This is a genomic window from Peribacillus sp. 05N428, assembly GCF_056397085.1.
In genome coordinates this window covers 1-57,671 of sequence record NZ_JBFTMS010000015.1, presented here as the reverse complement: position 1 = coordinate 57,671, position 57,671 = coordinate 1, and the positions used below count along the sequence as shown (strand labels likewise).

Below are 57,671 nucleotides of genomic sequence, written 5' to 3'. Positions count from 1 at the left end.
CTCGTATTGTCGGGCATTTTCACTGTCACTTAAACCTTTAGTTGTATGATCGACCACACCGCCGATCCCAAAGAATGTAAGCGCTATGAAGTTAATGATGCCTAAAGCGCCGTTCAATGCATCATCAGTGATGGTAAAGCCTATAGGAGTAATGAAATTGTTTATGAACGCGGCAACCATCTGCGCCAATATTAAAAGCCCAGGAAGGAGTACAGTGAATATAAACGTAGGGTTCTTAAGACGCACTTTCCAGTTGATCATTGCTTTTCCCCCTCTCTATCCTATTAAGTCCGCTTCATTGAAGATTGTCGCGGACCTGCTATATTTTATGCGGCTTGTCCTTTTTACGTTCAAAAATTCCATTATCATCTATCACTCTAGTTTCCCATAAACATAAAAAAGCCCATCAGAGGATGGACCTTCAAAGTAGTTTTTAAAAATACTAGAGAGCGCCTCACTTTAACAAGTAAGTACAGCAATTTGCTCCAGTTTTTTGTAGGGTCAGGACATCATTCCATAAGGGTCAACTTTCTCAAATGCCTTAATGATACTTGTGCATTTCACCTTATATAAAAGCAAGAAAATAAAAAAAGAACGTCCGATCCGTGATCGGGCGTTGTTAAAACCTGAATATATTAAATGCTAGATTTTTCACACTCCATTTTTTCCTGCAAAAACACTCTGATCCGTTCAGCAGCTTCTGTCAATCTCTTGGCCGGCTGGACCAAGGCCATCCGGACATACCCTTCCCCCTGCTTCCCAAAAGCATCGCCTGGAACGACCGTTACCCCTGCTTTTTCAATCAATGCATAGGCAAAATCCCGTGATTTCCAGCCAGCAGGAATTTGGGCCCAAATAAACATCGTAGCTGATGTTTTCGGTACATGCCATCCCCCTTCCGCAAGACCTGAAATCAAGGCATCACGTCGGGACTGGTATTCCTTAACCTGTTCGGATAGCAGCGGAAGATTGGAAGTTAGCGCCATTTCGGCAGCTTTTTGAATAGGATAAAAAACCCCATAATCGATGTGTGATTTCAGCGTTCCCAGGATGTTCAGCGCCTCTTGATTTCCCACTGCATACCCAATGCGGCAGCCGGCCATATTAAAAGTTTTGGAAAGTGAGTTAAATTCAATCCCCACTTCCTTGGCACCAGGAATGGACATAAAACTAATTTGCGGATGATCATCAAAAATCAATTCCGAATAAGCAAAATCGTGAACCACCATTATTTCATTCTTTTTCGCAAACGATATAACATCCGAAAAGAAAGTCTCATCAGCAAGGGCCGTGACAGGATTTCCAGGATAACTGATGATCATCATTTTCGTCTTTTTCAGTATTTCATCCGGAATTTCGTTGAGCTGCGGCAGGAATCCATTTTCGGCAGTAAGCGGCATCGGATGAATGATTCCGCCGGCAAGTTCTACACTCGCTTCATAAATTGGATATCCTGGATCTGGCACCAGCACATAATCTCCAGGGTTTATCATCGCCGTTGCCAAGTGTGCAAGGCCATCCTGTGACCCCATCAGTTGGAGGACTTCCCTTTCTGCATCCAGCTCCACTCCATAACGCATCCGATAAAAATAACGGACTGCCTCATGGAATTCAGGCGTACCTTTTAACGTATACCCGTAGGAATTGCGATCCTGCGCATACTTCACAAGTGTATCCACCACAAAATCAGGCGGCGGTAGATCCGGACTTCCAACACTCAAATCGATAACATCCCGCCCCCGTTTCATTGCATCCTGCTTGCGGGCCGCCAACTCTGAAAATATTCCTGTTGTGAATTTTCCGACTTTTTCAGATGGAGTCATATTCATTCTGCGATTCCCCTCCATTAAATGATTTTCTATCTATCATTATAGCAATTTTTCTCGAGTATTTTAAGAATTCATCAGTATCTGTTCGAGAGCCACATCAAGATGATCGAATTTAAATGCATACCCCGCCTTTTCCAATCTCTCAGGTATGACCCACCGGCTTTTTAATATCAATTCCGTTTCGGTCCCCATAAAGAAGGCCCCCATTTCAAGCATGGGTGTTGGACAGGGAAGTCCCATCCTAATATTCATGAGCTTTTTCAAATGGGCCATCAATTCACGATTTGTAACTGGATGCGGCGATGAACAATTGAACACCCCGCTCAGCTCCTGATTCTTTCTCAGAAAAAGGACAATGTTAAATAAATCTTCTATATGTATCCAACTGAATTTCTGATTTCCTGATCCTTGATGGCCTCCCAATCCGAATTTAACCAAATTCCTATATGGGGCCATCACTCCCCCATCTCCCAATACAATGGCGATCCGTAAAGCGATTTGCCTCGTCTTCGGTAATCGGAAATCGAAAAATGTGCGCTCCCACGCTTTTGCGACATCTACGGAAAAACCTGAACCGATTACACCATCCTCCTCCGTCATTGGTTTATCCTCAGCATGCCTGTATATCGTTGCCGTACTTGAGTTTATCCATAGTGAAGGGGGATTTTCACATTGTTCAATCGCCTTACCTAGCACTTCTGTCGTATCGGTTCGTGAATCCAATATTTCTTTCTTATTCTTGGCATTGTAGCGGCAATTGACCGTTTTTCCTGCTAGGTTGATTAACATATCCGAATTATCGATCATTTCCCTTATTCCTTCTTTATCTTCCCAGCCAATATGCGGGGATTGTCTGGAGATGATCCTTACCTCATACCCTATATTTCTGAAATGCTTTTCAAAGAATTGACCGACAAAACCAGTCCCGCCAGCTAAAACTACTTTCTTCAGCATATAACCAACCCACTTTCGTTTATGAGTTAATAGTATGAATAATAACGAGCGTCTCTTATGTGAAGTAATTCACATAGATTATACCATGTTATTACATTAAATGGTAGCAACACCTGCCGCTGTGCAATAATTGGTGAACTTGTCCAAGCAAAAGGGAAAATTACACATAAATTAGTAATGTGGAAATTTATAAAACAAAGGGGATGATTTCAGTGTCAAACAAAAAGCTAAGAAGAGCTGTTAATTCTGGAACTGGTAATTCCGGAACTGGCAATAGCAGCCTTAGGTCTGCCTTGAGAAGAGTCTTACAAAATTTATTAAACAATAATAGAGGTACTTCAACTAAGGAACCTACTTCCATCAAGAAACCCACTTCTGTCAAAAAATTTGAAAATTAGAAGGTTGCTTTTTTGAGATTAACATGGAATCCCTTTGGACTTATTTAAAGGGATTCCGTGTTATGTATTTACATGTACCAGCTATATATGTCTAGTGAATAACTGTTATATCTAATAGAGATAAAGGAGAAGTTATGATGTATTTTTTTCGAGACTGGAAACCTAAAAAGGATATAAAGAAATTAACGGATATCACCGTAAAAAATTTTCGGGTTTCTTCCGATAAAGTGAATGAAATTCTGCAAAAGTCACACAAGGTACTTGTGATTTGTAATGATAAAGGTAAAGTAGTGGGATTCATTTGTTATAATCTTTATTTATATAAAGTTGCTCATATTAATTATGTAGTCATTGACAAAAAATATAGAGGAAAGGGAATTCTGCAAGCTCTTTTACCTGAATTAGTAGAATATGTGAGAAATAAAGGAATCCTTGTAGTGTCCGGTTTCGTGAACAAAAATAACCATGAAGCATTGAAAAAGTTTAGAGCCCTTGGTTTTAAACCAATTTTTATTTATCATGATGACATTCTAATTCAATCACTGATTTAAGAAGGGTCTCTTGAAGCTTATAGCGTAGATAAGAAGAAAGATCGATCAAATACATTCTGTTTCACCCCTATATTAACTGAAATTTCATTCCTGATACTAATACAAATAAGCGGGAAAAGGATTATAGGGATATATGAATTCTCTGTTCCTCCATGCAATGAACAACTAGGGAAGGAAAGCCTGTAAATTCTACACGGATTCATAGGCATTTTTCCTGTAGTCTCTTCTACCTTTCTTATAATCTTACCCCTCTCTCCGATGCTTCTTTTTCATGCAATATTCCATGTATTCAAGGCACTTCTATTAAAAAAACAGTATGCAACGTATGTCATTCCTTGGCTTGATCGTAGAGTTCCCATTAAAAAGGTCAACCAGTAAACACTAGTGAACCTATCATATGTTTATCTTTTTATAAAACTGGAGCGGTACTATATATATTGGAAGGAATCGCAATGATTTAATACCCCAGACATAATATTTTTCTATATTTTCAAAATAAACCCATTCCTGTATAGTGATTGTATACCTTCTAAAAGGGGAGATATAATGAAATCGATAGAACTAATCATCTTAAATCTGGAAGAGGTTAGAAGAAGAAACATTAAACTATGGACTTCAATACCTAAAGGCACACTCCATTGGAAACCGGACGACAAGGCAATGAGCTGTTTAGAAATGGTTAGACATGTCCTTGATAGTGAGCATTACTATCATTTATCCATTAAAAGTCAAGGCAGCTTACCAGTTTATGAATCACCATATGAAAAACAGCCACTTAGCTCCGTGGAAGCGGAATTAAATTTTGCTGAACCATACAGGCGTGATTTTTTGGAAACAATCATGTCATTCAGCGAAGACGACTTATCCACTATTAAAATTGATCGCTCTGATGTAGGATATATCAGGGATTTAGGAGACATGTTGCTAAGAATCGCTTATCATGAGTCTGTACATACTGGTCAATTATTGGACTATTTAAGAACTGCTGGAGTCCCTAGAATAAGCGTTTGGGATTAATCAAATCATTTTCAATTGTGTTTCATCATGCTGAAGCACCACACTGTAGGCAACTCGATGAAAATCGTGTTTGTCTGCAGTTTTTTTTTGCTTGTACGATTTGGATGTTGATTTCCGCTTCAGGCACTCGCTTTCCGCGGGCGGGCGGTCGCAGGAGTCTCACACCCGCTCCAATTAACTTTGTTTTTAATTCTAGATAGAACCCTTTCGCCAACAGTTATTGTTTTAAATAGAACAATTTAAACTTGTGGTGATGAGGATGCTTGCTAAACATGATTTTAGAGATCAACTTGATATGTTTACTTTAAATCAACTGTTGCCGCAGATGCAGCTTATAAATCCCCTGATGCTCCACCATAATCAAACACTCCAATTATCTTCAAGAAAATGTTTCATGCAAGAAAATTGTGGAAAAGTAATGATATAGGAGGGATAAGAAATGTTATCAAAAAAACCGGCGGCCAGAATGGTCAGCGCCTTTATTCTGACCGGTTCTCTTTTAGGGGCAGGTGCATCGTTTTCAACAGAACCGGTTAAGGCTGCATCCACAATGGATTCCGCTTCTGCCATAGCTAAGGATCACGCTCTTACCACCTTACATGAAATCTACAACAAAGCTTTTTCAGGAGAAATGCCTTATACTGCCATGGGTTTGAAAATTAATGAAAACACCCAAAAAGATGTATATGGGATATTTGGTTCTCCCCCTGAACCAGGTAACACAGATGAAACTTTTGACTATTACCATGCAGAAATGGGGCATCCAGGTTTTGCATTTGCCTATAACGCTGACAAGACCATCTCACAAATCCGATATTTCGGGACAAATGTGGAACGGGACCATAATCTAGGAAGCATCACACCTAAAGTATTAGGAAATCAACTCGGAAGTGCTGACGAAATACGCCATATTTCCAGTACGAATGAAATCAACTACATTTACAAGACAGGGAATTATGAACTGCAATTCATTGTCGGTGAAAATCAAATTGTAGATCATATCAATCTACTCGAAGCCAAATAATATGTACGGTAAAATGGTTGTCGAAGGTTGCAGAGAATGAAATTATCCCTGCACCCTTTTTTTTGTTTCAAGCCCCTCCCCTTCTTTCCCTTTCAACTTCAAAGCCGTGTACTGCCAAAATCAGATAATGGAAGCAAAACGGTCATTTCATTTACATAAACCATACTCACCCCAAACGGATTCTTAATATTTTTACAATAAAATTAGCTTATTCAATATTATTTCAATATATGGAGGGTGTCAGTAAAATGATTAATACGTTCAGGGCTTTCACAGTATCGGTTCTAAGCCTGGCCATCCTTTTTCAGGGTCTTCCGGCCGCGGTTGCAGCAAAAGATGCAGAAGACAATCAGACAAATCCAGGAGGCAGATGGATGAAGGGGGAATATCATGCCCATACCACTCAGTCCGATGATGCCGAGGGATCACAGAGCCTTGAAAGCTTGCTGAATAACGCATTTGATAAGTATGGCATGGATTGGATGGGAATTTCCGATCACTTGAGGATGTCTTCAAGGGATGATGAAGGTAATTTGATTCCAGGAGGGCCGATACCGTTGTCTCAGGGAATCATTCAATATCAAGCCCCAAAAATAAAACAACTGCAAAAAGAGGGCAAATTTAAAAATAAAATCATCTTTTCAGGCTTCGAATGGGACATGCCCACATACGAGCATGTCGGCATAGGCATTTTGGGAGATCAGCCGGGCTCGCCTAAAAGTCTGAAAGCTGCCAATCAGTTCGAATATCTGTTCACCAACCAGGATGAAAAGATGTTTGATCCTAAGGATGTAGCCATTTGGAAGTCACAGGATCAAAGAGCCAATAAAACATCCGAGGATGCCCGAACGGCATTGGCCTGGCTCGAAAAAAATTATAAGAATACAAGTTATGCCATATTGAACCATCCATCAAGAAAGAGGGTGTACAGCATATCTGATTTTCGCGATTTCAACAATATCGCCCCGGATGTCATGTTCGGATTTGAAGGTATGCCAGGTAACCAGTTGGAGCCGGATAGAGGCGGTTTAAATCTGACAACACCGGAAAACCGGACCTATGGCGGTTCCGATTACATGCTTGCTAAGGTAGGAGGTACATGGGATGCGCTACTTGGGGAAGGTCGTAAGTTCTGGAATTTTTCCAATTCGGACTCCCATTTTGAAATCAGTGAAAACCGCCTATACTCAAGCGGTTACTGGCCAGGAGAATATTCCAAGAATTATACATGGGTAAATGGCTCATCAATAAAATCTGTCCTTGATGGCATGCGATCCGGAAAATCCTTCTCCGTTTTTGGTGATTTGATCGATGCCCTTGAATTCCAAGCTAAAAACGGAAACAATACGGTGGATATGGGCGGGGACCTTAAAGTGAAGGAAGGACAGATGGTCAAGATCACCGTCCGATTTAAGAGCCCCCAAAAGAACAATAACGGGGACCCCGTCAAGGTAGATCACGTGGATTTAATTTCCGGTGAAGTAACCGGGAAAGCAGAGCCTGGAACACCTGCTTATAATAAAGCCACCAATGATACGACAAAAGTGGTTAAACGCTTTACAAGTAAAGACTGGAAAACCGATCGCGATGGTTTTCATGCCATCACTTACAAAGTCAAAGCAAATAAGGATCAATATTTCCGTTTACGCGGCACGAATCTAGGGGAAAATGTCTCTGGAGAAACGATGGACGGTGAACCGCTGATTGATAAAAAGACTGAAATCGAGGATAACGAAACGCGTTTTTCAGAAATAAACAAACGTAACTATAAAGACCTTTGGTTCTATTCAAACCCTATATTCGTCAGCGTAGAGGATAAATAATCATGGTAAACACTAAGTTAAAAAGAATACAGCAATATTCTGGACGGCCTCAAAGAGCCCCTCTCCCACTTAGCGGAAGAGGGCTTTTTGACCCCTTAGAATCTTAATGTACACTTCCCTTCCCTTTCGTTTTATTTCACTTCCAAGCATGAAAAACCGTATAATTCACCAAGTTTCATTAACAATAATGATATAAGTTATTTTCATTGACTTTTTTCCTTTTCTTGTATAGTATCACAGAGTATCAATCCCTATCAGATTACTAGGAGGTTTACCCAAATGAAAAAAATGGTTGCACTTTTATCGCTATTGTTAGCTTTCACGGTTGTACTTACCGCTTGTGGTACCGATACTAAAAATGAGGCAAACGATACCGGCAATAAATCTTCTTCACAAGAAAGTCTATATGATAAAGTCAAAAAAGATGGCGTATTAACTGTTGGAACAGAAGGTACATACCCTCCTTTCACATTCCACGATGATTCAGATAAACTTACGGGGTTTGATGTTGAAATTGCTAAAGAAGTGGCAAAACGCCTTGGAGTGAAAGCTGAATTCAAGGAAACACAATGGGACGGCATGTTTGCAGGCTTGGATGCAAAACGATTTGATATGATCGCAAACCAAGTGGGCATCGATGAAGACCGTCAAAAGAAATATGATTTCTCTGACCCATATATTCAATCAGGAGCCGTATTGCTTGTACACAAAGATAATTCGGATATTAAATCCTTCGATGATTTGAAAGGCAAGACCTCTGCACAATCTTTAACGAGTAACTACAATGATCTAGCCAAATCACATGGTGCTGAAGTTACAGGTATTGAAGGATTTTCACAATCCGTACAGCTTATTGGTTCTAAACGTGTAGACGCGACGATCAATGACAAATTATCTTACCTTGATTATAAAAAGCAACATCCGGATGCACCTATCAAAGTGGCTGATGAGGAAGAAACCGGAGTCGCAAGTGGTTTAATGTTCAGAAAAGACAGCGGCAAATTAGTGGAAGAAGTAAACAAAGCACTTAAAGCAATGAAAGACGACGGCACGTACGCGAAGATCTCGGATAAATGGTTTGGTGAAGATGTTTCTCCTAAGTAATATTTTCACTGATCCCGAGCGTATGAACCAGCTTGTTTCCATCGCTCAAACCTCCCTCTATCCGATGATAGAGGGAGCTATTCAATATACGATTCCACTAACATTGATCACATTCGTTCTCGGCCTTATTCTTGCTGTACTCACAGCATTGGCTAGATTATCTTCCATTAGAATTCTTCAAATAATTGCGCGTGTATATGTGTCAATCATCCGCGGGACACCTTTACTTGTGCAATTATTTATCATTTTCTATGGACTTCCAAATTTAGGTGTCACCATCAATCCTTTCATATCGGCTATTATAGGATTCTCTTTAAATGTAGGAGCATACGCTTCGGAAATTATAAGGGCAGCCATTTTATCGATACCAAAAGGGCAATGGGAAGCAGGCTATTCAATCGGGATGACATATACCCAAGCGTTAAAGCGCATCATTTTACCGCAAGCAGCGCGGGTATCCATTCCCCCATTATCCAATACGTTCATTAGCCTTTTAAAAGATACATCGCTTGCATCACTCATTCTTGTAACGGAATTATTTCGTAAAGCTCAAGAAATCGCTGCAAAAAACTATGAATTTTTACTGCTTTACATGGAAGCAGCTGCTTTATATTGGATTTTGTGTACGATTCTATCTTTCATTCAAGGAAGTTTAGAGGAGAGACTTAATCGTTATGTAGCAAAATAAGAACCGCAGTAGTTAAAGGAGATTTTAAAATGATCAACATTAAGAATCTTCATAAATCGTTTGGTGACCTTGAAGTATTAAAGGGCATCGATTTGGAAGTGGAGCAAGGCAAAGTCATTGTATTGATCGGTCCTTCCGGTTCAGGTAAAACAACCTTTCTTCGGTGTTTGAATCTCCTTGAGGTGCCCACGGACGGGACGATTGAAATCGATGAAACGGTAATGGACTTCAAAAAACCCGTTAGAAAAAATTCGATTACATCTTTTCGCAGTTTGACAGGGATGGTTTTCCAAAGCTATAACCTCTTCCCCCACAAAACAGCATTGGAAAATGTAATGGAAGGCCCCATCATTGTAAAAAACATAGCCAAACAACAAGCGAAAGAAACGGCTGCTGCCCTGCTTACAAAGGTGGGCTTAGGTGAAAAAATCGATTTTTATCCGTTTCAATTGTCCGGCGGTCAGCAGCAACGGGTCGGAATTGCAAGGGCCCTGGCCATGGAGCCTAAGGTGATGCTATTCGATGAACCCACTTCCGCTTTGGATCCCGAACTAGTGGGAGACGTCCTGCAGGTCATGAAAGACCTGGCGAAAGATGAAGGCATGACAATGATCGTGGTAACCCATGAAATGCGTTTCGCCCGCGAAGTCGCCGATGAAGTCATTTTCATGGATGAAGGAAAAATAATGGAGCGGGGAACACCCGAGCAGATTTTCACAAACCCTAAAGAAGCGCGCACACGAAAATTCCTCAATATGATTCAATAAAAAAACAGTGCTATTTTAGCACCGCTCGCAACTACCCCCCATTTTTAGAAATGGGGGGTTTTGCCCATCATTATATCAATGAGATGCTTGGACCTGTTTAGTCTGTGTCCGTGCATGGTATAACTGAAAAAGAATCAAAGCAAAAACGGAAAGGATGGCACCCGATATAAATGGTAAATCAATCGAAATCGAAAATAACCAACCGCCAATCGGAGGACCGGCAATCCTGCCGAACGAGTCGAAGGAAGATAGCAATCCCGTGACACTGCCATGGCCCGACATGGAACTTTTGGTAAGCAGTGCCGAAATTGCAGGCCGGATGAACCCATTACCCACTCCGAAAATCGTCAGGAAGACCGCCGATGTCCAGAACCCGGTAGAAAACAGGATGAGAATGAAACCAACTGCCGAGACGATGATTCCCATTCGAATGACCGCGCCTTCCCCATATTTCTTTGTCATCCTGCCCACTAATCCACCTTGAACGATCGCACTCCCAAACCCCATGATCATAAAGATATAGCCTAATTGCACAAGACTTATATCAGCCTTTTTGGCTGCAAAATAGGCGAAAGTCGTTTCTAGTCCTGCCATTGAAAGGGTGACGATCATTTGCAGAAAGAACATGGTTTTAAGAGGCCCTCTAAAGGCTTTCCACATGGACTCTTTATTTTTTGACTGTTGGGCCCTCTTCTCTACTGTATGTGATTCCTTCAGTACCGCAATCACTAAGAATAAAGTAATCAAAGAGGATATTCCAGCAATGTAAAACGGCAAGTTCAAACTTGATTTGGAGAATACCCCGCCAATCGCCGGTCCAAAGATGAATCCAAGCCCTGTGGCGGCCCCGATGATTCCCATCCCTTTTCCCCGATCTTCCGGCGTCGTGATGTCAGCCACATACGCCATTGCGGTTGGCATGTTTGCCGATGATAAAATCCCGCCAATGATTCTGGCTGCAAATAATACCCATAGGGAATCTGCCGAAGCCTGGATGAAAAACGAAAGGGCCAGTCCAGCAATCCCGATAATCATGACAGGCTTACGCCCTATCCGGTCTGATATACGTCCCCATATCAGGGCAAAAAATAATTGCATCAGTGAATAAACAGCCATTAAAAGGCCAAGCTCTGTAGGACTGCCACCAACCTTTTCAGCAAGGAATGGAATGACGGGAATGATGATCCCAAATCCGACCATGACTAAAAACATCACTAAAAAAAGTACGGGTAACACCTTTTTTGTTTCCATTATATTTTTCTCCTTTTATTCTTCCACATTCGCTACGTACTTTGGATCGAGTTCCTAAAATCCCATTACTTAGCATAATCTACCTGGCAATTCTTTAAACAGTTTATCATACAACCTTTACCAAATCAGTATGAAGCACGATCTTCTTTCGGAAACTCCCTTAAATAAATAAGTACCAGGCACAATATCATCATGGCATTTCATTATTTTCACTGTGTTTCGTGAAATCAATGGCATGAGTTCGTTAAAAACCTTTTCCTCCCCTTATTTTTTCTTAAGGGGTACTCTATACTGTAGGGTATGATTGATGTTTAGGAGGTAGAAGAATGTCTAATGATCAGTGGATTTTAATTATTGACGATGAAGAAGATTTGGCACGTCTCATGGAGACAGTTTTACATAAAGAAGGTATCCCCAATATTATTACGGCGGGGACAATTGCGGATGGGTGGGCAAAGTTTCAAAAGTTCGATCCATCACTAGTCTTGCTGGATATCATGCTGCCAGATGGTGAAGGCTATGATTTATGCAAGCAAATTCGTGAAGTGTCGAATGTGCCCATTTTATTTTTGTCGGCAAAGGATGAGGAAATTGATAAGCTTTTAGGGTTGGCGATTGGCGGGGATGATTATATTACCAAACCATTCAGTCCGAAAGAAGTTGCCTATCGAGTAAAGGCGCAGCTTAGGCGGGCGGGCTATACAGAGGAAAAAACTTCACCTAAAAAATTGCAAATTGGTCCATTTGAGCTTAGTTCAAATGAAAATGAAGTGAAAAAGGATGGCGAAACCCTTGAGCTCACAGCTAAAGAAATCGGTCTGATGAGCTGTTTTATGCATCATCCGAATCAGATCTTGAGCAAGGAAACTTTGTTTGAACATGTGTGGGGCGATGATTTCTTTGGCTCTGATAATACAGTGATGGTCCATATTCGCCGTTTACGCGAAAAAATCGAAGCAGATCCTTCAAAGCCATCTTTTCTAATAACCGTTAAAGGGCTTGGTTATAAATTACAGACCAAGGGTGAAACAAGATGAAGTGGAAATTGACACGGCGCTTTTTAGGATCCGTTGTGACAATTGTTGTAATCGTAGGAATCGTAAATACCATTTTACTTTTATGCTTACTCTTTGTTCATTTCGACACGGAAGAGGAATCTGCGGAGAACTTTAGCCGATCTTTTTCACAATATGTTGAACTAATAGATGACAAACCAAAGGTAAATGAAGAAGGACTGGAAAAACTGCGGAACACGAATGCCTGGATACAATTTTTGAATGATAAGGGTGAACAAGTAGCAGCCTATTACACACCTCAAAAATTGCAAACCGTATATTCTCCTGTTGAAATCGTCCAAATGTATAAGTATAAAGAAATTGATGCAGAGACGACTGTTTTTGCCGGCGAAGCTGATGATTTCAGCTATTTTGTAGGGGTTAAAGATCGAGGAGTAGGCCGATATGTACTGTCCTATAATTATGTTCACATTTTAAAGTACTTCAACATCATACTTTTACTGTTTTTAACGGTGGATATTATTATTGCCCTAGTCATTGGACTATTATTTGGTAAAAGATTAACGACACCACTTAACACTTTAATAGAAGGGATTCAGCAGCTTCGTGAAAGACGTTTTAAAAAGATGAGTATACCAAAAGGCGTCTATGAAGATGTATTTCACAATATGAATGAACTATCGGTAAAGTTAGATCAGTATGAAAAAGAACGTGATCAACTCGACCAAATGCGTGAGGAATGGATTAGCAATGTTTCTCATGACATGAAGACACCACTTGCATCCATCCATGGTTATACAGAATTGATGAAAGACAATGCCACTGAATTAACACCACAAGAATTGTATGAGTTTACATCCATTATTAATAGACAGTCCGTATATATGAAAAATCTGTTGGATGATCTCAATTTAACGATGCGTTTACGCAACCAACGACTTCCTTTGCAATTTGAAGATGTTGATATCGTTGGGTTTATAAGAGAAATGACGATAGAGCTCTTAAATGATTCACAATTTGGTGATCGACAGGTCGAATTTGAGGCAAATGTGGATAAAGCAATATATAAAGTTGATAAAAATTTACTGAAACGGGCAATTTTTAACTTTATCTACAATGCGCTTGTACATAATGATGAAAATGTCGTCGTGAAAATACAAATTGATGATATTCATCTACAATCAGAACATCATACCCAAATTACCATTGCCGATAATGGCCGCGGTATTCCCTCCAAAGATTTGGATCAGGTTTTTGAACGCTACTATCGAGGTACGAATACTGCCAGTACACATGGGACCGGTTTAGGAATGGCCATTGCAAGGGACATCATTCTGGCTCATAAAGGCAAACTGGATTTGACTAGCATTGAAAATAAGGGAACAACCATCACGATACTTATATAATTTATTTTTTCTACAGAGAAAGGGCTGTCCATAACTTACAGACAGCCCTTCTTTCCTATTTATTTTGGTTGTGCCTTTTTTGGAATATCCTCAAATTTCACTTCATCATATGACGAAACTTCATCACCATTTTTCACGTACATCTTTAAGTAGGCATCTTTTCGAAGATTTTTTTGTGCCGTGAATTCAAGCGGTATCGTTTCACCATCTGCATTTTTGGCGTCAAGTTTATAAGAATAGGAAGTCATCACTGTACCATCATCCAGTTTGGTTTCATGCTGCACCCCATCCTCTGTAATTTGCAAATAATAATTATCGGCATTCATGCGGTTAAAGTCCATTTTAGTAAGCGCGAATACTCCTGCCGCTCCAAGTATGAATAATATGCCAACTGCCATAAAAAATTTCTTCATTTCGATCATCCTTCTGTTTTATTATTTTGTGTGATAATACGATTATAAGAAGCTACCGTTAAGATATAATACAGACCGTAAATAACCGTATAAGCGATCATCCAGATCAACACAGGTTTTGCCAGATTCATCATCAATAAGCCCGAGAAGGCTTTTAAAGCGACCGCACTGTGCAATAGCCCGACTGCCAGCGGAACGAAAAAGATTACAAACACTTGGGATGCAATGGATTTCCGCATTTCTTTTGCGTTAACGCCCATTTTATGAAGCATATTGTATTGTGATTTATCTTCCTCTGCCTCCGTTAGAACTTTAAAGTAAATGATACTCCCTGTTGCCGCTAAAAAAACCAGACCAAGAAAACTGCCGATAAAGAGCAATGATCCCACACTTTCAATGCTTGCTTGAAAATCTTGAGGCGCACTGGAAAATAGTGCTTCTTCAGGTATTTGTTTTGATATTTTTTCAGATAAATCCACGGAGGCTTGATCAACACCGACAGCACGATAGTTCAGGGCTTCCCCTTCTTTTTGCAATGATTTAAATTGATCATTCGATACAACCACTGCAATGCCTGCTGTTTTAGCATTTAAAACCGTTTGTGTTTTAAAGCTTTGAAATGTTATCGCCGTGTTGTTTTCTGTCCTTATCGTCTTGTCCTTGTATTCAGGTGAGAATCTTTTGTCATATCCAATATCTAAAATGACTGCTTTGCCATGATTCACATGCAATGCTTCCTTACCTTGTACATCTGCCAATTTGTTATATGTTCTTTCATCGATTACCGTGTAAATCCTTTTATCCGAGTTATCGAATGCTGATTCCTCGCTAAGTTCTTTCGTATTAAATGTAATGGATAGCGCTTCAACATTTTCATCATACTTTGTATCTGGCAAAACGGCGGTGACTTGATGATCGCTTTTAGCATCCGTTTGCTGATACATGAAGGTATTCGGATCAACGGTCATAACTTGGTCATTCGCGTTATAATAAAGACCATAAACCGCACCGCCAGCCGTTACCGTTGTAGCACTTAACACCGCAATTACGGTCAATGTCCTTGCATTCCCCCGAATGCGATAAAGCAATTGCGAGACCGTCATCAGATGCAGGCCTTTCCATAGCCATTTTTCATTTTTCTTGATTACGGCTAACACAAAGCCTGTCACGCTATGAAACAATAAAAATGTACCGGCAATAACAGTCGTCAAAATAATGAGTGCCGTCATCAAAAAGCCAATCTTTTCCCACACTTTAGAAGTAAAAAGATCTTGCATCGCCAACCAATATCCGATGACAATCAGGAAAATTCCCAGAAAGGCTACAATCATGGATGGCTTCGGAGCCGCTTCCCCCTTTTTCGATGCATGGAAAAGATCAATTAGTTTAAATTGGTAAATTAAACGATAGCCCTGGAATGATGTCACCAAGAAAATAATAAGAAATACGATAGAGGTGTTCAAAGCTGCATATCCCGAAAATGTAAAAGGTGCGATGACATCATAGCCCATTAAATAGATCAAGACCGTCATGAACCCTTTTGAACAAAGAAATCCAAGTAAAATCCCCACAACTAATGAAACCAAGCCTAGCAATAGATTTTCAAAGAAGAGCATAAAGCCAATCTGGCGATTACGTACGCCAAGCAATGCATATAATGCCACTTCTTTTTTACGTTTTTTCATGAAAAATGAATTGGAGTAGGCAATAAAAATGGCCACGAAAAAAATCAGGATGACGGCCGCACCACTCATTAATGAACCTAATTTCTGTGATGAAGCCGTTTGTTCTGCAACTGCATCACTATATTTCAATGTTACAAATGTGAAGTAGATGATAATGCTAAATACCATGGATGCGATATATAAAAAATATTGCGAGAGGTTCCGGGCAATATTTTTTCTCGCCAGACTAAATAACGTCATCTACCTCACCTCCAATTGTTGCAAGGACATCCATGATTTCTTGGAAGAAAGCTTTACGTGATTGGCCACGACGATAAATTTCTGTTGAAAGCGTACCATCCTTGATGAAAATGATCCGCCGGCAGAAGCTTGCGGCATATGCATCATGTGTCACCAACATGATGGTGGAATTATTTTTTTCATTTAGTTCACTTAAGCTTTCCAGCAGACCTGTTGCCGATTTTGAATCAAGTGCACCTGTTGGCTCATCTGCCAGGATCAATGCAGGCTCTGTCACAAGCGCTCTGGCTGCAGCTGTTCTTTGCTTTTGCCCACCCGAGATTTGGTATGGATATTTAGCTAATAAATCTTCAATCCCAAATACTTTAGCAATACGGTTCACCAATGCAGTAATTTCTTTCTCTGGAATTTTCGCAATCGCAAGTGGCAATAATATATTTTCCTTCACAGTCAATGAGTCTAGCAAATTGTAGTCCTGGAAGATGAAACCAAGATTTTCACGTCTGAAATCCGTTAAGTCCGACCCTTTCATATCGTGAATGCTCGTATCATTCATATAAATTTTCCCTTCAGTCGGCGAGTCGATAGTTGCCAACATATTGAGCAATGTCGATTTCCCCGCTCCAGAAGGTCCCATGATTCCTACAAACTCCCCTTCATGAATATCAAAAGATATATTTTCCAGCGCTGTATAGGCAGCGTTTGATTTACCATATGTTTTTTTTATCTTTTCCACTTTTAATAATGGTTCCATTTGTTTCACCTCTTCAGTATTGTTGATACATTTACTTTACATGCTCATTCTTACAGCATCTTTGTGCCAACCTTACAGCAAGCTTAAATCCATAAAAAAAACGCCTTCCAATTAAATGGAAAGGCGTTTTTTTGATTTTTTAAAAGTAAAAGTATTTAACTTTGCTTCAAAAGCCTGCGGTCGATTACAAAATTACCAAATGGAATGAATGAAACGATGAAAATCATCGCCATTTTTAAAAAGGACCATTTTGATATGATGCTCACATAAAGTAATAAAAGCCCAAACACGACAAACAAGAAACCATGGATGCTGCCTAAAATGAGTGTTGCTTCCCCAATATCCAATATGTACTTAATGGGCATACCTATGGCAAGCAATAAAACATATGAGATTCCCTCAATTATTGTAATAAACCGAAACCATCCAATAGCTGTCGAAAACATTCGCTCATCCCCTTATTCATTGTACAAGTACGGCACACAAATCCAGCTTCTTGTCCCAATCCAAAATCCGTTACTCTATCATATTATATTACGGTGACACCCACTAATAAATAGTACCAGGTTTTCCTAAAAATAGAACAATAAAAAAAGCCCAATCAAAGGATTGGGCCCTTAACAAAGTATGGTTGAAATTCACTTAAAAACGCTCAATTCCGAAACCAATTCGCTCCCTCATCCATGTGCACGAAGGGAATATCCGTATCGATTACACCTTTGATTTGTCTTAAATCAACATCTTCCCCTTCGAGCCATTTCGCAAAATCTATGGAAGTCGGCTCCTGGTTCCCTCCCAAGGCAATCCAAGCTTTCATCTCTTTAGGTAAATAAGCGGATGTATGAATCGTTCCCGCCCAGCTGCTATATAAATCCGAAAAGACTCCTTGGTTTGTATCATTAAACAACCGATAAGCATCGTAGGCTGAAGAAAGTTTCCCTTCATGATCTTGAATGATCTCCAATCGGCGTTTCGAATCGATAAGATGGTTACGGTTTTCATTTTTCATGATTTCAAAATGATTGGTACAGGCATTTGACGTGCGCACCGCTACATTTCTCGGAGAGGTTTCCACAATATAGGTACTTCCGCTTTTATCATAGACGACGTAAGTGAAAGAATGACGATGCGGGATTTCCTTCAACATCGCCACCGCTTCCTGAACGTCCGCACATGATTCAACGATCAGTCTGCCAATCATGCAACAAATGAAACCATCACCAGGATTCTTGCGATTCATGAAGTTATAGCCTATCACCAACCCTTTTTCGTTCATTCCATCCATCCGGCCAGTCCCTCGCTGACTAGGGCCGATGCTTGAATACCCTTGATCGGTTGGCTGGAATAAGACATAGCGTCCTTCATAAGTCTTTGGGTGGTAATCATAATTACGAATGAGATAATCATTGCCTGTCATGATAGAACAGCCCGACCGGACATAATCCAATCGGTATCCACCGAACTCTTGCAGCACGCGGTCCATTGGCCATTTCAACGCTTCTTGCAATCCCAGTAATTCTTCCCAAACCCCAGGGGCGAATCGTGTAATGGCTCTCTTGACCTCTTCTTCTTCAACCGTAAACCGCGGCTGCCTGATCTTCCACTGATCTTCACGGTTTTTTACCGTTAGTGAATCTTTTAATTCCTCCCCTTGCATGTATCCAAACTCATAATGTGTACCCCGAAATTGTATGACATCACTATATATTTGCTTCACGGCTTATCCCTCATTTACAGTAGTTGCTATTCAAATTAAGGATACTTGAAGTATTGTTGAAAATAAAGAAGATAAGCCTTTAAAATTTATGAAACAACTCACCACCCCGTACCTCCTTCATAATCTGTAACTAGGCACATTTATGAGGGGGACGGATCATGGAGATGGAATTAACGCCACTCCATTGCAAGGCGTGGCGATGGCGATGAACCTTTTTGGTCACGGAATAGCATTATCAGGGTAAACAAGAAATAGAGATAGTTGACGAAGAATTCACTTTAATAAGAAGGACTTATACTGTATTTGAGGAGTCCTGCTTATGGAAAACTTATTCGAAAATAGAAAAGACCTGCTTCATGTTGTAAGGGTATATGAATTCTCCTTTTTATTTTTGACTCGTCTTACAATGCTGTATAAGTAAGGAACAAAAAAAGGCCTGGTAATCCAGACCTCTTATCGGGGAAAGTGATTCCACTAATAAAACCAACTACCTTTTAGATTTATCTTTTATAGTTTTTGCTATTGCTAAAAAACTATAAATCCGATAATACCCACGAAACCTAATATATTAATTATAGTAGACAATCCGATTCTTCCTTTCCGTATAAATCTTATTCTTTATTTTGAATAACAACTCTAAAGGAACCAAAAGTTTGTTGACTCTCATAATTATCAGGACTTATTTCAAAAGGAAAGGGAAAGGCGATGAGTTGGAAATTATTTTCTCTTTCAACGTCGGGTAGATTAAAATCAAAAAGATGTCTAGTTTCTGGTGGAACAGTGGTATATAAGACGTCTGTGTTATCTCTAACTGCAACTTGTTCCCAATCTTTTAAAGCTATGATTGCATATCTGATCTCAGCATTTGTCTAATTTCCGGCAGAGAACTTAAGTTCCTTGCCTTCTTTTTCAGTCATAATTGATTGCAACTTTTCCTGACTATTTGTGATAGATATATTTTCATTGAATCCATCCTTTACAATAGCATCAGGTTTTACTTGCTTTACTTTTTTTGCATCTTTCCCGCTGTCAGCTTTGTTGATGGAATACCGCATACTTAAAACTTGTCCCTAAAATCCCTGCCCTATTTAGATCGAGCTCCTTCAATTTATACTCTGGCTTTTGAACGATTAAAAAAGTCAATTCACTGGAATCGGAACGAATGGGAACAGAAACATTGAAGTTTATGGAGGTGTTAGGTTTCGCATCAAAGAAAAATTTATTTACTTCCTGCTCCTTATTTTCAGCTTTGAAATTTACTTGTTTATAATCTTCAAAAATAAGTAAAGCATACTTTCTGTCCTCATCAATGTCATTGTCTACTGAGGCAACAACTGTCACTTCATTGTTTTTACTATTAAGTGCCGCTTTCTTTTTCAATATCATCATTATTAGACGTGCTTAATTCTTTAGGTGGAGATGAAGCATAAAACCAGTAAATAACCCCAAGCAATATCAAAACAGATAACGCAGCTATGTAGTATTTTTTCATAAACCAAGCTTCTCCTAATTAAAAGAGATATGCAATGAGCATATCTCTTCATTATTTTTCTACTACCAATTACCAATAGGCCTTTGTTTGACCATTAACAGTTTTATACCCTTTAAGTTTAAAAGTATGAGTCCCAATAGCAAAATCATTCCTGAAGTATATTGAATCGTTCAATGTTTTAACTCCAATATAGTCCGTCTTTGTAGAACTTGCTGATTTAGTTTTTATTAAAAAAAGCCTTCTCGATTGAGAAGGGTTTATCTGAATAAGTGAAGGGTAACACATTATTTGATTTTATTCATTTAATTACTTAATATTCCTGTAAATTAAAAAATCCCTCTCATTAGAGAAGGATTTTTTTGTCTGAAGGAGTGTTGGAAACAACAATAATATTTTTTCCAATCAATTATCTAATATACATTTTAAACCATTTAATTATTCTCAGTCTAACTTCCTGATTACTGTAGTCGATTTTGTTGTCCCATTTGACCATATTGTTGTTGCCCTTGTTGGTTCCCCATTTGTTGGCCAGATTGTTGCTGTTGCCCACCTGTCATTTGTTGTAATTGCTGTTGTGCTTGACTTACAGCTTGATTCATTTGAGTTAATGCTCGATTACTTTGAATGTATTGAGAAGCTTGATTTAAAGTTTGAATTGCTTGTTGGATAGATTGTTGAAGTTGTTGATCTGTTTGTTGTAATTGATGTTGAGTTTGACCACTTAATTGTTGAATTTGTTGCGATAATTGGTTTTGCCCTTGTGGTTGTTGCTGATTTTGTTGTCCCGTTTGTTGGCCGGACTGTTGTATCCACAATAATCCCTCCATATTGAAATTAACCCTTTGAAAAAGGCCATTTATTAACCTGTTCAATATTCGCGGTAAATATCCATAAAAACACCAATAAAAAAACCTTCTCGATTAAGAGAAGGGCTTTTTTGTCTGAAGGAGTGTTGTTGGAAACACAATAATATTTTATCCAATTAATGATAATAGAAAAGCCCTCTCATTAGAGAAGGGCTTTTGGAAAAGGAGTGTCTATAGGAAGTATTAACACATTTCATACTTTATCCATTCGATTACCTTTTATTCATCCTACAAAAGATAAAACCCTCTCCATTAGAGAAGGTTTTACAACTGACGAGACTTGTGAGGGCTTCTCACATTAGTATTTTAACCGTGTAAAATCCTTTTATTCCTCGCTTTATATTATGCAGCAAACAATTCCGTGATGGTAGCTTTGCCCGCCTTCTTATCTGCAGTCATCTTTTTATCTTTCTGGAATTTATATAAAGCCGACTCTGTACCTTTTCCAAATATAGAATCAAGTGATCCAGGATTATGCCCTGCCAAATAAAGTGCAGCCTGTAGAATCCATGTGAGATTGCCTTTTGCACCTTTTTCGACCGTAACGATGGCGTCCTTAGTTTTTACTCCCCATTTACCATCCACAACAAGCTTTTTATTAAACTGCTTTATTAAGTTCGGTTTGCAAAACTTTAATAAGTTCGATTGATTTTAGGTCCATTAAATCCATCCGTAACAAGACCCGCTTTATAACGGCTATTTAAGGTTTTTTGAATGGACCTAACTACTTCATCTCCACTGTTTGAAGTTTCGGTTTCTTTCTTATTATCATCAGGTTGGACAATAATGCCTTTAGCATTTTCAAAATTGATTTTCTGACCAATTTTTAGTTTAGTTGGATCGATACCAGGATTCGCTTTAATTAAATCTTCAACTTGAACGCCACCAGTACCGTCCTTATGTGCAATGCTCCATAAAGTATCACCTTCTTGGATTGTATAAACCTCAGGAGCCGGATGTGGTTTGACTGGAGCCTTTGAACCTTTCCAATAAAATGCATTTCTGTAGTTATCTGACAACAAACTTTTTTCAAGCCATAACCTGGCATTTCGTTATGAGCTTTATCTAACTGTCCAATTCCATCTTTAACAAGAGCAGCTTGAAGCTCTGCGATACTTGCAAGGGTAGCATCATCCATAGTGTCATATCGATAATCACCATCAACACAGATTCCAAGCGAGAACTGATTGCTATTCCCTACATGATAGGTCCTTCGGATATCATTTGCATATACAATCCTAGCCCTTTTACCATTTGGGGTATTAATTAGATTCTTAGGCTCGATAATAAATGTATATCCACCTCCAGGCCACCCCAGCGTGTTTACATGGTGATCCGCGAAGCTTTCAGCATCAGATTCAACCAAACTCTTTTTTGTTAATGAATGATGCCATACACGGTGAGTAATTGTTTTCGTGCGCATTGAATATATGCCTTTTGACTTTAATTTGCCAATTCTACCGTCTAATTGTGGAAGATTTGTAAAGTTCATTTACTTACTTTGTACGGATGATAGCTGATTCAGTAGCATTATCTTATACAACATTCCCCTATTTCAACTAAGTCTTAAGCAAAAGAAAAAATACACCATGTAATCTCCTCTTAAACTCGTTATTTACAACATAAGTTGTAAATAAGATAAGCCTTTAAAATTTATGAAACAACTCACCACACCGTACCTCCTTCATAATCTGTAACTAGGCACATTTATGAGGGGGACGGATCATGGAGATGGAATTAACAGCACTCCATTGGATTTATGTTGTATTTATTGCATTGATAATCGGGTTTATGGTAAAACGTCGTGATACTACCCTCATCTGCATAATTGGCATTTTCCTTTTGGCTTTAGTGGCTACAGGCAGTTTAGCCTCTTCCATAAGCGGGATATTCAACAGCTTCATTTTCGCAATCACGGAATTAATGTCCACGATATTAATCATTTCCATCATCGTTGCCATGAGTATGGTTTTGACGAAGTCGGGCATTAATGATGTCATGATTGCACCATTTGCGAAATTCATTAAGAATCCTACACTCGCCTTTTGGGTAATCGGCATCGTCATGATGGTGATATCCTGGTTTTTCTGGCCATCACCTGCCGTTGCCTTACTTGGGGCAGTCCTGCTCCCCGTAGCCTTACGGGCTGGTTTACCTGCCCTTGGGGTGGCAATGGCGATGAACCTTTTTGGTCATGGAATCGCATTATCAGGGGATTTCATCATTCAGGCTGCGCCTAAACTTACGGGCGATGCGGCTTCGATACCTGTCGGTGATGTCATTGCTGCGAGCATCCCCCTTGTCATTACGATGGGGGTCGTCACCACCCTCTCCGCCTTTATCCTTTTAAAGCGGGATATGAAGCTTGGAAGAATCAAGGCGGATAATGAGGGATTTGTCCAAGATCAAACAATGAGTGAAAATCTGCTTACACTGGGACAAAAGAAGTTTTTTGCCGTCTTCATTCCAATCGCCTTTCTGTTGGATGTTGTGGCATTGTCGATTTTGAAGTTGCAAGGCGGAGATGCCACGGCGTTGGTTGGCGGTACAGCGGTTTTCATTTTGCTGGTTTTATCCCTTGTCGCACATAAGCAGCAAGGGCTTGAAAAATCAACGGCCTATTTGATCCAGGGTTTTCAATTTGCCTTCAAAGTATTCGGACCGGTCATTCCGATCGCCGCATTCTTCTATTTAGGTGATTCTGGATTCAATCAGATCATCGGTGACTACTTACCGAAAACATCCCTCGGCATCGTCAATGACCTCGGTGCCGCATTGGCGGCCTCCGTTCCTTTAACGAAAGAAATAGCCGCCGTCACATTAACCGGCATCGGTGCCATCACCGGCTTGGATGGATCGGGCTTCTCAGGCATTTCTTTAGCGGGATCTGTCGCTAAACTCTTTGGCACGGCAATCGGAGGCGGAACCGCCACCTTGACTGCACTCGGGCAAATAACCGCGATTTGGGTTGGCGGAGGTACACCTACGTCGACTAAAAACATTTCTTGCGTCTACCGGCAAACACAAAAAAGCACAGCGCGTATAAATAGTGTTGGACCACTAATTATACCGTCCGCCTACTCACGATAGGCAAACACTTGCTGTACCCTTATCCACATTTTACAATATGTGCTGGGTTGGAGCAACGTTTGTCATGATCAATTATGGTGAACGTTGCTTTTTTGTTTCCAAAAAGGAGACAGCATTTAGTATGAAAAAACGTATAGACGTAATAGCCAATGAAGAATCATATAACAACCTTTCCACTTTCACAGATATTGAAGAATTAAATAAAACGGTACGAGTATATAGAGACACTATTCGTATGTCTATTAAGCGTACAGATGTACAAGCCAGACTAATCGCATTACTAGAAGTTCTAAAACGCCACAGCTGCAAGCAAATCGGTGTCAGCTATATGTGTAAGAATACAATTGCAAATAAGCTTGAAGTCTCTTATAAAACTGTTCAACGTTTAATGAAAAAACTTGAAGACCTTGGCATGATCCGTCAAATACCTATGAAGAGAAAAAAGGATATGATGCAAACAGCAAATGCCATCATTATTCAACCTGTAAAAGAAGTAATGTCCGGCAAGGCCCCTGTGAAAAAGTCCAAGAAGTGTCCGGCCATTAAAACAACTACTGTTTTCTTAAAACAAAATTATAAAAACAATAAACGTAAAGCCGTTGCTCAATACTCTCATGTGGATAATTCTCTAGAAAACTCTTTAAAACAAGCAAATTTTGTTGCTCATTGGGTTCCAGTTGTATTTTGTAATCTAGTAGGTTCATTCTACGAAAAATCTGAAACTATACAGGAATTCTGGAAGGTCATTAAGCAGTGTAATAGAGTTGTTGATTATTCTACTAACAAAAGAGCATTCACAGGTAAACAAGAATTAGAAATAGGCACCAAAGCATTCAAGGAATTTGCTATGAAGGCTAAGAATGGAGTTAAGATGCATAAAGGGCAATTTGCTTACTTCAACGGAATTGTAAACAAGCTTATGAATCATCTTTACTTTGATACTGAATTTATGGATTGATTATCTAACTACTCTCTTTAATCCTTCTTAATTTACATTTGTGATTAACTGGATAAACTAGGAAATTTATCATACAATTAACAAGTGATTTTAAATTAGCTAAATTATTAGGCGTGAAGGTCGATGCTTTATATGAGGAGGATGAAGAATGAAAAAGAAATTTGTTGTATTATTTGTTATGATTTTGCTTACAGCTTGTGGGAAGGACTTGGATACTCAAGATAAAAGCAGTAGTAACGAAACAACAACAGCTGTAACTGCAACTGAGGAAACCACTAAACCAACTATATCGTTTGAGAACGGATCCGTTGAAACTGAAGATTTTAGTTTAGCAATATCTGAAACTAAAGTTATCCAAAGTCCACTGGAAGCTAATCCAGGGTTATTTGTCACTTTTACACTTACAAATAAAACGAAAGATAAAGATATTGTTCCAGATGATACTCTCATGAGTTTACTGGCTCAGCAAGAGAATGGAACATCAAGAATTGATTTAAGTGAAAATTATCATTTTCTTGATGCTTTCGGAAGTGAAGATGATATTGAGACATACAACAAAATGGTTGATTTAGATAATGCCGGTTCAAACGCTTTACTACCTGGCAAAAGTGTTGAATATGTGGCAGCATATGAATTAGACAATGATACTCATGATGTTACTTTTACAGCGATAGATCAAAATACTTTTGAACAAGTCGGAAAGTATATTGTAAAATTGAAATAATATATATTGCCCCTTACTTTATGAGAGGGACTTTCGTTATTTAAAAATTTCCTAATTACAAAAATATTGAGGGAAAAACTATGAATATTAATATCAAAGTTTACTTACATTCAAAAGGAAATAAATTTTTACAGAGTGGAAGCTTTCCTGTGTTAAGTTCTGACTTTAAAAAAGAACCCGATTGGACAGCAGCAATTGCGGCAAACGAGTGGATTCTGCAGATTAAAAACAACTATGCAGCTAGTGAGGATTTTCGAATAGATCAAGTGATTTATAACGAGGATAATGATATTACGGAGTTAGTTGAGAAAGTTAGAACTTTAAGCTGATTTGCCTTTTTTCAACATAATAAATATCCAAATTGCTCTAAGGAGAATATATGAATCTTATTAAAAAGATACCTAAAGGTCTATTCAATATATTAAAATCGTACTTAATTCTATTTATTTTTACTTGTGTATTATATTTAAGAAAGGTATTTAGGCTAATTAAAAGATTCATAAAAAGAATAAAGGAAACGTGGTATATAGGGGCTGTATTACTAATACTAATAACTTTATTGAATTATACAGGGGAATCTTTCAACATAGCTGAATATACAGCAAAATATATTCCAGGGCTAGTAAATACTATTTTGGCTATTTATTTAATAGATTTCTTAAGGATTGAATATGAAAGGAGAAGAGATGTCAACAGGCATTATCTTTTCAATCTTGAACTGAATCGGTTGTCACAAGAAATTAAATTTGCTCTCAGTATTTTTTTTGAAACTACGAACTATAAAGTAGATGAAGAAGAACTTTTAGATATAGTAAACAGGAAAGGTTTTTGGGAAGAAGAGCTTTATAAATTTGGGCATTTCTCATTGGTTGAAAAAGATAAACCAATTAATAGAAATGATTTTTTATATAAAATCTTAAAAATAATAGCAATTAAAAATAAACATTTCATTTCAAGTTATACATCATTTTGTTCTTATAAAGAGTACAAATTAATTCATAACCTATTTAGCATTACAGAGGAGTATTTATATATAGATTATTATGATTTTTCAAGTGAATCTGATCATAATTTATTTTATCTTTTCAATAATTTATTTGAGTATGAAGAAACTGCTGAATCTATATATGATAATAATTGGTTTAGAGATTCAGATATCGAAAATACGTTAAATAGGCAACACAACATAAGAAAAGCGACCATTAAACAGGGATTAAAGTTATTGAAAAAGCAGAATGTCTCATCTCTATAAAGCATTCATAGGTAAGCCCTCTCGTTTGAGAAAGGGCTTTTTTATTTTAATCCTCTACGACCACATCAATAATTTCATCAAACTGGATTTTCTCAAAGGAGCTATCTTTCTTCTGGATTCGTAATTCTTTCGTGACAGGATGAATGTACACACAATAACCATACAATTCTTGTGGATTCCCCTCGTTATGTAATCTAAATCTTATCTGTAAATGATATTCCATTGCATAATGAATGTTGTTTTCAAACTCTTCAACCTGGTATTCATCAAGGACAGGTTTTTTATTTAAAAAATAATCAACCTCACCTTTTTTTTTATTTAAAGCTTTATGTTCTGGCATAATTAATGCTGCCTGCCATTTAACGAGCCCTCTATCACGAATTGTACTCATCAGAAAAATCCCTCCTTTACATTCATTATATACGAACAAACGTTCTCGTAAAAGGCAGAAAAAAATTCCTTCCCTAAATAAGTTCAGGATAGAGAAATGTTGATTTTTTGGACAAATAAAAGAGACCACATATTGTGGTCTTCCTTTATGCCCTATGGAGCTAACGCACTAGTTTTCTAAATAACGATATAAAGTAGATTTACTGATACCTGTTTCATTCTTAATTTCACTTAACGTATATTTTTTACTTTGGTACATATCAATTGCTCTTTGCACATTTTCATCAGGTTTTCGTGGACGACCTGCAATATTCCCTTTTTGTTTCGCTTCATTTAGTCCCTTTTTTGTTTTTTCACTTATTACATTGCTTTGAAATGCAACTAAATGTTGGGCAATCGTAAGAAAGGAATAGCTATTTTTCTTCCTAGTATCAATCTGTTCCGTAAGCGAATGAAGATAGGAACCTTTTGACTCTATTTCCTCCAGTAGCTCCACTAAATGTCGTGTAGAATCAGCAAGTGTAAAGAGATTAGCCACAATAATGACATCACCTGTTTGTAAATTCTTTATCATATTTTTTAATTGGATTCTTTTTTTAGGTGAAGAGTGTTCCTCATTTATAATAATTTCACACTTCGAGTTTTTTAACAGATCCAATTGGTTTTCACAGTTTAAATCCTCGTAATATGGTCTTGTATACCCTATTAACATTATATTTTCTCCTAATTGAATATTAATGATCTTTCCATTACATCATACCATTAATTAGTTCTCTCCAAAAAATAAAAATTAAATTAAAAGTATTAAAAAGGTTCCATTTTGGGACGATTGGTGCTACACTCTTTTTATTGAATTTCTACTTGTGGTTATATTCATAAATAAATATATAGGGTGTGAGAAAAATTGATTGAAAAAATGAGAAAAGAATGGTTTTCAAATGTTAAGAGCGATATACTGGCAGGAATTGTTGTCGCATTAGCCTTAATTCCAGAAGCAATTGCTTTTTCAATTATAGCTGGTGTAGATCCAATGGTCGGGTTATATGCTTCCTTTTGTATAGCCGTAATTATCGCTTTTGTTGGCGGACGACCTGGAATGATTTCTGCTGCAACCGGAGCGATGGCGTTGCTTATGGTTCCTTTAGTAAAAGAACACGGGTTGAACTACTTACTCGCAGCTACTATTTTAACAGGGGTTATCCAAGTTATTTTTGGTGTTTTTAAAGTAGCGAAATTAATGAAGTTCATTCCAAGGGCTGTTATGATTGGCTTTGTAAATGCATTAGCCATCTTAATCTTTATGGCTCAAGTACCTCATTTTTTAGGTATTTCCAATATGACGTACGTTTTTGTGGCTATAACTTTAGTCATTGTTTATGTATTGCCGCGATTTATTAAATCCATCCCAGCCCCATTAATTGCCATCATCGCTTTAACAGTTGTTGCAATTTATGGAAACTTGGACTTACGGACAGTTGGTGATTTAGGTGCTATTACAAGGTCATTACCTGATTTCTTTATTCCAAATGTACCTATTTCATTTGAAACAGTAGCGATCGTTTTCCCTTATTCATTAGCTTTAGCTATCGTAGGTTTATTAGAAACACTCCTCACATCATCAATTGTTGATGATATGACGAATACAGATAGTAATAAAAACAGAGAGGCTAGAGGACAAGGAATCGCTAATATCATTACGGGTTTCTTTGGTGGAATGGCTGGATGTGCGATGATTGGCCAATCCGTTATTAACGTAAAATCAGGTGGACGTGGAAGGCTTTCTACCCTTATTGCTGGTTTGTTCTTAATGTTTTTAATTATTGTATTAGGCGATTTAGTTGTACAAATTCCAATGCCTGTTTTAGTAGGTATTATGATTATGGTATCCATTGGCACATTTGATTGGTCTTCGTTTTCATATTTACGAAAAGCACCAAAAAGTGATGCTACTGTAATGCTTGTAACTGTAATTATTGTTGTATCAACCCACGATTTATCAAAAGGTGTCATTGCTGGGGTTATCCTAAGTGCTATTTTCTTTGTTGCTAAAATATCACGAATAAAAGTGGCTAAAGAAGAACACAAAAATGGATTATTATTTAATGTAGAAGGTCAATTATTTTTTGCTTCTGTTGAAGGGTTTGTCAATTCGTTTGATTTTACTGTCGAAAACCGTAGCGTAGTAATAGATTTTTCAAATTCTCACATTTGGGATGATTCAGCAGTTGGTGCAATCGATAAAGTCGTCATTAAATATCGTGAACAAAATAACAGCGTTACAATTAAAGGTCTAGATTCTGCTAGTAAAAAGATTGTAGATAAACTAGCTATATATAATGATTCCAATAAAAAAATGCCAGCACACTAATTTATTTTCAGAGGTGAAATAATGTATAAGAAAATATTATTAGCATTAGATGGTTCAGAAAATTCAATGCGAGCAACAAAAGAGGCTATAAAAATTGCTTCATTGTCCAGTGAATGCCAGATAGAAGCTGTTTTTGTGGTAGATATCTCAAAGTCCAAAAAAGACATCCTTCATTCTTCTGGGAAAGAAGAATTAGAACTTTCTCGAAGAATGAAACTCCTGCCTGCTGAAGAGCAATTAAAGTTAAATAATATGTCCTATGTAATAAAAATGTTGTACGGTGAACCAGGTCCTTCCATCGTGGATTATGCAAATAAAGAACAATTTGATTTAGTTATAATAGGTAGCAGAGGATTAAATTCACTTCAAGAAATGGTATTAGGTAGTGTGAGCCATAAGGTGGTTAAACGAGTTAAATGTCCTGTCCTTGTAGTGAAATAATTTCTAAGAGCCATAGTAATAAACACAGTTCGATCAAATAGGTCGGACTGTGTCTATTATTATAGAGCTAACCTGCCCCTTTAGTTCATTAAGAAAAACAACAACACCTTTAACAGTGCTTCAAAAAATCCAAGCCCCTACTCAAAGCGAGTAAGGGCTTTTCAATGTATCGCATACCCTATCTATATTCTTTTGCTCTTTTTCTTCATTTCACTTGCTGAAGTATTTTGGATCCTATTGCCATAACCGTTGCCCTTCTTCCGCAGCCAATGCATCTGCTTTGGTAATATGAACAGTACTAAATGGATGGTTAGGAGGAGAATATATCGAGTAAAGTTTTAGCGGAGTATTACCAGTATTGGTTAAATTATGCCATGTGCCAGCAGGTATCATTATTGCATAATCATCATAGACGTTTCTTACAAAGTTTAAATTATCCTGTCTATTACCCATTTGAACAACCCCTTGACCTTGTTCAATACGTAAAAATTGGTCAACGTAAGGGTGCATTTCTAAACCAATATCTTCACCAACTTTAAGACTCATCAATGTAACTTGCAAATGTTTTCCTGTCCATAATGCGGTGCGGTAGGTAGTATTTTGTTTCGTAGCTTCATTGATATTTACTACAAATGGTTTTGTTCCATAATCTTTAACCTCAATATTATTTCTTCCGTTTGATGATTGTAAAAAACCCAAGTGGTTAGCATTATTAACACATCCATAATCAGGACTTCTTATATAGTTACACATTGGCACATTAACATTATAAGGATTTTGATATTGATGGGGGTGGATATAAGGAACATAGTACATTTTTCTCAACCCTTCACAGTTTATAAAATAATTATATGCACTAGTTAAGTGAATGTACTTGAAACACAGCTATAAAAAAAGCCCCTACTCAAAAGGTGAGTAAGGGCTTTCTGATGTATCACAGTTAAAAATAAAGTGTAAACTTAAGGTATACAATTAGAACCAAGACTGTTGAACCTGTTGAAGTTGCTGTTGAGCTTGTTCAAGCTGTTGCTGTGCCTGTTGGAATTCTTGTGGATTTGCATTATCTTGAGCTGATTGAACAGCCTGTCGGGCTTGTTGAGCCGCATTGATAGCTTGCTGATATTGTCGTTTCTGTGTCATTTTACTTGCCTCCTTCACCATTTTTGCTAAAGGCTAAACATCTAGTAATAATTGTGGACAAAAAATTTGAGATTATTCATTGGATTCCCCCTTGAAACATAATAAATAGCCCTACTCAATACGAATAAGGGCTTATTATTATGAAGCAAACAATTTAGTGAAAGTGGCTTTTCCAGCCTTCCTATCCGCAGTTATCTTTTTATCCTTCTGGAACTTTGATAATGCCGTTTCAGTACCTTTTCCGAAGATAGAATCAAGTGATCCAGGGTTATATCCTTCCATATATAGTGCAGCTTGTAGGACCCATGTAAGATTGCCTTTTGCACCTTTTTCAACAGTAACGATGGCTGCCTTAGTTTTCACTCCCCATTTACCATCCACAACAAGCTTTTTATTGAATTGTTTATTGAGTTCCGTTTGTAACGCTTTGATTACTGCAGCTTGAGTTTTAGGGCCATTAAATCCATCCACATTAAGACCAGCTTTATAACGGCTATTTAAGGTTTTTTGAATGGACCTGACAGTCTCATCTCCACTGTTCGAAGGTTTGGTATCCTCTTTATTATCAGGTTGTTCAATAATAACTTTAGCATTTCCGAAATTAATCTTCTGACCGATTTTTAATTTAGTTGGATCGATACCAGGATTCGCTTTTATTAAATCTTCAACTTGTACTCCACCCGTTCCATCCTTATGTGCAATGCTCCATAAAGTATCACCTTCTTGGATGGTATAAACATCGGGAGCCGGTTGTGGTTTGACTGGATTCTTTGAGCCTTTCCAATCAAAAGCATCTCTGTAATTATACTGACAACAAGCTTTCCAACTATAACCTGGCATTTCATTATGGGCTTTATCATACTTACCAATACCATCTTTAACAAGTGCATCGTGTAGCTCTGAAATACTTGCAAGGGTAGCTTCGTCCATAGTGTCATATCGATAATCACCAGCAACACAGATTCCAAGCGAGAACTGATTGCTATTCCCCACATGGTAGGTCCGGCGGTTAATGTCATTTGCATATACAATCCTGGCCCTCTTACCATTCGGTGTATTAATTAGATTCTTAGGCTCTATTACAAACGCATAGCCACATCCAGGCCAACCGAGTGTATTTACATGGTAAGCTGCAAAGCTTGCAGCATCAGACCCACCCAAATTCTTTTTTGTTAATGAATGATGCCATACACGGTGAGTAATTGATTTTGTTCGCTTTGAATAAGTACCATTTGATACTAATTTACCTCTCATATCAACTAATTGAGGAAGGTTATTAAAGTTCATTTCTCTCGTCTCCTTTTGATTTAAACTAATTCGAAGCATAAAAAAAACGCCCCTATAAGGCGTTTTGTGTTTCCTTTTTCATTAATTAATCCTTTTGTTGAATGAAGTATAATTTATAACTAATTTGTAATACCCAAAGACGATTAAATATGCTAAAAAGTAGCTAACTGCAGACTAATAAATATTCCATCCATTTCTGTATTCTAATTTACTAAGTAATACTATTAAAAGTTCCAAAAAATTTGTACCTAATGTAAAGATTAAAAATGTATTTAAAGTAGACATTTTTTTTAAATGAATACTGTAAATAAATAAACAACACGCTATAGGATAAAGACCTAGATCATACGAAATGGAATAAAGGTCATTATCCATTTTCCAAAAGTAAGAAAACCCAATTTTATTAATTAAAAAACTAGTAGCTGTACCAATTGGATAAAAAATAATGAAAAGCCTTCTATGTTTGTTAAACAAATAAATCCCCAAAATCCAAGGCAGGATAAAACCAATAATTATATGAAAAAACATATAACACTCCTTACACCATTTAAAATCCTATACAATAATCTTGCCCAATTAATTACCATAAACATACGTTCAAAGTAACTAACATCTGATGGACAACTTATTTTGAAGTTCCATCTCTATTGGCTACTAACTCATAAAGGCCAGTCCCACCTAGACCAGCGAATGCCCCGGCCCAAAACCTTAATACAATATCCATATCTGTGAATGGGAAGGCAACTGAACCTACTCCCAGCCCGATTACCAAGCTTAAGATTGGCAGTATGTTGTTCGGCAAAGTAACCGTCTGTTTAACCACCTGAACCATTGCTGCTACGATTGGTGCCAATATAGTTGTAAAAATTAATACTTGTTGCATGACTTCGTTTTCCATATGATCAACCTCCGAATGTTTTTGTTATTTCTCCCCAAAATGCAATTATGGCAGTGAGGATACCAACAAATCCCCCACCACCAAGTAACCCTAAAACGATTTCCTTACGTGAACTAATCTTTAATTTAGAAACTTCTCCTTTAGTCTCTTCCTGCTTAACAGTAATCCCAAGGCTGTGCTCAATTAATTTATTTAGCAAGTCTTTCTGATCACCAGAAGATTTAAGAACCACGTTTTGAATTTCCAATTGACCCTTTTCCATGCTATTAATCTTATCGATAACCTCACCATAATTGGTTTCCAACTTCGATATTCGTTGCTCATGGTTATCTAAACGTTGTGGCATGTCCATCTCCTCCAATGTCCATAACCCCCTTTAACATAAAATTCTCTCTCTGTCTGTATGTCCAGGATGCTTTGTGTATATTAAAAGCTGCCCACAATTTGTGAACGACTGTCATTTATGGCAATAAAAAAAGCCTATGCGGCTTGTGGTTCCAATCGTTCGATTAACTTTGTCCTCACGACTTCCGTTAATGATGAAAGAGCTTCGTTCCCTAGATACTCTTCAGGGGTAAGGGGAATGTAACCACTTAGATTGATGGTCCCCTCAGAATCCTTACTCTGAAACTGCACATTTACGGCAGATACTCCGCTTTCGGCATAACGGATATTAGTTGCTGTGATTTGAAGTTCTAACATTATTCTTCCTCTCCTTTTTCATTAGAGTTTTCAAAAGCTGTAAATAAATGCTCGAATACTTCAGCATCTTTCCCTGATACTTCCTGATTGTAATTACCAATTATTTCCTTCATTGTTTTTAACATACCATGGGCATCGCCTCCTTCAATGACATAGTATTCCTGGAAGTATTCCTTTTGTTGTTTTAAAAATTCGTTGGCATTTTCAATGGCAAAATGACCTTCATTGTTTTTCTTTGGATTGCCCTCATCATCTACACCTGCAAACTCTTTTACCAGTTCCAATTCTTCTTCAGATATTTGTTTAAGTTTCTCACTTAATAATTTAATAAAACGAGTGCGATGTATAGATTGTTTCCCATTTAAACTAATATCTGATAAGAAGTTAATTACTTCAATTACATATTTATATTGGATTTTGACTTGCATACTATTTGTCCCCCTAAGCCGCCCCCAGGCGGTCTTCTAATTGTTGTACTTTCTGTTTCAAGTACTGATTTTCTATCTTGAGCCAATTGATATCATCACTATGTTTATCTGTTATGGTAATAATATCTTTAATGCCTTTACCCATGTATGCAGTCAAGGCGTATAGATCAAAACTGTCTCCTGCGTCACCATGTAAGATTCTAGGTGTTTCGTCAATCATCATACCTAATTGTTTAAAAGCAAATGGGTCATCATTTAACCTTCGATACGTATATATTTGTGCATTACGGAAAATATCTAAAGAATCTTCACTGAACACTTCAATGTCCTTCTTGTTTTCCCTCATTGATGTATCAGTAGTAAATGTTCTTGCACGGATCGGTCTAAAATCGCCTGTTGTTCCTGTGGATGTTACCTTTGCTTCTCCTCCAGAAGTTGGTCTTATATAAACATGGGTTCCGTTATTTATATCAATGGCATTTGCGTAAAGTAAGTTGGATCGTAAATTCCTCCAAGTAATATTACCGCCGTTATAGCCACCCCTTGAAACGATTCGGACTTCATCGTCTGACCCTACATACATATTTCCACTATCAGACGCTATATGTCCTGCTGTTATATCCCCACATCTTAAAGGTCTATAAGTTGGAGTGCTCACATCCCCGTCAATAAATCCTTTGTTTACAAACCTTACTTCATTATCTGCTCCAATGTATGCGTTTGTTGTAGAGGAGATAAAAGATGTTCCATAGATGTTACCTGCTCGTAAAGGTCGATATACGTAAGATCCATCAGGTTGTTGAAATCCACTGGATGTGATTCGTATTTCCCCTTCTGTACCAAGGTATCCATTCCCATTTGGTGCAAACCTTACACCTTGAACTCTGATTGGTCTATAAGAATAGTTTTCTGCTATCCCATCAGAAGGAATACTAGAAAGGTCAACGACCCTAACTTCATTAGCTGAATCTGGTGCTAGGTAAACATTTGAATTACTTGTTCCTAGGGCCGCACTTGTTATCAAACCTTTATCCATTCTAAATCTTTCTGACCCACTAGAATTGTAACCATATACGCCATCAGGATTCATATTTACATAAGATCCACCAGATTGTGTTAAACGCACATTACCGCCTACAATTTCAAGATTGGTTAATCCATCAGACGATCGGAACTTTGCGCCATAAACATCAATACCGTTTATATAACCTGCATTTATTTTATTAGCTGATATTCCAGAAATCTTTGCATTATCAACTGCCAGGTTCCCAATCTTTGCATTTGTGATCGTACCATCTTCTATTTGTGCAGTACCAATAATGGCATTCTGTAATTTGGCTCTGGTTATGGACGCATTGGCTAGAGCACCATTAGCCGCCGTAATACTATTAGCTGCTAAGTGATTGGCTGTGATGGCCCCTTCTACAATTAAATCGGCATTGTTCTTTCGCCGTACTATTAGATTATCAACATAAAGTTTATTTGTTGTTTCTCCATTGTTAGAAAACGTCACTCTTATTTGGACATACCTTACATTTGCTGGAATAGTATAAGTCCCAGACTGCTTTTTAAAACTAGTGGTTTTTGTTGTTATCGCTGTAACTGCTCCCCATCCTATATGCTGTTTCTTTGCATCATAGTTTTTGGTTCCAATATACATTCCACCGGATCCAAGTAAATTTAAATTCCTATAATCCATTTCTAAATACAACTGATCTCCTGCGGCAACTTCAATAAACTTTTCTTGGACTATATCGGTATTACGTGTATTACTTGCATCAATTTGCATTGCATTATCGGAACCAGTATTAGACCCCCATGTAGCTTGACTTACTGTTAGTCCGCCATCCCATCCTTTTGGCTTAGACCCTACTACATCATCTTCAAATGTTGAGTTATCTACTAGGTTCGTAGTATCAGCAATATTCACTAATCTTGCATCAATCGTAACTGTGCCGGGTTGTAGATTAATGGCCGCAATGACTCCATCTCTGTCCACCTTTAAATCGATTTGCCCAGCTTGCGTTGTTATCTTTCCTTCTGCTGTGGTCATTCTATTAGTTAATAGGTTTACAGAAGTTTGTGTCGCCTTTTGAGATATTACCCCGTCCTGGTCTGTAATCCTGGTATTGATTTGGCTAATTTGGGTGGATGTTGCGGCGTTAATAACTTTTGAAACATCAATCCCGGAAGATGATATATGATTAGTCGTTATGGTACCTGCTTTAATATGTTCAGCTAGGACAGCGTTTGCGGCTATTGCATCGGCCCCAATGGCATCTGCCGCGATTACCCGAGCCGTAACACTATTGACAGCTAAGTGTTCAGCTATAATTTGATTTGCCTGTATATGCTCAGATAATATTGCATCCGCCGCAATCGCCGTTGCTCCAATGGCATCTGCTGCGATTGTATTTGCTGTTACTGCGCCTGCCGATAATTTATTAGTTGTGACCGCACCTGCCATTAAATGTTCAGTGGTGATGATATTTGCAGCTAGTGCATCAGCATAAATTGATTCTGGGACTATTAAGGAACCATCCAAAACAGACGTATTGGGAACTTTCAAATGAATTCCATTCTTATTTAAGAATACGAGTAAATCATCTGCAGTTAATGTAGGATAAGCATTTGATCCATAAAATCCATCCGGATCGGAGAACTTCCAATACACGTATGTCAAGTTAGTGTTCCCGTCCGGTATGGGATAAACTGTTCCTTTATAACTTATATTGCAGTCTTTCCAAGCGATGTATCCTGCGGACGGGGAATTATTTGTAACTTGTACCACAAGAACATCCCCTTTCTCTATATAGGATTAAAATAAGAAGTGTGTCGCCATATTTAATTTGTCCTCTGCTACTGCTCCGGCCCCGATTTTCCCAGTAGTTACGGCTCCATCTCCAATGGCAGTACCATTTACCACTCCACTACTAAATATATTGGAGTTATTTACTGCACCGGATGCGATTTTTCCTGCTGTGACTGCGCCTGTTCCAAGTGCTGTAGACCCTACCACTCCTGATGTAAATAAGTTAGCATTATTGACCGCACCTGCACCAATCTTACCGGCTGTTACTGCACCGGTACCTAACTTATCTGCCACTACTGCACCATTCAAAATCTTGGCTCCTGTTACTGCATTGGACCCAATCTTGGTTTCTGTAATTGCACCATCATCAATTTTACCTGCTGTAATGGCCAGATTCGCGATCTTAGCTTCCGTTACTGCTCCCGCACCTAATTCACCTGACCCGACGGAACCGTCCATTAACGCCCCTCCAGGGGTCATTTTACCCGGTGCCATTGTTAATGTAAAAGTACCACCTTCATTAAGACCTATTAATATATCATCTTGGGTTAAAACAGGCTTGGTATTTGAGAATTGCAGTTTAGTTTTATCGGTTGCCGAAAACTGCCACCAAACATATTTCATGGCTGTACTGCCATTTGTAATGGTATAAGTAGTACCTTTGTAAACGATATTTAAATCCAACCATTCAACAGACCCTGCTGTCGGCTTGTTATTATTAATTACATAACCATCAAGCATATGGGTAGCAATGTTCAAATCGGATGTATGAACTCTATCCACTGCACCCGAACCGGCTTCTTTTAAAACATTCAGACGGTAGGTAATATCATGCAGTATCGTGGCAAATTCACGATTTAACTTTTCTTTCTCTTTGTTGATATCTTCAGCCATCACATTTTTTACTATTCCTTTTAAAAACCTTTTAAACATTTCCATTCCCCCTAAAATAATAAGTGATGAGACCACTTCATTTTCTCTTCCGTTATGGCTCCTATTTCAAGTTTTGCATTGCCAATGGAATTGTTTTGGATATGCTCTCCTTTTACAGCTTCCAAGGCAATCTTTGCATCGGTAATGGCTTTATCGGTTATCTGGTTTGTTTCAACTTTTCCTGTAAGATCAGAAAAATCGTTTCTAGTTAGCTTTTCCCAATCCACCCCTGTCCACTTTCTCCAAACTGAAGGAGTGGATCTTTCGTCTAACCATAGTTGTCCAACCACTGGATCAACTGGTATGGTTTTACCTCTTACGATTTTGTCCTCTTTCGTACTTACGGCTGTATTCATATCACCCAATATTTTTTGCTTGGCAGCTTCCACTTCTGCATCTGTATAAGTTGTAGCATCTTGATTTATAGAATCTAGAGCATCCTGTCTTATCTTTTCGATAGTTAAAGTGCCATCTGCAAGGAGATCGGCTGTCTTCGATAATTCCCTAAGCTCTGCGGCTAACTCTGGTCCAAATAAAATATCATCTGAAATGACTCTTGCAGTCTGGGCCATTGCTTCGTCCGAAAACGGTCCTGCCATACCATGAGTATTAAGTGCCCTTACCCGGAAATACCACTGCTGATTGCTCTCAGCTTGGTAAGTAAGGATGCTTGTTTTCCCTTGGAAAACAAGATTGGATGCATCAGGTGTGAATCCTTGCACCTGGGAGGCATAGACCTCATAGTTGGCAATGTAAAGGGCGTTCACAAATTCCCACTCAACCAGGATTGTCTTGAAAGCCCCACTGGCTATGACATTCAATGGTTTTTCAGGTGTAATGTTTTCTATACGATCATCGGTGATAGGACCAGCGTTATTTTGCGCCTCTTCAAGCGCAGCCTCAGCCGTTTCTTTGGCAGTGTTAGCAGTTTCCTGTGCACCATTTCCAAGCTGCGTAAAATTCGTGAATTGAATATCCACACTGCCCATAATTGTCATTATGGTTCACCTCTCGTATGCTCATTAATGCGAAATAGCTGATTTGTTCGTTGACTTTCCTCAATATCTTCATTTCCGAAAGCAAATCCCTGAACAAGCCACTTTTTCCCGTTTGAATCATAGTAATAGCTGATGGTTTCCGGTTCGTTATGATTATTAATCTCCTCGATGGTCCCTTTATCCAGCGTGTATACGATTCGATAAACAAGCGATTTAGAGCGAATGTCAAAGCAATATAAACAACGTTGGTCAGCGCCTGTTGAACTTCCACTTGTAAGGTATACATAAGGATAATCTAAACAAGATGATTGGTAGGTTTGTTCCGTTCCAAAATAGTTAATGTCGCTTCCTTTAGCTGTATAAATAGGTTTGTACTGGTGATTCAGGACATCGCTTTTTTTACAGACGTAAAATGCAGGATCTGTTTTTCCTGCGACAAAAAGAACGTACCCATTGCGTACGTCCAAGTTTGTTCTTAATTCTGCATTCACGCTCAATAGATCGACAATGCTACTGTCTCCCCATTTCAACACTTTGTTAGCCTGGTATTTAAATTTAACAATATGCCATTTATTATTGTTGTCTCGATAATAAGACCAAATCCACATCTGTCCATTGATATATTCAATCCCAAAGTGAGAGCCATGACCGCCATTGATTGCCCACATTCGGTCTTTGATTGCACCTGTTAAATCGGTACGGGTAATGACATAACTTGAAATAGCTGTACCATTTTTTGAGCCTGTGTATGTCTGGGACCAATAGATATTTCCTCGATCATTATCAACCTGTGCATACTGTGCAACGGATTTGGTGAAATCATCCCATCCAGAAGGAGCAGCCATTTGCAATGTACAGAAATAGGCTGCATCTTCTTCTGTAGCAAAAAGGATTGGATCAGTTAATCCATTATATACCTGACAACGGAGAGTGCTGCCCACTACCTCAGCCCCAACAGTAAGAACATTTCCTATTGCTTTATGTGCATTTTCCCAAACCGTGTCGTGACTTCCATCGGCATTAATTTTTATCCATATAAATTTTTCTTTGGCAATTTTTGATGTGATATCCTCAGTTCCATAATAAACACGGATAATGATTCGTTTTTCACTATCATCTGCAAAGTCCGTTCCATCTGGGGTAAAATATTCTATCTTATAAGCTTTAGCCTGTTCTGCAGCTTGTGCCGCCTGGGATGCTTTTGCTCTTAATTCCCATATATCCTGTGGTGTGACCGCCTGGATTTCAATGTATTCCCCCAAGATGACTTTATTGTTTGTCGGATTAGCCTCAGATTCATCTAATTGAATGGTCCTGGCTGAAATCGTCAGTTCAGGTTGCATAGTAAAGTCAACCACGCCAATATGATCCCCTAGATTAGGCTGATATCCAAGGTGTGCAACATCCACTTCATAGGTGTATTTGGGGTGATTGTACTTATCCATCTGCTTTTTACCCCAATCGAGGAGGCCACTTGGATTAAGGATACTATCATTCACTATATATCCTTCTAAAAATTCATTCCCGTTATTGTAAAGATCATTAGCATCCTCATCAACAATGTACTCACGGCCATTATTGACTCTTGCAATCGTAACAATTTCATTCTTGCTATTAGTACCGCCGTATACAAATAATTTAGTATACATTTCATTGTCACTACCTGTGCGTTTTAACCCTAGTAGGTCATGACTGTATTCCAGGCGATATCCCGGAGATTCGCCTAACTCCTCCACAATGTCCATTAATATCCGGACAATTTTGCCGTTATAGACTTGGACATAACCACGAATTTCAACACTGAACTGTCTTGTGAGCTGATCCAGCCAATATTGGGCATTATTCCCCGCAGAGAATTCAAGGGATTTCGTTCCACCAAAAAAGTCCATATTTCCAATTTCTACTCCACTACCTTGCGAAATATATTCAAATGCAGTTTGGCTGCTTGCAGCATTGAATGTCTTTGCCGGGACTATCTTATGCAATAGTTTCCAGGTCACCAGGTTAATGGCTTGTACATTCTTTACGTGAGTTAGGCCGATTACATCATCTTCCCAGTCAATAATTCGATAGCAATAAAAAAAGCCATCATTAGCCTGTTTTAGAAGGTGATAGCCTTGTGCCATGAATTCCGTTTCCCTATATCCGTATGGGACACTGATTTGCAGGGTATCCAACCATATCTTCCCTTGGTCATCAGCGATTTTCACGGATCGTAAATCATTATAAAACTTGCAGCCTTTCCCATTTAAATCTAAAACTCCACACACATTTAAATCAGGATCCAAAATCGTATACAAGTTATCACCTCCTAATTATTGGTTGGCCTATATTCAGAGTACCAATCTGCTTCCCCAAGGTCTGGTTCAAAAGCGAATGTTTTTTGAATGCTCCCTTGCAAAGTTGGGAAATTTGAACCGATATAAAAATTCTCCATAAAGGGGGCACCATTTTTGTAAACGGTACGATCTTCTGCATTAATCTTGATTTCATCCCCTTTATGGGCAATGACGGTCGGTGCTTTTGTAGAATTATTACCGCCATCAATGATATTCCAAACTTTTACATCAGTTAGAGCGATGTTGTTATGTTTATAGGCTTTTTGGGGATTTGCTACATCCTCTGGAATATCCATTTTTGCCGTATAGAAAGCAATACCTGCTAGTTTCTTATTTGAAAATTGATTTTTTGTATCCGTCCAATTTACAATGATGGGCTTATCCCATAGAGGATTTGAGTTGGAATCAAGCTTTAGAATATAAACTTGATATTTGTTCCCAATTTTCTGTAGCCTTAAATATCCATAGAAATCGGTAAATGTGCTTGTTGATGCATCTTCGTCCAGCTTCACGCTTTTCCATTGCTGAACTGTTTTTGTTTTCCCTTTTGATGTTACTTTTTTTGTTCCTGCGCCCAATTTTATCGTTTTGGTACTTTTCTTTCTTTTGTACACTTTCCCTTTACCTGCATAAATTTCTTTGAAATTACTTGATGTTCCTATTTGGAATTGGACAGCTACCTCTTCACTGTTGCCGACATCTTTCAGCATAATCTTTCCGAATCTGGCCCCATCTTCATCCAATAAATAGACCTCGCATTTTCCACGTGCACGAGGGTAATATTGATAATTGTACATCCTAACCAGTAACCTAAAATCTCCGTACGCATTTGGCAGCCATTGCTGTCTAACGGGTCCATGCCATTTACTATTGTTCGTGGCTGGTCCGAAGTTGGAAACTCCATTAGAGTCAAGGGCAACCTTGATGGCATTCGCTGTGCTTCTCATTTGACCACTCGGGATGCCATTTTCAATTGTAAAGGTTAAGTTGCTATTCGTTATTTCAGTCCAGGTTGCCAAAGTATTACAAGGGTCATGAAGCACAAGTGGTTCCTTGTTTATTGGTGAATCTCCTGTGTCCGGGTCCACGTCGGCCCCTAAGTACACATAATTCCCATCCTCATCAGTAATGGCTATTTTAGTAACGTCCATTTTAGGCAAGCAAGTAAAAATGGGATAGCACTCGGCCGTCCCATTTGGAGAAATTGTTGTTGGATTTGAGGTCATATCAGTCGTTTCGTATTCCCCATACCCTTTAGGGTCTGAACAAGAAAAAGTAAGGGTGAACCTAGCCCAATGAGAAGTTTCGCTGATTCTTTCTGGTTTGGAAATACCACTAAAATGGCCGTAATAGGTGTAATCGGATTCATCGCTAAAAACCATAGGATATTCATCATCCCCTGTTTGCATGATTAACGTAGACAGAGCATGTAATTTTTGTACCCGATCACTTTCAGAATCAGCTTGAATTGTTACCTCCAGATCAACTATTTTTTGACCATAACTATTGCCTTGAAACAGTTGTCCAACCATACCTGGTATCACTTGAACGTTTTCACTAATTTCAGCTGTAACATTCCGATTTATCTCATTTGTAATTAAAAATAAGTCATCCCTAGAATTAAAGCCACAATAGTTAAACGTTATTTCCTCACTCATATGCTAGTCACCCCCTTAGCGATGTTCCTGATTTTCATCTCAGATTGGCTATATTTTTTGTTATTGTTATAAAGTGCTTTTCCATCAAGATAAGTATTCGTGTCCTTCAATAGGATTTTAGATAAAAGGCCAAGTTGTTGCTGTAATAATTCAATTTGAGTATCCTGTTTTTTCAACAAAGAAAAAATAAGACTATTATCGTTGCTACCAGACGGATCACCAAATATTTTACTAGAAACAGCAGCTAGTAAATCTAGCGCTCTACTACGTTTGTCTGGACTTAGTGGGATAATGGCTTCTGGTTTATTCCCTTCACCTACCATCGCCAAATGTTCCTTGGTGATGATACCGCCATTTTCATAACCATGACCATGTCCAATGTATTTAAGCATATTGGATCCATAACGTGATTTAGCATAGTTCATGCCAGCTAATAAGCTGTCTAAGCCATTCATCTGATTTGTATGTCCAGGGAATGCAAAACTGCGAAAAGTTGGCGGGATTACCTGGACGAGGCCGCGGGCTAAATTTCCTGTGTAATAATTAATATCTTTCACAGCTGTTGATTGAATAGCCTTTTCATTCCCGCCTGATTCTGACTTGATTTGCCTTAACCAAGCGTTCACGTAATTAGCACTAGTAGGGAGGCCATTCATGCTTAATGCTTTCATGACCGTGCTCCGCCATCTTTCAACTCCACTTCCCACAGGAGCCGCACTGCTTCCACCGCCGAAACCATCGAACAATGAACCGAAATAATCCACTGCTTTATTTTTCGCCCATGACACAACACCCTTCCCGCCAGCCCATTGGTTCGCGAATGTAGGGAATGTATCTTTAAAATTCAGTGACTTTTTAAGCTGGTTCCATAACTTAGAAGGGCCTTTTGTGATGATATCGAATGCATCTACAGCTTTCCCACCCAATGTTCCTATACCGTCTAAAACTTTGTTAGATCCGTTAATGATGTAATCCATAAATGAATCATCATCGCCTGTACCTTTTGCAAAGCCAGGAATCGAATTTGTAGGGAAATTATAGCTGCTTAATACTGCTTTTGTTTTGTTATGAGGAAGAATAGCTGAACCTCTTGGCAAATTCATAAGTTCAGTGCCTGTTGTACCAACCAATCCAAGACCTTTACCCGGTAAGTATCCAAGCTCTGGGCCTTCTTCGCCAACAAAAGATAGGCCGCCTTTAAAGGGACCTTGAAACGTGCCTTTAGCATTTTGGGCTATACCTCCAGGATAACTTGCAATGAATTTTGGAGGGGACGAGGTCTTTTCTTTATTACCAAATAAACCTTTAACCCAACTAATCGCGCCTTTTAAGTAACCTGTTAAGCTTTGCCAGGATTTTCCTATTCCGCTTGTTTCTTTTTGGGCATTTTCAATATTAAGTTCCTTTTGTTTTTTGGAAGCTTTTACGGACTCGCTTTTTTGTAGCGATGCATTTTTAATAACACCGTCTTTTTTCTTTTTAGCATGAGCGACGGTCTTGTCTTTTTCATTTTGAGCATCTTTAACAATCTTGTTATACTCATCTTTAGAAATGACGCCTAATTTCTTGTATTGCACTTCAGCATTATGAACTTTATTTAAGCGTTTTTTTTCTGCATTTTTTATCGTTTCTTTATATTCTTTTTCTGCCGCTTTAATGGTCTGATTCATTTCTTTGGTCGTAATATCATATCGTTGCTTACTTCGTCTCTTGTTTATGGCGGTTATTTCATCTTCACTTTTGGCCGTCTTGTTAATTTTTGTATTATACATCTGGTCATTGATTTGGTTAATTTCAAGCTTTTCACTTCGAGTAAGGGCTCTTTTTTGTTTAGAGGCACTACTCATAATCTGTTTAATACGCTCATTGCCACCATTGACTTTAGCAATTTCTGCCTTATGCTTTTCATCTAATTTTTTTAGCGCATCATCTTTATCTTTTTGGGATAATTCCTTATTAGAATTCAAAGCCTTTACAGCTTCGACACGTTCTTTCTGGTGCTGATCTTTTAAGGATGAAAGAACACTATTGGTCATGGAATTATATTGTTTGGTGGTGTCATCTTTAATCTTTTTATTTATCACAGTATTGGATAGCATGATTTGATTAAGCTTGGTTTTTGCCCCGGTATATAGTTTGTCATACTCACTTAGTGCCTTTTGGGTCGAATCTGAAACTCCCTTGATTTTCAGGTTAAGTGAAGCGCCGTTTTCTGCTGTTTTCGTCGCTTTTTTACGGGCAGCTTCCTTCTTATCCTGTTTATCAAAACTCTTCCCAATAGCCGCACCAACTTTGTCCCCGGCAATCCCACCGATAATGCCTCCTGCTATCCCGCCAATCGCTGTACCGAAAACAGGGATGACAGATCCTAAAGCCGCGCCTGCTAAAGCACCAGCACCCATTCCCCCTAATGCTCCGCCAATTGATTCTTTTGTTCCTGAACCGGTGGCCAACTCATACCCTAATGCGCCGACGCCAACAACCGTCCCGATTGCGCCAGCCCCTTTTACAAATTGCAAGGCCTTGGCACCTTTACCAACCTTTCCTGCATTTTGAGCCACTCTACTTCCACTAGAAACAGTGGGAGTAATGGTAGTTCCTGCAGGTGCCTTTTTGCCGCCTGTTATCCCGCCGCCACGAATGCTATTGTTGCGTTGTAAGGCTCTGGTATTGGTATTAAGGGCAACTGTCTCAGCGTTTAAAGATTGTGCGCTGCCTTTGGTCATGGACGTAAAGCTACCTAAATTAATGACACCATTTGATAAAAACTTAAGTAGGCCAGCCCCGCCAAGCGTAATCTTTCCAACTCCAGCAACTAAACCGCCAATCCCAATCGTTAAAAATCCAAGTGCCGCACCTACACCTGCAGCCCCCACGCCGATTGCAGTCCATTTTGCGATGGTATGCTGCGTTCCTTGGTCTAGTTTATTGAACCATCCAACTACATCCTCGATGCCACCAGCTACCGTTTTTATGGTCGGGATCAATGCAGTTCCGAAACTCGTGGCAGCACTCTCAGCTTCACCTTTCATTTTTTCAATAGAGCCCTTTAATGTGTCCATTTTGGTGGCAGCTACATCATCGGCACTAATTTTATTAATGGCTACGCCCATTTCGTCAAATGCTTCAGCACCTGATTTACTGGCAATCATGGCCCCACGAATGGCATCCGAACCAAAAATGGTATTAAAGGCATTGATTTTTTGTTCTTTTGATAGATTCTTTGTGGATTCTTGAAGAATATTGAAAACTTCAGACATGGATTTAACATTACCTTGCTCATCAAAGAATGATGATGAAAGATACCCACTCGTTTTTTGAAGTCGATCGTATTCTTTTCGTAATTTTGCCTTAGATGCCCCAGAACCAAGTTCTTGTTTGGCTAATTCTTTGAATGCCTTATCCAAATCCGGAATCGTTCTTGAAGCTGGCTGAATGCCCTTTTCCACTAAGTATTTATAACCGGCTGTTGTATTGGTTGTGGCAATTCCTAATTCATCCATCGCGGTTGCAGCTGCGTCAGTCTGCGGAGATAATCGCATTATCATGGTTTTTAAGGATGTACCCGCATCCGATCCTTTAAGTCCAGCTTGAGCGAAAACTGCTAATGCTGTATTTGTATCCGCAAAGCTAAAACCAACTGGTCCTGCCACACTTGAAACTTGGGATAATGAATAGTTCATTTCTTCCACGGATGTGGCGGAAGCATTAGCAGAACCGGCTAATAAATCGGCCGCCTTTGCCATATTAATATTGTCATCTCTAAATGAATTCAACACGGTGGAGGCTATTTCAGCTGCTTGACCTAATTCCAATTCACCGGCTGTGGCTAGTGAAAGGGATGCTTTTAATCCGCCGCTCATAATGGATTCTAGATCAACACCTGCTTTAATCAACTCTTGCAAGCCTATGGCCACTTCTTTATTGCTATACTTTGTTTCCATTCCAAGTTCATTTACAAGGCTATTCATCTGTTTTCCATATTGTTTCCACTCTTGCGGACTCATGAGTGCCTTAATGTTGGCCATCGCTTGTTCAAAATCAGCTGCTTGTTTGATGGTATAGCCTAAACCTATACCGCCAGCTAAAGTAATGCCGCTAAAGCTAGATGAAATCGAATGCCCTGTTTCATTTAATGTAGAACTCGTGGTCATTGCGCGATTAGATAAACCTCGAAGCTTCAATTCAGCTTTTCCGATGTCATCCGCTAACTTACCAAAAGAAGGATGGACAGTGGAGATTTTTCGATTCAGAGTATTGAACGATGAATTCAATTTTTGTTGTTCATCCACGAGGGACTTGTATTTATTTTTGGCCTCAACGACTCTGCGATCATGTTCTCCAAATTCCCTTGTCAAATCCGCTACTTTTCGCTGTTGAGTATCAACAATCTGTTGATGGATATTAGCCTGGTCACTTAATCCTTTAAGCTTATCTTTTTGAGCAGAAAAGGCTAACCCGCTTTTTTTCTGGCTCTCAACATGGTCGTCCGTCTTCTTTTTAAGTTTGGCCAATTCGGATTCTAAATCTTTCGTGGACGATGTAAAGTCAACCATTTTGCTGGTAGCATCTTTGACTTGCTTTTGCCAGGCACTTTGTCGCTGTACGGCTGTATTAATTTCTTTATTTAAATCTTGTATAACCTTTGAACTTTCTGCGTTTGTCTTGAGCTCATTTTTACGTTTTTCATTCAATTGCTGAATGCGTTTTTCGTTCAAAGACATGATTTTATTCAAGCCGGCAACCTGCTTACCTAATGCACCATATTTATCATCTGCATTATTCAACACGGCCATATTGGCTTTCATTTCCCGTTCTGCGCTTTTAATCGTTCGGTTTACAGCCGTTAAAGATTTGGTGAAATTGGTGGACGATAAATCCATTTCGATAATCATTTTTCCAAGGGGTTGATTTCCTATCAATTAATTTCCTCCTTTCCTACGATAATGTTTTTACAAAATCCGCTAAATCCATGGCTTTTTCTTTTTTCGGTTTTTCATCATTATTTAATATTTCCATCAAATGATAGTAATCGGCATTCACAACATCTTGGTAACTCATGCCCTGCTGCATTAAATTAAGAAAAAGAGCATTTAGATTATCAATGGCTTCTTGTGGGGTTAATCCAGTTCCGCTTCTACTTCCCCGTCCTTCATGAACTGGATCAACTTCTGACTCTTTTTTTCACTGTAACCAAGAACCTTGTAATATACTTCATACAACTTCTGCATCAATTCATGTGCCTGGATACCATCTAGAATGTCATTGGCTTTAAGTCCAAATAAATCAGCAACAAAATTGACAAGAGCCATGGTAGATTCTTCATCATTCTCATATATGGCATTATTCAGCTTTAACGCTGTAATTAATTGCTTGCCGCTTACCCATGGTTGTGTATGGGTAGTGACTTCTTTTGTTTTGGAATTGGTTAATTCTAATGTGTACATGTTTCATCCTCCAATTTTCATAAAAAATAAAATGAAAAAGCCCTCCATAAGGAAGGCTTTCTATTTATCCAGCTGGTGGTGCTATAGGGGGAAATGCATATGCTTTTAACTTTGTAGCAATTTCCGAACCGATTCCATAAGCAATGGTTTCACCATCGTTATTTGCAATACATTCCATGGTCAGCTTTTCATCATCTGGTTCTGCTGGTTTATCTTCACTTGTTTTAAGCGATACGTCCCCGGCAGACATTTTACCTTTTAATAAAGCAAATAAAACGGGCTGGCCTGTTGCATCCTCTGATTCAAGTAATGCTGCCACATACGGCGCCTCTGTACGTTCACCAATCAATGTAAAGCCATCTGTGTGTTTCTTACGACCAAGAACCGCTTCTGTCATTTCTTCTGGTACGTCTAGAATACTAATTTCCGCTTTAACATCACCCGTACCTTTTGCAGATACATAATACGCCACATTTGAAGCGTAAACCTTCACAGATTCAGGGGAGATACCTGAAATGGTTGCTTCCTTGGTACCACCCTTATTGGCCTTACCTTCTACAACAAAAACAGATGATGTGGCTTTTCCATCTTTATCTAAAACGACAAATGTCGCTCGCTTGAATCCTACTCTAATACCCAATTTACAACACCTCTTCTTTTATTAGTCCTCGATAACGCCTGGCATCCACAAAGCGCTTTGTTTCGTTGAAGTATTCATCTAAACCATCTTTTAACTGTCCGAAACCAAGCTTTTTTAATTCCTTTTTTATCTCAGCCTGAATCTCTTTAACTTGCAAACGGTTCGTTGATTCCACATCAATTTGATACAAATATTCATTCGCATGATTTTCATTACTGGCATAGACAGTTGGAACAGGAACATCTAATGGATCAATCACAATAAAAGGTTTACTGGTATCTCCTGTTTCGGGATATTCATAAAATTTTATCCGGTCTTCACAAAGGGAAACAATCACTTCATTTGAAATTAGCTGGTTATAGATCACCATTAATCCGTCAGTCATAATTGTTTTTTCAGCTCCTTCGTGACCGTATGCAAAAAGGCTCCTTCACTATTCGAAACTGCTCGTTGAATAGATCCGTAGCCTTTAGGTTTTATTTTTTCCCCATTTCGGTTATAGCCAAATTCATTTAGATGGACTAATCGATAACGCTCTTTGGGCCCATTCCAACCCACTAATACCGATTTAAAACCATTTTGGTTTGTTACCTTACCTACGATAATTTCTTCCTCGGAGGCCCCGGTATCTTTAAACTTTTCGAATTCTTGGGAAATGGTTGCTGCAACCACATGGGCTCCTGCAGTTAAAGCTTTGCTGGACACTCTGCCTAAAGCCTGTTCTGACAATTGTTTTTGCAGATTTTTATAAACTTCCTCGAACCCCTTAAATTCAACACTCATGTGATCACCCCCAACAAGATGGTAATAAAATCGTTTTTTGTTAGGTTGGGTCGAACGTCAATCACATTAAAGCGAATATATTTACGTTCGCCATCTATCATTTTTGAATAGCGATCATCCTGCAACTCTGCGTAGTGTTCAGTGTCGGGGAAAAACTCACCGAATGAATCGCGTATATTAATCGTCACGGCATTTTTCGTATTCATAAATTTTAGCTGTTTTTGTTCCTTACCGGAATTGAGAATCTCGATATCTTTCATACTCGCACTATACACTTCCGCAAAACACTCATATATCTGGATCAATTCTCTTTCACCTGGCTCAGGGCTAGTATTCGGAGCATATTGGTAAAAACAAACGGGTGTCCTTAACTCACCGCTACCAATTTTATTTGGATTAAACTTAGGTTTCATCAGTAATCTCCACAGAAGGTATATAAAGCTCCAAAGCTAAAGATGTCATTTGCGAAGCGAAATTATCGTTAAAAAACTCTAGGGCATCATTATAAACATAGCGTGAACGCTCGAAAACCAGCTCCCTAGCCCTTCCATTCGTTTCAATAGTAAAGGGTCCACAATGCGCTTTTATATCCTCAGCAGAGGAAGATAGGATATCTTTTAATGTATCATTCTCGATACTATGAGAAATTTTCATGCGTTTTTTAAATTTAGTTAAGATTTCGTCCGTGATTTCCAATTAAATCACCTACTTTTCATCTTCATTTTCTTCTACCCTACTTAAAAAAGAGCCATCGAGATTTTGTTCAACCTCTTTAGCCCTTGTTACTTTCATTTCAATTTCTTGATTAGGTACATAAACCTCATTTGTATGGATATCCTTGAATGTTTTTAACACTTTATATTTAGCCATTATGATCACCCTTCCGGAGTAGTACTAATAGATAAGGTATAAATTGCTGTTGCTTTATTATCATCTGCTTTACCAAAAGCGAATTGTTTGGCTGTGTAAAGATAGCAATCTTCCAAAGCAAGTGTTTGATCAAATTTGTTAATTTGTACGCCGCCAGCTGTATAAGCATCATAACGATTGTTTACAAAGGCAATAACTTCCCCAGCTGTAGCAAATTCAGATTCTACAATGCGTAAGTTAAAGGGTAGAGCTGTAACATACGTTCCGTTTGCATTTAAGAACGTGTATTGCGCTTTTACTTCCCAGGAATCTATAGGGTTAACAACTAAAACAACTTTTCCTCCAATTTTGACAGACTTACCGTTTGATTTAGTGGAAAGGTAACTCATGACTTGCGCTAGTTCTTTTACTGTTGTTTTGGAATCAGCGAATGTAAGAGTACCAGCAATGGCCTTTTTAGCGTGCCCTGTTGCTGGGCCTACCGCTGCGTCTAAATCACGAATTAAGCCAATTGGTTGGTCTTTAACAGGACCCACACCATTGATAAATCCATTTTCTAAGGCCACTGCAAATGTTTCAGCAATTTGTGTACGAACATATGACTCAATCCAGGCAGGCCCAAATGTATCTAAATCTTTGGGAAGCACAACAAATGCAGTCAATTTAGATTGTGTGACTTTTTCTTCGCTAAAAGCAGCTTCAAGTTGTCCCTTGATTTCACCAAATACTTTCCCCCATACTGCAGCACCAGAAGGATCAGACTTGATAATGCGTGTAACAAGACCCTTTTTTTGCAAATTGATTTCGGATAAAAATGGATGATCCGTTGTTAAGTCGTCAAAAATACGGTCAACAGTCGTTTCTGGCAGAATAATATCATCTGTAAACCCGTCAGATTGCACGACAGCATTGAAAAATTTTGTTTCTTCGGAAGTTAGAACATTTACACCACGAGCCGCTAAAATCGTTTGATCCGCATTTTGGGTTTGTACAGCCTCAGTGATTTGAGTCCGTAAAGAATTTACGAGCTCATCTTGCATGGTGTTCCAAGCTGATTCGATTTGCTCGGGAGTTGATCCTTCATTTTTCACCACTTTTGCATATGCTTTTTTAGCATCGTTATATGCTGCTGTATGATTAGTTAATTTAATGGTCATTATTTTTCCTCCAATTAAAAAATGAACCCTCGTTTTTTCGCCACAGGCTTAGGTTCATTTGTTTGTTTAATATTCTTCTGTAGATTAGTTGTTACTTTAGCAACGATGCTATTCATTTGTTCGTTGGTAAAATTGATAAAATCATCTTTCTCTGGTTCATCCGGATCCTCAGCAGTTTCAATCGAATCGACAAACCCTTTTTCCAGTGCCTCTTCTGCCGTTAACCATGTTTCAGCTTCAATCATATTCCTGATTTCCTCAGAGCTTAACCCTGTGCGCTGTTTATAGATGGAAACAATTGATTCATCAATCGTTTCTAAAGCATTCATGGTTTTTTGAATATCACTTTTTGTACCATAAGCAAATGTTGCTGCTTCATGAATCATTAGATTTGAACCGGTACGCATGATAATTTCATCTGCACCCATTGCGATAATGGAAGCCGCTGAAGCTGCCAGGGCTGTAACCTCTACAATGACATGTGCACTATGATCTTTTAAGTAGTTGTAAATTTCAATGCCGTCAAAAGCATCGCCTCCACCGCTATTTAACTTAATGCGAATGGTAGATGCCGTAACACCATCTAAAGCCCTGCGTACATCATTTGCTGACGTGGCATCATAAAACCATCCACCCTGACCAATTGCCCCGCTTATTGTCATGGCATGTTCATCGCCATCAAGACTGTTTGTAAATTTATGCGCTACTTGTTGGATTTTTTTCTTCATTCATTTTCACCTCCCTTCGGTTCATCGATGCTTTCATAGTTTTTAGTTAATATAAATTCATCAAGTTTCGGATTGTCTGAACGATTAAATCCAGCTTCCTCACGCAATTCATTTCGTGTAAATGTACCTGACGCTATTAACTTATCAAACGCTGCAGCAAGTTCAAATATATCTTTCACTTTTACGCCAATTGCCTTAATGTGTTCCCCATCTTGATATTCCTGTCGCGTGATTGTTTTTGCGTTTAATTCATCTGTTATTTTCTTAACCAGTGGATTGATACATAGCTTAATATAAGCTTTTAAGCCGCTATCAAGATCTGCAACATCCCCGTGCAATAAATTGATAGGGATACCCAATATGTTCGCTACATCGTCTATCAAGGCTCGTTTTACCTTGTTAATATCCTCGTGGCTTGGACCCTTTACACTTCCGTTTGAAAATTCTTCGTAACTGATGCCTTTAAACAAAGGGAAGATGGCTGTTACTTTATCCCTGACGGCCCCTGTGATTTTATCGATGAGAGACTGTGTTTTTTCCGTGTCGTTCAAATCATGGGATGTATCGAACTTGATAGCCCCACGAATTTGAAAGCTTCGTTTAGATGATTCGATTAATGACCCGAATAGCTCGGCATAATCATTAATTAATCCATCCATAAAAGATGTTAAACGCTTGTTATTGTAAGTAAGATAAATCACTTCATCCATATTCCACACTTTTCTGTTGAACATGAAGTTTTTCACCGTAACGCTTTGGAATGTGTCTGGGAAAAGTGCGTATTCATTCCGAATGAAAGAGTCTGCAATTAGCAATTGATCCTGGTAAGGAATAATGAGCACTTCATTATCACCGATTAAATTAGCGATAACAGTTTGCCAAAAGTCCGATGCCGTCATATCGGTGTTAGGACGAACATTAAAAGCATAATCTAACTCATTGCGGATCCTTTCATGTTCACGCATATAACGAAATTCGGTTTGAGAAATAGTTCGAGCAATAAAATTGATGCATGTTTCTAATGCAATTTCTTTTAAATACACTTTTTTTGTTGCTTCAATAGCAAACTCATAATCATAAGACGATGCCAGTGCTTTGTTTTTAGAAAAGATACTGTCAAATAACCCGATTGTTTTCACCCCCTTTTTAGAAAACTAAACTGTCCATTAAATCCAATGAGCTGCTTATGTCCATTTCAACGATTTCATCAGCTCTATACATGGCATGGATAAACGCCTGGAAACCATCCGTTTTACGCCTGTGTTCATCCTTTTTGATATATTCTTTATTTCCATCATTTTTGATTTTCACGGCTGTATTGCCTACATACCAATTCATTAACGGATTTTTGCCCCATATAATTTTTTTATTGGCAAATGCGTCCTCGATTCTAGGAGCTAGCAAGGAATGGATGGCTCTCGGATTCCGGACAATTTCATAGTCCAAACCATTTGCCTCAAATAACGGGCGGAGTAAATCCATTCTGAAATTATCGGAGACAACTTTAGTTAAACCGTACTTTTTCTTTTGCTCTAAGAACCAATTGACAATGTGTTGTGGGTCAATGGAAGGCTCATCCACGATGGTGAGTAACCCTTGTTTTTCCCATTCGTAAATAGGCGGTTTTAACTTGGCCACTTCTAAATATTGTTTTCTAGCAAAACTATGTGTTACCCAAATGTACTTACCTTCAACTCTAAAAAGAAGGCCAACAGCTGCAAAATCTCGGATGGATGCATAATCTAAGCCACCTATGCATGTTCGATTTTTCAATTCCGGCAATGTTATGTTAGTCGCTAAAACTTCATCCCACGGTGCAACGACCTTTTCTAAGTTGATTTCTGGTAGATTCATTCTCTTTGTCATGAATTCTTCACGATTCGAGGGATTACTCGCTAGCTGCTTAAATTGAGTTAGGACCTTTTTAAATAACCTCTTTGCATAAACGCTCCTGGGCTCACTAAACATTGGATTTGCCTTTTCCCACATATCGGGATCATCCACTTCTTTGTTTTCATCAATTTTACAAATGAACGGGAAAAGTGGGTCGTCTAATTCTTTCCCTTCCAGGATGTTCATGGCACGTTCCTTCATTTTATCCAGGAAGCCCTCGCGAACATATCCATCAGTCCCAATAAAAAATTCCCTACCGTTTGGTACTTTACCAAGTCCGCTAGAGAATACATTTACAACATCAAAATTTTCATATTGATGAATTTCATCATAGATAACTGCTCCATCACGGAGACCATCCTTTGTCCCGGCATTGGAAGTATGGTATTGAAGGACGCTTTTTGTATCATTACCGGTGATTTCAACCTTCGTACAATAAAACATATCTTCAAGAACTTTGTTTACCTCAATCGCTTCATAGATTTCTTTAAATGAAATCTTAGACTGCTTTTCGTTATTAGCGACAATGGAAATATTATATCGAGGTATTCCATGTAAAGGACTGAGAAAAAAATGACTGAGTGCAGATACAAACCCATTTTTACCGCCGCCCCTTGCCATGAAGATTAGAAATTGTTCGTAAAAAATGGAATCATCTTCTTTATAAAAAAGAAAAACAAAGGCAGCTATGAACTTTTGAAAAGGCTGCAATGGAAAATACCATTTCTCTGCAAATTTGATGAAATTCTCTATAAGAGTTTCATCAAAATATAAATCATCCCTGGTCAAGACTCTTTCTTGTAAATGGTCGAGTAACATAATGCGCTCTTTATTGAGTTGGATCTTTCCGTTTTCGTAAAGGTCTATATAATCCTGTACATATTTATTTGAAATCAAATTAGATCACTAGCGCTAGGTTTGCTTTCCTCTTCAATTTCAAAATCAAAACTCTTTTCGATACTCAATAGAGATCCGCTAATTTTCACCTTTTCAGCAATCGCAGGATTCGGTTTATTAAATTGTTGAGATCCATTGATGATTTCAATCATCGTTCCATGTTTATTAATGTCTTCATCCAAATTGTTAAAAAGTTCGACGAGATTGATGTACCTTTCCACTTTTTCCACTTGCATCAAGTCAGTCTGGTCAATTTTAGACAATAGCTGTTTCTTTAGCTTTTTCACCTTAACTGCCATGATTTCACCCCCCTTACATCAAAAAACGATAATGAATCTGGAAAAACGACCCCCTCCCCCGGTCCCCGGGGTGAAAAAATATAGGCAAAAGTTTTTGACCCGGGGGTGTTACCACATCTCATCATTCCATTTTTTCTTTTTCTGTTCTCCAAACACACGATCATGTATCTTGTTATGACAGTTCAGGCAGACCGTCTCGAGGTTGTCCAATACCAAAGCAAGCTGCGGATAGTGTTCAATCTCATACTTATGATGAACGTTGAGCTCTACACTCTTACGTTCACCTTGTACTTTGATTGAGTCCACATGCACCTTGCCTTCACGCTTACACTGTTGGCACTCATAGTTGTCCCTCACCAATGCCTGCTGCCTTAGCTTGTTCCAGTCACTTGTCCTATAGAACTTCTTCTTCTGTGCTTCTGTCATGTATTCAGCCATCAATACTCATTCCTCACCTTCTTTCTCCAAAATAAAAAGCACCCATGGTTTGGATGCTTTAACTTGTTTTATTATCTTTTGTTAGGTTTTTGTATTCATCAATCGACATAAAAATATTGTAGTCCAAAACCCCATACTCAAGTTCATTTATGGAATAATCCATGTCACATTCTCTCAACTTTTCATTGGTCTCTTTAATTATTGTTATCACTAATTCATATATAAGTATCAATTCATATAATTGATGTTCTTCTCTTTGTCTATCCGATAAGCCACTTTTAAGATAAAAATTATGACTATATCTATATGCTATGGCTAACTTAATTAATTTTTGTGAAGCGAACTCTTTCTTTTCCAAAGTCAAATCCACTAATAATTTTTTGTTTAATTTAGTAATATCCGTTTCTTGAATTGAAACTGAGGTTTGTGCCCCTACCTTGAAATCAAACATTGTTTTCTTTATTTCATTTTGCATTTCAAGAAATGGTATTTCCATAAGACTATACTGTTCATCAAATTTATAACGATATCTTATAAATTCAGACTGGGAAACTATACCGTATAAAGACAAGTACAATTCCTTAAGTTGATTATAGGAATGGTCCCTATTAAATTCCTGCGTTGATTTCCTATTAGCAATCCATGAATTTAATAAAGTAGTTAATACAGAGAATATAGCAGCAATAGATGCACCAATTACAATATAATATCCATTGTTGATAATCTCACCTTCTTTCTCCCCTATAATTTCGACAAAAGGAGATGATTACCTTCTTTATCCATAAAAATACGACACCATTTGAGTGCCGGCCCTTTCCTTTATTCTCAATGATATAAACTATAAAGAATCCTTTCAGAGGGTTTTATTTATATATTTTCTTTAAAGATTTTCTTTAGGAATTCTGCTCTAATGAAGGAAAAAATTTCAGAGTATGGAACATTCATTTGTAGTTTTTTCAAATCGAGTAGAGGGAAAATAAATGTATTATTTTCGCCCCTCTCACAACACCGTACGTACGGTTCGCGTATACGGCGTTTCAATTTATATTACAGTGTGTACTTTTAGATAATGCTCTAAAGCAGAGGGGACTCCCCTCTGCTTTAGT

60 protein-coding genes and 2 pseudogenes (1 of these 62 running past the window's edge) are annotated in these 57,671 nt (G+C 38.4%); 16 read left to right on the top strand and 46 right to left on the bottom strand.

Features of this window, described 5'->3' with window-relative positions; translation table 11 throughout:
- The 4 genes from AC1DIV_RS15395 to AC1DIV_RS15380 all read right to left on the bottom strand — a co-directional run.
- Window positions 1-261: the 5' portion of a phage holin gene (locus AC1DIV_RS15395; RefSeq protein WP_053533767.1), read on the bottom strand. Its footprint begins 12 nt before the window's first position; the window shows 261 of its 273 coding nt (coding positions 1-261); the start codon lies at window positions 259-261; its stop codon lies beyond the left edge, outside the window.
- Window positions 262-635: 374 nt separating this feature from the next.
- Window positions 636-1,829, bottom strand: coding sequence for an LL-diaminopimelate aminotransferase (locus AC1DIV_RS15390; RefSeq protein ID WP_477576818.1), 1,194 nt, complete (start codon window positions 1,827-1,829; stop codon window positions 636-638).
- A gap of 63 nt (window positions 1,830-1,892) precedes the next feature.
- Window positions 1,893-2,783: a TIGR01777 family oxidoreductase gene (locus AC1DIV_RS15385; RefSeq protein ID WP_323598787.1), complete on the bottom strand. Its 891-nt coding sequence runs from the start codon at window positions 2,781-2,783 to the stop codon at window positions 1,893-1,895.
- 187 nt (window positions 2,784-2,970) lie between these two features.
- A complete protein-coding gene (locus tag AC1DIV_RS15380) occupies window positions 2,971-3,144 on the bottom strand; it encodes a hypothetical protein (protein WP_477576816.1) in 174 nt (57 codons plus the stop codon).
- A gap of 174 nt (window positions 3,145-3,318) precedes the next feature.
- Between AC1DIV_RS15380 and AC1DIV_RS15375 the strand changes: the two genes are divergently transcribed.
- The 7 genes from AC1DIV_RS15375 to AC1DIV_RS15345 all read left to right on the top strand — a co-directional run bounded on the left by AC1DIV_RS15375 (window position 3,319) and on the right by AC1DIV_RS15345 (window position 10,155).
- Entirely contained in the window at window positions 3,319-3,732 is a 414-nt protein-coding gene (locus tag AC1DIV_RS15375; protein ID WP_323598788.1) for a GNAT family N-acetyltransferase, read from the top strand.
- A gap of 546 nt (window positions 3,733-4,278) precedes the next feature.
- Window positions 4,279-4,749 carry a DinB family protein gene (locus AC1DIV_RS15370; RefSeq protein ID WP_063595118.1) on the top strand — a complete coding sequence of 157 codons (471 nt, stop codon included), beginning with the start codon at window positions 4,279-4,281 and terminating at the stop codon, window positions 4,747-4,749.
- Window positions 4,750-5,188: 439 nt separating this feature from the next.
- On the top strand, window positions 5,189-5,773 hold the full coding sequence (locus tag AC1DIV_RS15365) for a YjgB family protein (RefSeq protein ID WP_421161664.1): 585 nt from the start codon (window positions 5,189-5,191) through the stop codon (window positions 5,771-5,773).
- 248 nt (window positions 5,774-6,021) lie between these two features.
- Complete coding sequence (locus AC1DIV_RS15360; RefSeq protein ID WP_477576814.1) at window positions 6,022-7,596, top strand: S-layer protein; 1,575 nt, start codon at window positions 6,022-6,024, stop codon at window positions 7,594-7,596.
- A gap of 279 nt (window positions 7,597-7,875) precedes the next feature.
- Entirely contained in the window at window positions 7,876-8,700 is an 825-nt protein-coding gene (locus AC1DIV_RS15355; RefSeq protein WP_072272403.1) for an amino acid ABC transporter substrate-binding protein, read from the top strand.
- Entirely contained in the window at window positions 8,684-9,388 is a 705-nt protein-coding gene (locus tag AC1DIV_RS15350) for an amino acid ABC transporter permease (RefSeq protein WP_048679101.1), read from the top strand. The genes AC1DIV_RS15355 and AC1DIV_RS15350 overlap by 17 nt, the downstream gene beginning before the upstream one ends.
- A gap of 29 nt (window positions 9,389-9,417) precedes the next feature.
- Entirely contained in the window at window positions 9,418-10,155 is a 738-nt protein-coding gene (locus AC1DIV_RS15345; RefSeq protein ID WP_063595123.1) for an amino acid ABC transporter ATP-binding protein, read from the top strand.
- Between the two features lie 75 nt (window positions 10,156-10,230).
- Here the strand turns inward: AC1DIV_RS15345 and AC1DIV_RS15340 are convergent, their stop codons facing one another.
- Window positions 10,231-11,406 (bottom strand): MFS transporter, encoded by a 1,176-nt coding sequence (locus tag AC1DIV_RS15340; RefSeq protein WP_477576812.1) that lies wholly within the window; start codon window positions 11,404-11,406, stop codon window positions 10,231-10,233.
- A 326-nt stretch (window positions 11,407-11,732) separates the two neighbouring features.
- Between AC1DIV_RS15340 and AC1DIV_RS15335 the strand changes: the two genes are divergently transcribed.
- Both AC1DIV_RS15335 and AC1DIV_RS15330 read left to right on the top strand, forming a co-directional pair.
- Window positions 11,733-12,443, top strand: a complete 711-nt coding sequence (locus tag AC1DIV_RS15335) for a response regulator transcription factor (RefSeq protein WP_072272401.1) — start codon at window positions 11,733-11,735, stop codon at window positions 12,441-12,443.
- On the top strand, window positions 12,440-13,828 hold the full coding sequence (locus AC1DIV_RS15330; protein WP_477576810.1) for a sensor histidine kinase: 1,389 nt from the start codon (window positions 12,440-12,442) through the stop codon (window positions 13,826-13,828). Before AC1DIV_RS15335 ends, AC1DIV_RS15330 begins: the two co-directional genes overlap by 4 nt.
- Window positions 13,829-13,887: 59 nt before the next feature.
- Here AC1DIV_RS15330 and AC1DIV_RS15325 read toward each other — a convergent pair whose 3' ends face one another.
- The 11 genes and pseudogenes from AC1DIV_RS15325 to AC1DIV_RS15275 all read right to left on the bottom strand — a co-directional run.
- Window positions 13,888-14,241 (bottom strand): YxeA family protein, encoded by a 354-nt coding sequence (locus tag AC1DIV_RS15325; RefSeq protein WP_477576809.1) that lies wholly within the window; start codon window positions 14,239-14,241, stop codon window positions 13,888-13,890.
- 5 nt (window positions 14,242-14,246) lie between these two features.
- On the bottom strand, window positions 14,247-16,166 hold the full coding sequence (locus AC1DIV_RS15320) for an ABC transporter permease (protein ID WP_477576807.1): 1,920 nt from the start codon (window positions 16,164-16,166) through the stop codon (window positions 14,247-14,249).
- Window positions 16,153-16,920: an ABC transporter ATP-binding protein gene (locus AC1DIV_RS15315; protein ID WP_477576805.1), complete on the bottom strand. Its 768-nt coding sequence runs from the start codon at window positions 16,918-16,920 to the stop codon at window positions 16,153-16,155. Before AC1DIV_RS15315 ends, AC1DIV_RS15320 begins: the two co-directional genes overlap by 14 nt.
- Before the next feature lie 155 nt (window positions 16,921-17,075).
- Window positions 17,076-17,366: a DUF3817 domain-containing protein gene (locus AC1DIV_RS15310; protein ID WP_034305497.1), complete on the bottom strand. Its 291-nt coding sequence runs from the start codon at window positions 17,364-17,366 to the stop codon at window positions 17,076-17,078.
- 206 nt (window positions 17,367-17,572) lie between these two features.
- Entirely contained in the window at window positions 17,573-18,637 is a 1,065-nt protein-coding gene (locus tag AC1DIV_RS15305) for a C45 family autoproteolytic acyltransferase/hydolase (RefSeq protein ID WP_477576803.1), read from the bottom strand.
- Window positions 18,638-19,666: 1,029 nt separating this feature from the next.
- Window positions 19,667-20,026: a hypothetical protein gene (locus AC1DIV_RS15300; RefSeq protein ID WP_477576802.1), complete on the bottom strand. Its 360-nt coding sequence runs from the start codon at window positions 20,024-20,026 to the stop codon at window positions 19,667-19,669.
- Window positions 19,995-20,129, bottom strand: a complete 135-nt coding sequence (locus AC1DIV_RS15295) for a hypothetical protein (protein WP_340874340.1) — start codon at window positions 20,127-20,129, stop codon at window positions 19,995-19,997. The genes AC1DIV_RS15300 and AC1DIV_RS15295 overlap by 32 nt, the downstream gene beginning before the upstream one ends.
- Window positions 20,130-20,587: 458 nt before the next feature.
- Window positions 20,588-20,935, bottom strand: a pseudogene (locus AC1DIV_RS15290) (hypothetical protein); the annotation flags it as partial.
- Between the two features lie 402 nt (window positions 20,936-21,337).
- Window positions 21,338-21,580: a peptidoglycan-binding domain-containing protein gene (locus tag AC1DIV_RS15285; RefSeq protein ID WP_340874338.1), complete on the bottom strand. Its 243-nt coding sequence runs from the start codon at window positions 21,578-21,580 to the stop codon at window positions 21,338-21,340.
- Between the two features lie 47 nt (window positions 21,581-21,627).
- Window positions 21,628-22,014 carry a LysM peptidoglycan-binding domain-containing protein gene (locus tag AC1DIV_RS15280; RefSeq protein WP_340874337.1) on the bottom strand — a complete coding sequence of 129 codons (387 nt, stop codon included), beginning with the start codon at window positions 22,012-22,014 and terminating at the stop codon, window positions 21,628-21,630.
- Between the two features lie 71 nt (window positions 22,015-22,085).
- Window positions 22,086-22,418, bottom strand: a pseudogene (locus AC1DIV_RS15275) (peptidoglycan recognition protein family protein); the annotation flags it as partial.
- Between the two features lie 302 nt (window positions 22,419-22,720).
- On the opposite strand from AC1DIV_RS15275, the gene AC1DIV_RS15270 reads away from it, so the two are divergent.
- From AC1DIV_RS15270 to AC1DIV_RS15250, 5 genes are all read left to right on the top strand, one after another.
- On the top strand, window positions 22,721-24,085 hold the full coding sequence (locus tag AC1DIV_RS15270) for a hypothetical protein (protein ID WP_477576801.1): 1,365 nt from the start codon (window positions 22,721-22,723) through the stop codon (window positions 24,083-24,085).
- A gap of 121 nt (window positions 24,086-24,206) precedes the next feature.
- Window positions 24,207-25,043: a helix-turn-helix domain-containing protein gene (locus tag AC1DIV_RS15265; protein ID WP_477576799.1), complete on the top strand. Its 837-nt coding sequence runs from the start codon at window positions 24,207-24,209 to the stop codon at window positions 25,041-25,043.
- Between the two features lie 148 nt (window positions 25,044-25,191).
- Window positions 25,192-25,767 (top strand): DUF5067 domain-containing protein, encoded by a 576-nt coding sequence (locus tag AC1DIV_RS15260; protein ID WP_477576798.1) that lies wholly within the window; start codon window positions 25,192-25,194, stop codon window positions 25,765-25,767.
- 80 nt (window positions 25,768-25,847) lie between these two features.
- Window positions 25,848-26,096 (top strand): hypothetical protein, encoded by a 249-nt coding sequence (locus tag AC1DIV_RS15255; protein ID WP_477576796.1) that lies wholly within the window; start codon window positions 25,848-25,850, stop codon window positions 26,094-26,096.
- 50 nt (window positions 26,097-26,146) lie between these two features.
- Complete coding sequence (locus AC1DIV_RS15250) at window positions 26,147-27,019, top strand: hypothetical protein (protein ID WP_477576794.1); 873 nt, start codon at window positions 26,147-26,149, stop codon at window positions 27,017-27,019.
- A gap of 46 nt (window positions 27,020-27,065) precedes the next feature.
- On the opposite strand, the gene AC1DIV_RS15245 is transcribed toward AC1DIV_RS15250, so the two are convergent.
- Complete coding sequence (locus AC1DIV_RS15245) at window positions 27,066-27,410, bottom strand: YolD-like family protein (RefSeq protein WP_477576792.1); 345 nt, start codon at window positions 27,408-27,410, stop codon at window positions 27,066-27,068.
- A 168-nt stretch (window positions 27,411-27,578) separates the two neighbouring features.
- Window positions 27,579-28,121: a recombinase family protein gene (locus AC1DIV_RS15240; RefSeq protein ID WP_477576791.1), complete on the bottom strand. Its 543-nt coding sequence runs from the start codon at window positions 28,119-28,121 to the stop codon at window positions 27,579-27,581.
- A 204-nt stretch (window positions 28,122-28,325) separates the two neighbouring features.
- Here AC1DIV_RS15240 and AC1DIV_RS15235 point away from each other — a divergent pair, with 204 nt between their 5' ends.
- On the top strand, window positions 28,326-29,777 hold the full coding sequence (locus AC1DIV_RS15235; protein WP_477576844.1) for a SulP family inorganic anion transporter: 1,452 nt from the start codon (window positions 28,326-28,328) through the stop codon (window positions 29,775-29,777).
- Between the two features lie 21 nt (window positions 29,778-29,798).
- Complete coding sequence (locus AC1DIV_RS15230) at window positions 29,799-30,218, top strand: universal stress protein (protein WP_477576789.1); 420 nt, start codon at window positions 29,799-29,801, stop codon at window positions 30,216-30,218.
- A gap of 234 nt (window positions 30,219-30,452) precedes the next feature.
- On the opposite strand, the gene AC1DIV_RS15225 is transcribed toward AC1DIV_RS15230, so the two are convergent.
- The 28 genes from AC1DIV_RS15225 to AC1DIV_RS15090 all read right to left on the bottom strand — a co-directional run bounded on the left by AC1DIV_RS15225 (window position 30,453) and on the right by AC1DIV_RS15090 (window position 57,136).
- On the bottom strand, window positions 30,453-31,034 hold the full coding sequence (locus AC1DIV_RS15225; protein ID WP_477576787.1) for a cupin domain-containing protein: 582 nt from the start codon (window positions 31,032-31,034) through the stop codon (window positions 30,453-30,455).
- A 156-nt stretch (window positions 31,035-31,190) separates the two neighbouring features.
- Complete coding sequence (locus AC1DIV_RS15220; RefSeq protein ID WP_477576786.1) at window positions 31,191-31,358, bottom strand: hypothetical protein; 168 nt, start codon at window positions 31,356-31,358, stop codon at window positions 31,191-31,193.
- A 138-nt stretch (window positions 31,359-31,496) separates the two neighbouring features.
- A complete protein-coding gene (locus tag AC1DIV_RS15215; protein WP_477576784.1) occupies window positions 31,497-32,645 on the bottom strand; it encodes a peptidoglycan-binding protein in 1,149 nt (382 codons plus the stop codon).
- Between the two features lie 625 nt (window positions 32,646-33,270).
- Complete coding sequence (locus AC1DIV_RS15210; protein ID WP_477576782.1) at window positions 33,271-33,543, bottom strand: holin; 273 nt, start codon at window positions 33,541-33,543, stop codon at window positions 33,271-33,273.
- A gap of 4 nt (window positions 33,544-33,547) precedes the next feature.
- Complete coding sequence (locus tag AC1DIV_RS15205) at window positions 33,548-33,889, bottom strand: hypothetical protein (protein ID WP_477576780.1); 342 nt, start codon at window positions 33,887-33,889, stop codon at window positions 33,548-33,550.
- Between the two features lie 134 nt (window positions 33,890-34,023).
- The gene (locus AC1DIV_RS15200; protein WP_477576778.1) at window positions 34,024-34,245 is read right to left on the bottom strand and encodes a hypothetical protein; all 222 of its coding nucleotides are present in this window, start codon (window positions 34,243-34,245) and stop codon (window positions 34,024-34,026) included.
- Window positions 34,245-34,673, bottom strand: a complete 429-nt coding sequence (locus AC1DIV_RS15195; RefSeq protein ID WP_477576776.1) for a DUF1617 family protein — start codon at window positions 34,671-34,673, stop codon at window positions 34,245-34,247. Before AC1DIV_RS15195 ends, AC1DIV_RS15200 begins: the two co-directional genes overlap by 1 nt.
- 13 nt (window positions 34,674-34,686) lie before the next feature.
- The gene (locus AC1DIV_RS15190; RefSeq protein WP_477576775.1) at window positions 34,687-37,464 is read right to left on the bottom strand and encodes a hypothetical protein; all 2,778 of its coding nucleotides are present in this window, start codon (window positions 37,462-37,464) and stop codon (window positions 34,687-34,689) included.
- Window positions 37,465-37,491: 27 nt separating this feature from the next.
- A complete protein-coding gene (locus AC1DIV_RS15185; RefSeq protein WP_477576773.1) occupies window positions 37,492-38,418 on the bottom strand; it encodes a hypothetical protein in 927 nt (308 codons plus the stop codon).
- An 11-nt stretch (window positions 38,419-38,429) separates the two neighbouring features.
- Window positions 38,430-39,416 carry a hypothetical protein gene (locus AC1DIV_RS15180; RefSeq protein ID WP_477576771.1) on the bottom strand — a complete coding sequence of 329 codons (987 nt, stop codon included), beginning with the start codon at window positions 39,414-39,416 and terminating at the stop codon, window positions 38,430-38,432.
- Window positions 39,416-41,716, bottom strand: a complete 2,301-nt coding sequence (locus tag AC1DIV_RS15175; protein ID WP_477576770.1) for a phage baseplate protein — start codon at window positions 41,714-41,716, stop codon at window positions 39,416-39,418. Before AC1DIV_RS15175 ends, AC1DIV_RS15180 begins: the two co-directional genes overlap by 1 nt.
- A gap of 11 nt (window positions 41,717-41,727) precedes the next feature.
- Complete coding sequence (locus AC1DIV_RS15170; RefSeq protein WP_477576769.1) at window positions 41,728-43,413, bottom strand: distal tail protein Dit; 1,686 nt, start codon at window positions 43,411-43,413, stop codon at window positions 41,728-41,730.
- Window positions 43,410-48,335, bottom strand: coding sequence for a phage tail tape measure protein (locus AC1DIV_RS15165; protein WP_477576768.1), 4,926 nt, complete (start codon window positions 48,333-48,335; stop codon window positions 43,410-43,412). Before AC1DIV_RS15165 ends, AC1DIV_RS15170 begins: the two co-directional genes overlap by 4 nt.
- 16 nt (window positions 48,336-48,351) lie before the next feature.
- Window positions 48,352-48,474, bottom strand: a complete 123-nt coding sequence (locus AC1DIV_RS15160) for a hypothetical protein (protein WP_318285165.1) — start codon at window positions 48,472-48,474, stop codon at window positions 48,352-48,354.
- 59 nt (window positions 48,475-48,533) lie between these two features.
- Window positions 48,534-48,860 carry a phage tail assembly chaperone G gene (gpG, locus tag AC1DIV_RS15155; protein WP_477576767.1) on the bottom strand — a complete coding sequence of 109 codons (327 nt, stop codon included), beginning with the start codon at window positions 48,858-48,860 and terminating at the stop codon, window positions 48,534-48,536.
- A gap of 64 nt (window positions 48,861-48,924) precedes the next feature.
- Window positions 48,925-49,500, bottom strand: coding sequence for a major tail protein (locus AC1DIV_RS15150; protein WP_403086109.1), 576 nt, complete (start codon window positions 49,498-49,500; stop codon window positions 48,925-48,927).
- A gap of 1 nt (window position 49,501) precedes the next feature.
- On the bottom strand, window positions 49,502-49,885 hold the full coding sequence (locus tag AC1DIV_RS15145; RefSeq protein ID WP_477576766.1) for a DUF3168 domain-containing protein: 384 nt from the start codon (window positions 49,883-49,885) through the stop codon (window positions 49,502-49,504).
- Window positions 49,882-50,283, bottom strand: coding sequence for an HK97 gp10 family phage protein (locus AC1DIV_RS15140; RefSeq protein WP_477576764.1), 402 nt, complete (start codon window positions 50,281-50,283; stop codon window positions 49,882-49,884). The genes AC1DIV_RS15145 and AC1DIV_RS15140 overlap by 4 nt, the downstream gene beginning before the upstream one ends.
- Window positions 50,280-50,696 carry a phage head-tail adapter protein gene (locus AC1DIV_RS15135; RefSeq protein WP_477576763.1) on the bottom strand — a complete coding sequence of 139 codons (417 nt, stop codon included), beginning with the start codon at window positions 50,694-50,696 and terminating at the stop codon, window positions 50,280-50,282. Before AC1DIV_RS15135 ends, AC1DIV_RS15140 begins: the two co-directional genes overlap by 4 nt.
- Window positions 50,686-50,979, bottom strand: coding sequence for a phage gp6-like head-tail connector protein (locus tag AC1DIV_RS15130; protein ID WP_477576762.1), 294 nt, complete (start codon window positions 50,977-50,979; stop codon window positions 50,686-50,688). The genes AC1DIV_RS15135 and AC1DIV_RS15130 overlap by 11 nt, the downstream gene beginning before the upstream one ends.
- A 9-nt stretch (window positions 50,980-50,988) precedes the next feature.
- Window positions 50,989-51,153, bottom strand: coding sequence for a hypothetical protein (locus tag AC1DIV_RS15125; protein WP_202186710.1), 165 nt, complete (start codon window positions 51,151-51,153; stop codon window positions 50,989-50,991).
- 5 nt (window positions 51,154-51,158) lie between these two features.
- On the bottom strand, window positions 51,159-52,310 hold the full coding sequence (locus AC1DIV_RS15120; protein ID WP_477576760.1) for a phage major capsid protein: 1,152 nt from the start codon (window positions 52,308-52,310) through the stop codon (window positions 51,159-51,161).
- Window positions 52,311-52,324: 14 nt separating this feature from the next.
- Window positions 52,325-53,038, bottom strand: a complete 714-nt coding sequence (locus AC1DIV_RS15115; RefSeq protein WP_477576759.1) for a head maturation protease, ClpP-related — start codon at window positions 53,036-53,038, stop codon at window positions 52,325-52,327.
- Window positions 53,035-54,177 (bottom strand): phage portal protein, encoded by a 1,143-nt coding sequence (locus AC1DIV_RS15110; RefSeq protein WP_477576758.1) that lies wholly within the window; start codon window positions 54,175-54,177, stop codon window positions 53,035-53,037. Before AC1DIV_RS15110 ends, AC1DIV_RS15115 begins: the two co-directional genes overlap by 4 nt.
- A 7-nt stretch (window positions 54,178-54,184) precedes the next feature.
- Entirely contained in the window at window positions 54,185-55,828 is a 1,644-nt protein-coding gene (locus AC1DIV_RS15105; protein ID WP_477576757.1) for a terminase TerL endonuclease subunit, read from the bottom strand.
- Window positions 55,825-56,127 carry a P27 family phage terminase small subunit gene (locus tag AC1DIV_RS15100; RefSeq protein WP_202186706.1) on the bottom strand — a complete coding sequence of 101 codons (303 nt, stop codon included), beginning with the start codon at window positions 56,125-56,127 and terminating at the stop codon, window positions 55,825-55,827. The genes AC1DIV_RS15105 and AC1DIV_RS15100 overlap by 4 nt, the downstream gene beginning before the upstream one ends.
- Window positions 56,128-56,235: 108 nt before the next feature.
- Window positions 56,236-56,565, bottom strand: coding sequence for an HNH endonuclease (locus tag AC1DIV_RS15095; RefSeq protein ID WP_477576756.1), 330 nt, complete (start codon window positions 56,563-56,565; stop codon window positions 56,236-56,238).
- 58 nt (window positions 56,566-56,623) lie between these two features.
- Complete coding sequence (locus AC1DIV_RS15090; protein ID WP_477576755.1) at window positions 56,624-57,136, bottom strand: hypothetical protein; 513 nt, start codon at window positions 57,134-57,136, stop codon at window positions 56,624-56,626.
- Between the last annotated feature and the right edge of the window lie 535 nt (window positions 57,137-57,671).

Bases quoted from the DNA above. Each gene is read 5' to 3' on its own strand.
- AC1DIV_RS15300 (WP_477576802.1), bottom strand. From the start codon at position 20,026: ATGATGATATTGAAAAAGAAAGCGGCACTTAATAGTAAAAACAATGAA.
- AC1DIV_RS15345 (WP_063595123.1), top strand. From the start codon at position 9,418: ATGATCAACATTAAGAATCTTCATAAATCGTTTGGTGACCTTGAAGTA.
- AC1DIV_RS15325 (WP_477576809.1), bottom strand. From the start codon at position 14,241: ATGAAGAAATTTTTTATGGCAGTTGGCATATTATTCATACTTGGAGCG.
- AC1DIV_RS15225 (WP_477576787.1), bottom strand. From the start codon at position 31,034: ATGTACTATGTTCCTTATATCCACCCCCATCAATATCAAAATCCTTAT.
- AC1DIV_RS15360 (WP_477576814.1), top strand. From the start codon at position 6,022: ATGATTAATACGTTCAGGGCTTTCACAGTATCGGTTCTAAGCCTGGCC.
- AC1DIV_RS15200 (WP_477576778.1), bottom strand. From the start codon at position 34,245: ATGTTAGAACTTCAAATCACAGCAACTAATATCCGTTATGCCGAAAGC.
- AC1DIV_RS15335 (WP_072272401.1), top strand. From the start codon at position 11,733: ATGTCTAATGATCAGTGGATTTTAATTATTGACGATGAAGAAGATTTG.
- AC1DIV_RS15115 (WP_477576759.1), bottom strand. From the start codon at position 53,038: ATGAAGAAAAAAATCCAACAAGTAGCGCATAAATTTACAAACAGTCTT.
- AC1DIV_RS15215 (WP_477576784.1), bottom strand. From the start codon at position 32,645: ATGAACTTTAATAACCTTCCTCAATTAGTTGATATGAGAGGTAAATTA.
- AC1DIV_RS15185 (WP_477576773.1), bottom strand. From the start codon at position 38,418: ATGTTTAAAAGGTTTTTAAAAGGAATAGTAAAAAATGTGATGGCTGAA.
- AC1DIV_RS15330 (WP_477576810.1), top strand. From the start codon at position 12,440: ATGAAGTGGAAATTGACACGGCGCTTTTTAGGATCCGTTGTGACAATT.
- AC1DIV_RS15255 (WP_477576796.1), top strand. From the start codon at position 25,848: ATGAATATTAATATCAAAGTTTACTTACATTCAAAAGGAAATAAATTT.
- AC1DIV_RS15095 (WP_477576756.1), bottom strand. From the start codon at position 56,565: ATGGCTGAATACATGACAGAAGCACAGAAGAAGAAGTTCTATAGGACA.
- AC1DIV_RS15235 (WP_477576844.1), top strand. From the start codon at position 28,326: ATGAGAAAAGAATGGTTTTCAAATGTTAAGAGCGATATACTGGCAGGA.
- AC1DIV_RS15370 (WP_063595118.1), top strand. From the start codon at position 4,279: ATGAAATCGATAGAACTAATCATCTTAAATCTGGAAGAGGTTAGAAGA.
- AC1DIV_RS15310 (WP_034305497.1), bottom strand. From the start codon at position 17,366: ATGTTTTCGACAGCTATTGGATGGTTTCGGTTTATTACAATAATTGAG.
- AC1DIV_RS15270 (WP_477576801.1), top strand. From the start codon at position 22,721: ATGGAGATGGAATTAACAGCACTCCATTGGATTTATGTTGTATTTATT.
- AC1DIV_RS15125 (WP_202186710.1), bottom strand. From the start codon at position 51,153: ATGGCTAAATATAAAGTGTTAAAAACATTCAAGGATATCCATACAAAT.
- AC1DIV_RS15365 (WP_421161664.1), top strand. From the start codon at position 5,189: ATGTTATCAAAAAAACCGGCGGCCAGAATGGTCAGCGCCTTTATTCTG.
- AC1DIV_RS15355 (WP_072272403.1), top strand. From the start codon at position 7,876: ATGAAAAAAATGGTTGCACTTTTATCGCTATTGTTAGCTTTCACGGTT.
- gpG (WP_477576767.1), bottom strand. From the start codon at position 48,860: ATGTACACATTAGAATTAACCAATTCCAAAACAAAAGAAGTCACTACC.
- AC1DIV_RS15170 (WP_477576769.1), bottom strand. From the start codon at position 43,413: ATGAGTGAGGAAATAACGTTTAACTATTGTGGCTTTAATTCTAGGGAT.
- AC1DIV_RS15195 (WP_477576776.1), bottom strand. From the start codon at position 34,673: ATGCAAGTCAAAATCCAATATAAATATGTAATTGAAGTAATTAACTTC.
- AC1DIV_RS15220 (WP_477576786.1), bottom strand. From the start codon at position 31,358: ATGACACAGAAACGACAATATCAGCAAGCTATCAATGCGGCTCAACAA.
- AC1DIV_RS15245 (WP_477576792.1), bottom strand. From the start codon at position 27,410: ATGAGTACAATTCGTGATAGAGGGCTCGTTAAATGGCAGGCAGCATTA.
- AC1DIV_RS15375 (WP_323598788.1), top strand. From the start codon at position 3,319: ATGTATTTTTTTCGAGACTGGAAACCTAAAAAGGATATAAAGAAATTA.
- AC1DIV_RS15210 (WP_477576782.1), bottom strand. From the start codon at position 33,543: ATGGAAAACGAAGTCATGCAACAAGTATTAATTTTTACAACTATATTG.
- AC1DIV_RS15140 (WP_477576764.1), bottom strand. From the start codon at position 50,283: ATGAGTGTTGAATTTAAGGGGTTCGAGGAAGTTTATAAAAATCTGCAA.
- AC1DIV_RS15250 (WP_477576794.1), top strand. From the start codon at position 26,147: ATGAATCTTATTAAAAAGATACCTAAAGGTCTATTCAATATATTAAAA.
- AC1DIV_RS15230 (WP_477576789.1), top strand. From the start codon at position 29,799: ATGTATAAGAAAATATTATTAGCATTAGATGGTTCAGAAAATTCAATG.
- AC1DIV_RS15205 (WP_477576780.1), bottom strand. From the start codon at position 33,889: ATGCCACAACGTTTAGATAACCATGAGCAACGAATATCGAAGTTGGAA.
- AC1DIV_RS15120 (WP_477576760.1), bottom strand. From the start codon at position 52,310: ATGACCATTAAATTAACTAATCATACAGCAGCATATAACGATGCTAAA.
- AC1DIV_RS15390 (WP_477576818.1), bottom strand. From the start codon at position 1,829: ATGAATATGACTCCATCTGAAAAAGTCGGAAAATTCACAACAGGAATA.
- AC1DIV_RS15160 (WP_318285165.1), bottom strand. From the start codon at position 48,474: ATGAGTTACCAAGATGTTGTGAATGCCGATTACTATCATTTGATGGAA.
- AC1DIV_RS15260 (WP_477576798.1), top strand. From the start codon at position 25,192: ATGAAAAAGAAATTTGTTGTATTATTTGTTATGATTTTGCTTACAGCT.
- AC1DIV_RS15350 (WP_048679101.1), top strand. From the start codon at position 8,684: ATGTTTCTCCTAAGTAATATTTTCACTGATCCCGAGCGTATGAACCAG.
- AC1DIV_RS15135 (WP_477576763.1), bottom strand. From the start codon at position 50,696: ATGAAACCTAAGTTTAATCCAAATAAAATTGGTAGCGGTGAGTTAAGG.
- AC1DIV_RS15320 (WP_477576807.1), bottom strand. From the start codon at position 16,166: ATGACGTTATTTAGTCTGGCGAGAAAAAATATTGCCCGGAACCTCTCG.
- AC1DIV_RS15100 (WP_202186706.1), bottom strand. From the start codon at position 56,127: ATGGCAGTTAAGGTGAAAAAGCTAAAGAAACAGCTATTGTCTAAAATT.
- AC1DIV_RS15145 (WP_477576766.1), bottom strand. From the start codon at position 49,885: ATGACTGACGGATTAATGGTGATCTATAACCAGCTAATTTCAAATGAA.
- AC1DIV_RS15240 (WP_477576791.1), bottom strand. From the start codon at position 28,121: ATGTTAATAGGGTATACAAGACCATATTACGAGGATTTAAACTGTGAA.
- AC1DIV_RS15340 (WP_477576812.1), bottom strand. From the start codon at position 11,406: ATGGAAACAAAAAAGGTGTTACCCGTACTTTTTTTAGTGATGTTTTTA.
- AC1DIV_RS15385 (WP_323598787.1), bottom strand. From the start codon at position 2,783: ATGCTGAAGAAAGTAGTTTTAGCTGGCGGGACTGGTTTTGTCGGTCAA.
- AC1DIV_RS15380 (WP_477576816.1), bottom strand. From the start codon at position 3,144: ATGGAAGTAGGTTCCTTAGTTGAAGTACCTCTATTATTGTTTAATAAA.
- AC1DIV_RS15265 (WP_477576799.1), top strand. From the start codon at position 24,207: ATGAAAAAACGTATAGACGTAATAGCCAATGAAGAATCATATAACAAC.
- AC1DIV_RS15315 (WP_477576805.1), bottom strand. From the start codon at position 16,920: ATGGAACCATTATTAAAAGTGGAAAAGATAAAAAAAACATATGGTAAA.
- AC1DIV_RS15180 (WP_477576771.1), bottom strand. From the start codon at position 39,416: ATGACAATTATGGGCAGTGTGGATATTCAATTCACGAATTTTACGCAG.
- AC1DIV_RS15295 (WP_340874340.1), bottom strand. From the start codon at position 20,129: ATGAAAAAATACTACATAGCTGCGTTATCTGTTTTGATATTGCTTGGG.